The following is a 55928-nucleotide window of genomic DNA, read 5'->3' as shown; positions in this document are numbered from 1 at the left end:
TTTGCAGGCTGGCACGGTGCAGCTGCTGAAGCGTGGGGAATTGAAGGAGGCCGTAGCGGCTGGGACAGTAGGGCCGGACACGTTTTATTTTGATAATACGCTAGGGACTAAGGGTGAATTGGATACCCACTGGCCCCGTCCAGCCAGCGAAACCTGGCTGGCCCGCTACTTTGGGCAGGAAGAAAAAAACGGACTGCTTACGTGAATCCTTTTCAAACGTAGTATTATTGCTAACCCAAAAATACCTAATCGGGAATATTCCTGATTCCTCCCTCCCCTCACCCTCCCCACACCACCACCCCACTTCACCTATGAGGAAACTATTATTCGTCTGCACCGCGGCTGGCTCCGTCGCGCTTTTGAGCGGCTGTGCCACTACCGGTGGTATGAGCAAGGGTGACAAGCAGTTCGCCCGCGGCCAGTATGAGCTGGCTATTCCCTTGTATAAGGCCGATGTGGCCAAAGGCAAGGGTGCCGCTATTTCCAACTTCCGCATCGGTGAGGCCTACCGGCTCTCGAACCGGGTTGAGGAAAGCGAGCCTTTCTACAAAGCTGCTATCGATGGTGGAGTAAAAAACGCCGACGCTGGCTTCCGCTACGCTGAAGCGCTGAAAGCTAACGGCAAATACGACGAGGCCGCGGCGCAGTTTGCGAGCTACGCCAGCAACGGCGGTAACCGCACCCTGGCTGCCCGCGCCGAAACCGAAAGCAAGAACGCCGCCGCCAGCAAGGCCGTGGCCGCTATTAAAAACAAGTATGAGGTGATGCCCGTGGACGCGCTGAACTCGGCCGGCTCCGACTTTGGCGGCACGATGATGGCCAGTACCGGCGACTTCGTGTTTGCTTCCGGCCGCGATGGCAAGAAGTACCTCGGCAATGGTGAGAACTTTAACGACCTCTACGCCATTAAGTTTGACAACGCGGCGGCCATGACTGGCGGCACAGTGCGCAAGCTCGAAGGCCCCTTCAATACCGAAACCAAGCACGAAGCCAGCGCCACCTACACCCCGGATGGCAAGACGATGGTGTTTGCCCGCTCGAACGACGGCAGCAAGAAAGGCTACCTGAGCGTTGACCTCTGGATTTCCTACCTCAAGGCCGGAACCTGGAGCGAGCCTGTGCTGGCCAACATCAACGACCGGACGGCCGATGACTTTGCCCCGGCTTTCGGGCCGGACGGTACTACGCTGTACTTCGCCTCGGGCCGCAAGGGCGGACAGGGCGGCAACGACCTCTACAAAGCCACCCTGGGCCCGAACGGCCGCTTCTCGCCGGCGGAGAACCTTGGCGAAACCATCAACACGGCTGGCAACGACAACTTCCCCGGTGTGGCCCCGGATGGCACGCTGTACTTCGCTTCGGACGGACGCCCCGGCCTGGGCAAGCTCGACCTCTTTATGGTGAAAAACGGCCAGCCCGTGAATCTGGGGGCCGATGTGAACAGCACCGCCGATGACTTCGCCCCGGTGCCAATGGCCGGCGACATGGGCCTGTTCAGCTCGAACCGCGCCGGTGGCAAGGGTTCGGATGATGAGTACATGTTCAAGAAGAAGGCCCTCAAGCTGGTGACCTTCTACGCCGACGGTACCGTGCTGGAGCGCGACGACAAAGCCAAAACCACGCTGCCCCTGGCCGGTGCTACCGTGACGGTGACCAGCTCCAACGGCCAGCGCCTGAGCGCCGTGAGCGGCCCGGATGGCAAATTCAACCTGAAGCTGGACTCCGTGACCAGCTACAACATGCTGGCCGAGCGCGCCGGCGACTTCTCGGCCCGCACGGCCCTGAGTACCGTGGGCCGCAAGCCCAGCCAGGATGCCCTGCCCAACCTGACCAACGATATTCAGCTGCCTGTGACCCTGACGCTGAACAAAATCATTCTGGCCAAGGCTATTGAAGTCAAAGACATTCTCTACGACTACAACAAGTACGACATCCGGCCGGATGCTGCCATCCGCCTCGATACGCTGGTGCAGACCTTGATGGATAACCCCAAAATTTCCATCGAGCTGAGTTCGCACACCGACCAGCGCGGCAAGGACGCTTATAACATGAAGCTTTCGCAGCAGCGCGCCCAGGCCGCCGTTGACTACATTGTGAGCAAGGGCATCGATAAGGCCCGCATCACGGCCAAGGGCTACGGTGAAACCCGCCCCCTCGTGCTGAAGCCGACGACGGAAGAAGAGTACCAGCGCAACCGCCGCACCGAGTTCAAAGTGACCCGGATAGCAAAGTAATAGTCTCGCTTTGTTTGCCCGAAACGCCCCCGCAGCTTCCGCCGCGGGGGCGTTTTGCTTGTGCTCAAACTGCTGCCTGAACCGGGACTGCGGCTGGAAGAAAGGATAAGAGTACGGAAGTTGTCGCACCTGGTCGAAGAAGCTACCCAGAGCCACGCACTGAGGAAAAAGCGCGACTAGTTCCAAGCTATGTGCCGGTGGCTTAGCTACTATGCGCGCTATGAAAAAAAATTTAGCTAATCCAGAATAAACCCGGCTTCATAGCGAAGGTCTGAAATCGTCAAAATGGGGGTCTATTGAACCTCATTGCACTTTCTCTCTCCCTTTTTCGCTATGTTCAAACAACTAATTTACCTCACGCTGGGCGTCCTTATCGCCGGCTTAAGCAGCTGTCAGAAGGACGATATTGTTGCTCCGTTGCCCAAGGTGCTGCCCTCGCCGATACCGAACAGCACCCTGTTGCTGAATCCGTCGGGTTATGCTCCACTTTCAGCCCAGCTCACCTTCAGCACGGGCGGGCCGGGTACTACCACGGTAACCGTGCACGGTAAACACGGCCCGGACTCTGACGTGGAGCAACATATCCACGATACCGATACGACGCACGTGGTAGCGATACTGGGCTTGTATGCCAACTGGGCTAATTCGGTGGAGATTACGTTTACGTCTGATAACGGCCAGGTTGTGCTGGCCGACACGCTGACGGTGCAAACCGGGTTTCTGCCCGCTAAGCTGCCCACGGCCATCACCGTGACCACGCCGCCGACCGCCGCGCTGGGCGGGGCCCTGAGCCTGGTGAGCAATTTCAGCAGCACCGACCCATACATTCCGCTGGTGGTGGACAACTACGGCGATATCCGCTGGCTGCTGGATTTTTCGACCCACCCCACGCTCAATCACCTGTTCTACGACTGCGGCATCAGCCACCTGCGTAACGGCAACTACCTGTTCGGGGATAGAACCACTAGCTATCTATACGAAGTGGATGCACTGGGCCAGCTGCTGAATACCTGGAAAATGCCCGGCTACACCTTCCACCACGAGGTAGTGGAAAAGCCCGACGGCAATTTCCTGGTGACGGTGAACAAAGCCGGCAGCACCCACCCCGATGGCTCGCCCACGGAGGAGGATGTAGTGATTGAGGTGTCCCGCACCTCGGGGAACGTGACGCACGAGTGGGACCTGAAGCAGCTGCTCGACGAAAACCGCCACGCCCTGGAAACCGACCCGGTAGACTGGGCCCACACAAATGCCGTGGTCTACGACCCGGCCGACAACACGATAGTGGTTTCGACCCGCGTGCAGGGCGTGGTGAAGCTGGGCTATGACGACCGCATTGTGTGGATTCTGGCCCCGCACAAGGGCTGGGGCAGCAACCGCCGGGGCGAAGACCTGAACAATTTTTTGCTTACGCCGCTCGATGCGAACGGCCAGCCCATCGCCGATGCCGACGTGGCCCTGGGCACCACCAACCACCCCAGCTTCGAGTGGAACTGGTACCAGCACTCGCCGTCGCGCATGCCCAACGGCGACTGGCTGCTGTTTGACAACGGCTCGCACCGCAATTTTAACCCCGCGCCCGGCACTTACAGCCGCGCGGTAGCCTTCCGCATCGACCCGGTGCGGCGCACTGTGCAGCAGGTGTGGGAGTACGGCAAAGAGCGGGGCACCGAAACGTATTCGGTCATCGTATCACGCGTCGAATACCTGCCGGGCGTCAACCACGTGCGGTTTTGCCCCGGCGACCAAGTGCCCACAGCCACCGGCGCGGGCGGCAAAATCATCGAAGTTGACTACGCCACGCGGCAGCCGGTTTTCGAAATGAGCCTGACCACGAACAGCGGCTTTGGCTTTCACCGGGCCGATATGACGCACTTCGGCGAGTAGCCCCCGCGAACGTGGCACACGTTTTGGAATAAGGGTTTCCGGCCGGAGTTTCCGGCCGAAACCTTCTCCTTTACTGCAATGAAAAAGGCTCTACTTCTGGCATTGGCAGGCTTGTTGGCCGCCGTATCTCCTGCGTTGGCTTACCCACCGGTGCCGGCTAATGTCAACTTTTCGTCGGAGCGTGGGGTGCCGTTTGGACTGGTGCTTGATGGGCGGCCACTCACGCGAGGCCTGGCCCGGCAGGTGCACGTCGACCAGTTGATGCCCGGCCAGCACTGGGCCGATTTCAGCGTGCCCACGGCGTATGGCGGGGCTGTGCGCTTCCGCAGCCGCGTATGGCTGGAGCCCGGTCTCGAAACCACGTTTGTGCTGGTGACGCGGCCCGGCCGGCCGCTGTATTTGCAGCAGGTGAATGCCGTAGCGCTATACGCGCCCGGCTATGGCGGCAACGGCTATTACAACGGCGGTGGTGGACACTACAACAGCCCCGCGCCCTACGGCCAGGGCAGCAACCAAGGCTACGGCAGCAACGACCCCTACGACGACTACGACAATGGCGGCAGCTACAACAACGCGCCGGCCCCCAACGGCGGCTACGGCAATAATCCCAACGCGCCCAGCAACGGCGGCTACAACAACAACCCCAACGGCGGCGGCTACAACAACGGCCCCACGCCCGGCAACTACCCCGGCACAGCCACGAGCAGCTACCGCAGCCTGGCCCCGCAGGACGTAGATGCCTTGGTGAAAAACGTGCAGGGCCGCATTGCCGAAGCCAGCAAGCTGAGCGCGGCCAAAGAAGGCCTGGCCCAGCGCAGCTTGCGGAGCGATGACCTGAGCCGCCTGCTGCGCAGCATCAACTCCGAGGCCTGCCGCATCGATTTGGCCACGTTTGCCTACACGCACATCAGCGACCCTCAGAATTTCAACCGCGTATATGATGCTTTTGAAACGGAAAGCGGTGCCAAGGCGGTAGAGCAGGCCGTGAACAATACTTCGCAACGCTGAGTTGGTCGGAAGCAATGAAACATACAAAAGGGCCGCTGTCGTGATGACAGCGGCCCTTTTGTATGTTTCGAATTCGGAGGAAGCTGAAGACTTATTTACGCAGATTCCTCCTGCGTCGGAATGACAGTTTTTTTAGCGCAGGCGGTCGGCGCTGCGCACCAGCTGCTCGTCGCGGCGGATGAAACGGTTGGCCAGCAGGTTGAGCAGCAGGGCCAGCGTGGGCAGGTAGAAGGCGAGCAGCACCTGGCCTTCGAGCTTGATGTTGAGCAGCTGCTCGCCCTTGGTCTGGAAGTAGAACTCGGCGCCGAGGGTGGCGGTGATGAGTAGCAGGTTGATGGAGCCCAGCATGAGCTGGCGCATGCGGGTGCGGAACTGGAAAATCTCATAGAAAGCCAGCGCGGCCGAGGCGGCGGCCAGGGCGCCAATCAGCCAGACCGGGCCGATGCCGGCCGGTACGGTAAGGCCCTGAGCATCGAACCCAAAGGCCGTGAGGGTTAATTCCTGATGGGTGAGGCCGTCGACTTTGTGCCACAGGGGCAGCGCCAGCAGGCTGAGCATGGCCAGGGCCAGCAAGAGCAAAAACACGCTTTGGATTCTTTGTATCATCTTTGTTGTAGTGTTGAACAGGTCCGGGCCAGTGCCCGGGCCGCAAATTTAATTCCATTCGGCGCTTGCGCCGCCATTATTACCTTACGAATGCCAACTGCTTATATCGTGGACGCGGTGCGTACCCCGATTGGAAAATTTGGGGGTGCGCTCAGCAGCGTTCGCCCCGACGACCTGGCCGCCCATGTGCTCCGCGAGCTCATGCGCCGCAACCCAACCGTTGACAAGGCCGCCATTGAGGACGTCATCATCGGTGCCGCCAACCAAGCCGGAGAGGACAACCGCAACGTGGCCCGCATGGCCGCGCTGCTGGCCGGCCTGCCCGTTACGGTGCCCGGCAATACCGTGAACCGCCTGTGCGCCTCGGGCCTGCAGAGCATTATGGACGCGGCCCGCGCCATTAAGTGCGGCGAGGGCGACGTATACCTGGCCGGCGGGGCCGAGAGCATGACCCGCGCCCCGTTTGTGATGGCCAAGTCGGAATCGGCATTCGGGCGCGAGCTCACGGCCCACGACACCACGCTGGGCTGGCGCTTCATCAACCCCCGCCTCACGCAGCTGCACTACCCCTTTGCCATGGGCCAGACGGCCGAGAACGTGGCCAAGCAGTACAACGTGACCCGCGAAGAGCAGGATTTTTTCGCCTTCGAGAGCCAGCGCAAGTATGCCCGCGCGTTGGAGAAAGGCCGGTTCCGCAAGGAGATTGTGCCGGTGTTTATTCCGCGTCCGAAGGGCGATACGGCCCTGTTTGATGCCGATGAGCAGCCCCGCTTCTCGCCCCTCGAAAAGCTGGCCACCCTTAAGCCTGCCTTCCAGCCCGAGGGCGGCACCGTGACGGCCGGCAACTCGGCGGGCATCAACGACGGCGCGGCGGCCGTGCTCATGGTGAGCGAGGACGCGCTGAAAAGATACAACCTGAAACCCCTGGCGCGGGTAGTAGCCTCGGCCGTGGCCGGCGTCGACCCCTCGGTAATGGGCCTGGGGCCGATTCCCGCGACCCAGAAGGTGTTGCAGCGCGCCGGTCTCACGCTGGCCGACATCGACCTGATTGAGCTCAACGAAGCCTTTGCCGCTCAAAGCATTGCCTGCGTGCGCGAATTGGGCCTCGACATGGCCAAAGTGAACGTGAACGGCGGCAGCATTGCCATGGGCCACCCGCTGGGCAGCTCGGGCGCACGCATTACGGCCACGCTGCTGCACGAGATGCACCGCCGCGGCGAAGGCATGCGCTACGGCCTGGCCGTGATGTGCGTGGGCGTAGGCCAGGGCGCGGCCGTGATTTACGAGAAGCTGTAGAGCGGTAGACACCCTTGTAGGGGTGGGGCTGGTCCCCGCCCGTTGTGGCACGACCGTTTTTAGAACGGCGTACACGGCGGGCGGGGACCAGCCCCACCCCTACTCTTTTGCGCAGCCGTACTTTTGCGCTTCATGCGCTACTTTTTGCACCTTGCCTACGACGGCACTTCTTACTGCGGCTGGCAGATTCAGCCCGGCATGCCCACCGTGCAGGCCGAAATTGACCGCTGCCTGACCCAGATACTGCGCCGGCCCACTTACTGCCTGGGCAGCGGCCGCACCGATTCGGGCGTACACGCCAGCCACCAGGTCGCGCATTTCGATGCCGACCTACCCGAAACCCTGCCGCTCGATGTGCTGCTCTATCGCCTGCGCCGGGCCCTGCCGCCCGACATCGGCGCGCTACGCCTACACCCCGTACCGGCCAATGCGCACGCCCGCTTCTCGGCGGAGGAGCGCAACTACGAGTACTTCGTGGTAACCCAACCCAACCCCTTCCGGCGCGACCAGGCCTTGTACGTAGACCGCCCGCTAGACATTGCCGCCATGAATGAGGCCGCCGGCTATATGGTGGGGCAGTTCGATTTCACGTCCTTCTCGAAAGTAAAGGGCGGCGAAAACCACTACGTGTGCTACTGCACGGCCGCCGGCTGGCACCTAGCACCCGGCGGCTGGGTGTTCCGCATTCGGGCCAACCGCTTTGTGCGGGGCATGGTGCGGCTGGTGGTGGGCACCCTGCTCGACGTGGGCCGGGGCAAGCTCACGCCGCGCCAGTTTCAGGAGCTGCTGTGGGCGCAGAAGCGGGTAGATGCCGGCAGCGCCGCCCCGGCCAAAGGACTTTTCCTGAGCCGGGTGGAATACGAGGACGGGGTGGTGCCGGTGGAGTAGCGGCCCGGCCCCAGCCCGGTCAGGACGAGGCCGGCCGGGACTTGGTGTATTTCTGCTCCAGCACCTTCAGGTAGCGCATGGAAGCGTCGGAGAAGCGCGGAGGATGGGTTTTGTCTTTGCGGACGGCTTTCTGGTACAGGTAGAAGAAGGCGAACGGGTCGTCGGCCTTGTCAATCAGCTGCTTGGTATAACCGTTTTTTTTGATGGCACTGGACATAAAGAAGCCTGGCAAATGGCCGTTTGAGCCATTAGAGAGCCGCCGGTACCACCGGTCCGTGGCCGGGGCCCCGCCCAAAGCCCGCGCCTGAATCGCAGAGTCCATCTGGTGGATGAAGGACGGCGCGGGGTCCAGGACCCACTCGCGGATACCGCGCGGGTCGCCAGGCATATTAATCGTAACCGATTTGTCAATCAGGTCGGCCAGGCCTTCGTTCTGGATGCTGAACATAATTTGCATCAGGCCCTCATCGTCGGGCGCGATATTCCCGAAGTCTTTGCCCGTGCGCAGCCGGTGGTGCATCTCATGCCCTTGCAGGATGCCAGCCCCCGCCTCGTTGGCATCGCGCACCGCCCGCAGGCTGTAGAACAGGCCCTCGGCCTGCGAGGTGGCATCGTTGCCCAGGGCCTCGTAGTAAATGTTCAAATCGGCCACCTTGGTGTGGTTCCGGGCCGGCAGGTACTCGTAAGCCTTCTGGTACATGAGGTCGAGCGAAACCGCGTTGTTCTTCGCGGAGGCCACGAGCTTTCGGTAGTCGGGCTCGTGCTCTTTGTAGTCGTTCACCATCAGGTAGTACCACACCTTGGCATCGAGATTGGCCTGGCGCAGCGAATCGTAGCGCGGCATGTACACCACTTCGATAGCCCGGCGGTAGCGCACCAAATCGGCGGCGGAGTAGATGCCGCGCACGTAAATCTTATTGCCCGGAATCTCCAGGAATTCCTGCCACGCCTGGTCGGTAAGGGGGCGATTTTGCCGCAGACCATCGGTTATTTCCCAGTACCGGGTCACGGCGTCGGTGTTGATGGTTTGGGCGCGGACGGCGCAGGCAGTCAGCAGCAAGCCCAAACAAAAGCCTACGCGGCGTAGCAACAGCAGCATAAAAAGGATGGGAAGAAAGTGGAATAGACCCTAAAGATGAGGCTTCCACTCGGAAAAGCAAACCGCCACTTACCAACCCGCCGCGAACTCCGCTCGCCACTGCTTGTTCTTACCGACCTTTGCCCCCACTTATGGACCCCACCACTTCCGCCCCCAAAACCGGCCAAGTCTTCGACTGGGCCGTGCTGCGCCGACTGCTAGGCTACGTGCGCCCCTACCGGCGCGTCTTCATCGGCCTCATTGTGCTCACCGTGGCCACGGCCGTGCTGGGCACGCTGCGGCCCTTCCTCATTCAGCGCATGGTCGATGTCAGCATTGAGCAAGGCGATATGAAGAGCCTGAACTTCATGTTTATGCTGCTGCTGGTGCTGCTGGTGGCCCACGCCGGCGTGAGCTACCTGCAGACGTACTACGGCGGCTGGCTGGGCCAGTACATCGTGCGCGATATCCGCACCGACCTCTATCAGCACCTGCTCAGCCTCAAGCTCAAGTTCTTCGACCAGACGCCTATTGGCGTGCTCGTGACCCGCAATATTTCCGACGTGGAAACCCTGTCCGATGTATTCAGCGAGGGCCTGGCGGCCATGGTGGGCGACATTCTGCAGCTGCTCTTCATCATGGCCTTCATGTTTTACATCGACTGGCGGCTCACGCTCATCAGCCTGTCGGTGATTCCGCCGCTGCTGTTCAGCACCTACGTGTTCAAGGAAAAAATCAAGGGCTCTTTTCAGGATGTGCGCACGGCCGTGGCCAAGCTCAACTCCTTCGTGCAGGAGCACCTCACGGGCATGAACGTGGTTCAGATTTTCAACAACGAGGAGCGCGAATTTCGCAAGTTCGAAGCTATAAACAAGGAGCACACCGATGCCAACATTCGCTCGGTGCTCTACTACAGCATCTACTTCCCGGTGGCCGAGGTGCTGGGTGCTATCGGCGTGGGCCTGCTGGTGTGGTACGCCGCGCAGGGCCAGATTGAGGGCTCGATTTCAAAGGGCGCCCTCATCGCCTTCATTATGTACAACGCGCTGTTTTTTCGCCCCATCCGCCAGATTGCCGACCGGTTCAACACCCTGCAGCTGGGCCTGGTGAGCACCGAGCGCCTGCTCAAGCTGCTCGACAACCAGGACATCATCGCCACCACCGGCACCTACGCCCCCGCCGAGCTGCAGGGCGACGTAGAGTTCAAGCACGTCAAATTCGCTTACAACGAGCCCGACTGGGTGCTCAAGGACATTAGCTTCCACGTCAATCCGGGCCAGACCATTGCCTTCGTGGGGGCCACCGGCGCGGGCAAAACCAGCATTATCAACCTGCTCAGCCGTTTCTACGATATTCAGGAAGGCAGCATCTGCATTGATGGCCGCGACCTGCGCGACTACGACCTCAGCCTGCTGCGCCGCCAGATTGGCGTGGTATTGCAGGACGTCTTCCTCTTCGCCGGCAGCATCCGCGACAACATCACCCTCGGCAACCAAACCATCACCGACGCGCAAATCTGGGAAGCCGCCGACCTCGTGGGGGCCCGCCGTTTCATCGAGCGCCTGCCCGACGGCCTCGGCTATCCCGTGATGGAGCGCGGCGCCACGCTCTCCGTGGGGCAGCGCCAGCTCATCAGCTTCGTGCGGGCCATGGTGTACCAGCCCCACATCATCGTGCTCGACGAAGCCACGTCCTCCGTCGATTCGGAAACCGAGGAGTTGATTCAGGAAGCCATCGAAAAGCTGATGCAGGGCCGCACCTCGCTCGTCATCGCCCACCGCCTGAGCACGATTCAGAAAGCAGATAAAATCATCGTCCTCGACAAGGGCGAAATCAAGGAAACCGGCACCCACGAAGAGCTTCTGCGCATTGAGGGCGGCTACTACGCCCAGCTCTACCGCATGCAGTACGTTGTTGTTAATGAAGAATTAGGAATTAAGAATGAAGAATTGCCTTCCAGCTAAGTCGCGATTTCCAATTATTCATTCATCATTCTTAATTCCTCATTAAGCGAAGCGTCATGCGTTACCTCTTCCTCGCCATCATCCTGCTCACGCTCATCGCGGCCAGCACCTACGCCTACCTCGGCGGCACCCGCGAGCCCGAAATCACCCTCGAAACCACCGCTGCGCCGCTGTATCTGGCTGGTCAGCCCTTCCACGGCAAGGTGACCGGCGATGCCTTCGGCAACCTGTTTCGCCAGGCCAAGGACGCCCAGGCCCGCCTGCACGGCGACCTCGCCAACCTTTACCTCAACGACCCCGAAACGGCCCACGACACCATCCAAGCCTTCATCGGCCTAGCCCTGCCCGATACCACCCAGGCGCTGCCCGCCGGCTTCCGCTACCGCGTGGTGCCGGCCGGGCAGCGCATCCTGGCCGCCCGCCTCACGGGGGTAAGCTACCTGCTGGCTCCCAACAAGCTGTACCCAGCCGCCCTCGAAGCCGTGAAAAAGCAGAAGCTCACCCAGCGCGGCGACTTCTACCTGGAGCGCTTCGGGGCCAATGAGGAATCAGAAGTGTGGGTGGGCGTGAAGTAGCAGCGAGCGGGCATAGCTGCCGACAATCAAGCAGTGGATAAGCATACGCTCCGCAACCCGCAACCCTCACCCAACGGTTAGTTGAATGCAAAAAGCCCTGATATCAGATGATATCAGGGCTTTTTGCGCGAAAGCAGCGAATGGAGCCGCGTACTTATTTGCGGCCGAAATAGTAGCCAGCCCCGAATTGCAGCTTGTTCAGGCCAAAGCCCGCATCGAACGCACCAAGTGTCTGGTCGGCGCTGGTGTTGTCGTTGTTCACCTTTAGGTGGTTGTAGCCCAGGCTGCCGATAGTTGCCGTCAGGCCGAACTTTGGCACCGGGAAAAAGATAATGCCCGGCGTGATAGCCGCGTAATACCCTGTCATTTTGCGGGTTGAGTAATAAGTAACTGGGTAGCCGTAGGTGCTGTAATACAGGCTTCGGCTCACGTCGTTGTCCGACTCATACCCCGCGCCAAGCATCGTAGTCAGACCAAATTGCTCGCTCAGCATTTTGTAGTACTGCACCATGGGGCCCACCCGCAAAGTAGAAGCCGTCGGAATGGATGGCGAAACGCCATTGCTCGACGAAGTGTAGGAGCCTCCCGTCACCGTGTGGCTAAGCTGCAAGCCCAAGGCCAGATTATCAGCCACAAACCCGCCAACTGTCAAATCCAGCGTGAACGTCCCGAGCCGGGAAGTGCTGTTGAATGTGCCCCCGTTGCCGGAGCTGCTCAGGTCTTCAGTTTGGGTGTGGTAGCCCACGCTGCCCGTGAGCAGCCCGGTGCCTTTGCCGATGGTAGACTGGGCCTGCGCGGCCGAAAAAGCACTGCCCAGGGCAGCCAGTAGAAGTACTGTATTTCTCATGTGGAGGGAAATAATGAATGAAAAAAGGACCGCAAAGTTCTTTCCAGTTCTGCCGAATTCAATGCTTTTCACCCATTAATTTCTATGGCCGCACAATCCGGCCCGGCCCGATGCACTCTCACCTTGAACCTAGCTAATGGGCTGAAAAGCACAATGCCCCCGCCGGAAGGGCGGAGGCATTGAAGCTTGCGGGAAAGTCGGGGTGGCAGGATTCGAACCTACGGCCTCGTCGTCCCGAACGACGCGCGCTACCGGGCTGCGCTACACCCCGAAAGCAGGCCGATGGGGCGGCCTGTTTCTATTTCCAATATTAAGCGGCCGAAAAAAGCCTCCGAACCCGAGAGTTCGAAGGCTTTATGAGAGCGGCTGCTCTTCCGTCGGAGTGGCAGGATTCGAACCTACGACCTCCAGCACCCCATGCTGGCGCGATACCAGGCTACGCTACACCCCGTTTGGTATTGGAGCGACAAAGGTAAGATTATTTTTGATTCATGTGCAAGCTCTGCGAAAATAAAGTTTTGCCCGCAGTGGCCTGTGGCCGGTTTTTGGACCGGTTTTGGCCCAAGCAGATTCATAATTGCTTAGCTTTACGCAAGCCAATTTACCCCATCTTGTTCTTATCCTACTTATGAAAAAGTTATTACTACTTGTGTTGGCCAGCACGTTGGCTTCGGCGGCGGCGCAAGCCCAGGCCCCGGCTCCCGCCAGCCCGGCTACGGCTGTTGTTGCCCCCGCCAAAGAAGAAGCAATTTTGCCCAACGGCGTAATCGCAGCCCCTGCGGCAGCTCCCGTTGCCGCAGCGCCGGCAGCCGAGGGCGCGGGCCGCATCGCGCTGGCCCCCGAAACCCCGGCCGCTAACCCTAATGCCATCAAGGTAAAAGCCGATGCCGTAGCCGGCCGTCTCACCGTGAAAACCGACAATCCCGGCCCCACCCGCGTGGAAGTGACCGATACGGGCGGCCGCCCCGTCATCACCCACACCATGATGAACGGCCAGACCCCGGCCGTGCTCAACGTGAGCCAGCTGCCGGCGGGTGCCTACATCGTGCGCTGCACGGCGTATGAAAAAACCGGCATGCGCCGCGTCATGATTGGGCAATAGCCCAGACCCACACCCTCGCCAGCCACTAAACAAAACGGCCGCCTTGCTGAGCAGGGCGGCCGTTTGGCGTTTTCAACAGGCATTTCGTTTAGCCCAACGGCTCCAGCAAGTCCCACTTGTTGCCGTACAGGTCTTCGAATACGGCTACATGCCCATAGACCTCGCTGCGCGGGGTTTCGAGGAAGTGCAGGCCGCGGGCTTGCAGCACGGGGTGGTCGCGCCAGAAGTCGTCGGTGTGCAGAAACAGCCAGACGCGGCCGGCCCCCTGCCGGCCCACGGCTTGTTTTTCTTCGTCGGTTTTGGCCTCGGCCAGTAGCAGGCTGCAGCCGGCGGGGCCGGGCGGCGCTACCACTACCCAGCGCTTGCCGTCGCCCATGTCGAGGTCGGAGGCAAGCGTGAAGCCCAGCACGGTAGTGTAGAAGGCAATGGCTTCGTCGTATTCACGAACGAGCAGGGTGACGTGGGCAAGGCGTTGGTTCATCTGGTGAGGGGTGAAATGGCGAGCTTGATGTTCAATGGATGTGTTGGTCCGTGAAATCACTATTTCACTATTTCACCCCCTCACCGCTGCTACGCTTCTTCGGTTTGGAGTTGCCGGTCGTAGAGGGCGCGGTAGAGGCCGCTGGTGTCGGCCATCAGGGCGTCGTGGGTGCCGTGCTGCACGATGATGCCATCGTCGAGCACCAGGATTTCATCGGCCAGCTTCACCGACGAAACGCGGTGCGAGATGATGAGGCTGGTGCGCGCCGCCATAATGCGCTGGAGGCTGCCGAGGATGGCATTTTCCGTCTTGGTGTCGACGGCGGAAAGGGAGTCGTCCAGAATCAGAATTTTGGGCTCCTTCACCAGGGCGCGGGCCATGCTCACGCGCTGCTTCTGGCCGCCCGAGAGGGTGATGCCGCGCTCGCCCACTTTGGTATCGAAGCCCTCGGGGAAAGCGCGAATATTCTCGTACACGTCGGCATCGCGGGCGGCTTGCAGCATGCGGGCCTCGTCGGGCTCATCGAGGCCGAAGTTGATGTTGTTGCGGATGCTGTCGGAAAACAGGAATACGTCCTGCGGCACGTAGCCAATCTGGCCGCGCAGGGCGCGCAGCGAGTAGTCGCGCACATCGGTACCATCAATGTTGATACTGCCAGCCGATACGTCGTACAGGCGGCAGAGCAGCGCGGCCACGGTGGTTTTGCCCGAGCCGGTGTTGCCGATAACGGCCAGCGTCTGGCCCGGCTTCACGCGGAAGCTCACGTTTTTCAGGGCCTGAATGCCGGTGTCGGGGTAGGTGAAGGACACGTTTTCGAACACGATATCGCCTTCCAGTTCGCGCTGCACGTTCTGCCGCGAGATGATGTCGGTTTTCTGGTCCAGAAACTCGTTGATGCGAGCCTGGGAGGCCTCGGCCCGCTGCACCAGCGAGGAAGTCCAGCCCAGGGCCGTGACCGGCCAGGTGAGCAGGTTCACGTAAATCAGGAACTCGGCAATGGTGCCCGTGGTGATGGTGCCGCGAATGACTTCCTGCCCCCCTACCCACACCGTGATGAGCGTGCTCAGGCCAATGAGGAACAGAATAAGCGGGAAAAACAGCGAATTTACAAAGTTCAGGCTCAGCGACTTTTCTTTATACTCGTTGCTGGCGGCCGAAAATTGCGCGTGCGAATCCTGCTCGCGCACGAACGATTTCAGCACCCGAATCCCGGAAAAAGCCTCCTGCACAAAGGTGGTCATGCCCGACAGCGCCCGCTGTATTTCGTCGGACTTCCGCTCAATCAGGTTATTGACGTAGAAGATGCTGACCGACAGCACCGGCAGCGGTAGCAGCGTGTACAGCGTCAGCTTCACGTTCACCATGAGCATGAGCGGCACGATGAGCAGGAACAGTAGCACCAGCTGCAGGAAATACATAATGGCCGGCCCGAGGTACATCCGCACCCGACTCACGTCTTCGCTGATGCGCGACATCAAATCGCCGGTGCTGTGGCGGCGGTAGAAGCTGAGCGGTAGTGACTGGTAATGCTGGTAAATCTGGTTCTTCTGGTCGTTCTCAATGTGGCGCGACATCACGATGAGCGTCTGGCGCATGAAGAACAGGAAGATGCCCCGCAGCAGGGCCAGCACAATAATGAGCACTCCGTAGAACAACACGTTGCGCCCAAAAAGCTGGTACACGCTGCTCTGCGCTTCGGTGCCGGCGTAGAGGTGGTATAGGTCGATGCCTTCGTTCACCAAATCGAAGGCATAGCGCACCAGTTGAGCCGGAAAAATGGCCAGCAAGGTGCTCAGCGCCACAAACAGCAACCCGGCGAGGAAATGCCACTTGTAGCGGAAAATGAACGGGTTAACGGCGTTGAGAGCGCGCACAGGCAAGGTGGGAAAGGGGCCGGTTCGGGAAAATAGCGGTACTTTTGCGGCTTGAAAGAGAATCTAGAACGTCATGCAGAGCGCAGCGAAGCATCTTTACCGCTCAACGCAATCAAAAGATTAGTAGCGAGGTAAAGATGCTTCGCTGCGCTCTGCATGACCGCCCGGTTTCTCCGTATAAGACCCAACAAAGTTACGCCGTACTATTCTCACCCATCCATCCCACAATTCCCACCAACCTTCAATTCATTTCCCATGATTGAAACCCAGATTGTCGCCCCCGAGTCGATTTTCGGCCAGATTGCCGAGCACCAGCACGAGCAGGTCGTGTATTGCCACGACCACGAGACTGGCCTCAAGGCCATCATCGGCATTCACAACACGGTGCTCGGGCCCGCCCTCGGCGGCACGCGCATGTGGCACTATGCCTCCGATGCCGAAGCCCTGAACGATGTGCTGCGCCTCTCGCGCGGCATGACCTACAAGGCCGCCATCTCGGGCCTGAACCTGGGCGGTGGCAAGGCCGTCATCATCGGCGACGCCGCAACGCTAAAGACAGAGGCCCTGCTGCGCAAGTTTGGCCGCTTCGTGAAGAACCTGAACGGCAAGTACATCACGGCCGAGGATGTGAACATGACCACCAAGGACATGGAGTACATTCGCATGGAAACCAAGCACGTAGCCGGCCTGCCCGAGAGCATGGGCGGCAGCGGCGACCCCTCACCGGTGACGGCCTATGGCGTGTACATGGGCATGAAAGCCGCCGCTAAAAAAGCATTTGGCTCCGAGAGCCTGGCTGGCAAGCGCATTGGTGTGCAGGGTACGGGCCACGTGGGCACCTACCTGCTGGAGCACCTGCAGAAAGAGGGCGCCAAGCTCATTGTGACCGACTACTACGAAGACCGCGCTCTGGACGCAGCCAACCGCTTCGGCGCCACCGCCGTGGGCCTCGACGAGATTTACGACCAGGAAATGGACATTTACTCGCCCTGCGCGCTGGGTGCCACGCTCAACGACGACACCATTCCGCGCCTGAAGGCCCGCGTGGTGGCTGGCTGCGCCAACAACCAGCTCAAAAACGAGAACCAGCACGGCCCCGAGCTGGTGCGCCGCGGCATCGTGTACGCCCCCGACTTCCTCATCAACGCCGGCGGCCTCATCAACGTGTACTCGGAAGTAACGGGCGGCAGCCGCCAGGGTGCCCTCACCCAAACCGAAAAAATCTACGATTTCACCCTCCAGGTTTTGGCTAAGGCCGAAGAAGAAGGCACGCACCCGCAGGCCGCCGCCATCAAGCAGGCCAAGGAGCGCATCGCCAGCGTGGGCCGGGTGAAGTCGACCTATTAGGAGGGTTGAGTTTTGAATGTTGAGGGTTGAGTTGGCAGGTTTTCAACACACTGTCGGCCTGCCAGCCTAACCTTCAGCTTTCAACTCAACCCTCAACATTCAAAACTCAACCCTTTTATGTTAAATCGCCGCCTCCTCCGTATCAAAGTCATGCAGTCGCTCTACTCCTACCACCAGGCGGTGGGAGCTGATTTGATGCTGGCACAGGACCGCATCGCGGCTGCTTTCGAGCCCGACCTGACGGCCAAAGAGGCCCCCGACCGCCGCCAGCTGGAAGGCCAGCGCAAGATGGGCGAAGCCCAGCTGCGCGACTGGTACCGCACCGGCACGATGCCCGAGAAAACGGACGACAAAGCCGTGGACAAGGCCGTGACCGATGCCATCAACTCCTTCCAGAACCAGGTGAAGAAGGACGGCGAGTTCTACGGCGGGCAACTGCTGGTGGGGGCCGAAAGCATCCACGACCAGTACCTGCACCTGCTGAACCTGCCCGCCGCCCTGCTCGGCGTGATTGAGGAGGAGCAAAGCCGCGAGGAGCGCCGCCGCCTCGGCCCCCGCGAGGATGCCCAGGATGCTACCCGCCTGCACCGCAACACTGCTATTGTCAAGCTGATGGCCAACGAGCAGCTCCAGACCCAAACCATCCGGCGTAAGCTGGCCTGGGAGGGTAATGAGGAGCTCGAAGCCCTGCGCGCCGCCTGGGAAGAGATGAAGGCCGACGAAACCGTGCGGGCCTACCTCAACGGCAAGGACATCGACCAGCCCGAAATGGACTACGACACGGACCTTGAAATCCTGCGTCATATCTATAAGGACTTCGTGTTCAAGGGCGAGGCCCTGCCGCGCCAGCTGGAGTCTGATGATTTGAACTGGGAAGAGAACCGGCCCATCGTGCGCAACCTGGTGCTGAAGACGCTGAAAATGCTGCCCTTCGCCGCCGAGCCCACGCAGGAGCTCATGAACCTCTCGGCCAACTGGGCCGACGACCGCGAGTTTGCCGAAACCCTCTACAAGCAGACGCTCATCGAGGACGACAAGATGGAAAAGCTTATCGCCGGCTCGGTGCAGAACTGGGACGTAGAGCGCGTGGCCCTGCTGGATAAAATCATCCTGAAGATGGCGCTTACCGAGATGCAGCTATTCCGCGGCATTCCGGTGAAAGTTACTATCAACGAGTACATTGAAATCAGCAAGCTCTACAGCACGCCCAAGAGCAAGCAATTTGTGAACGGTATTCTCGACAAGCTGGCGACGGATTTGGCCGCCAGCGGCGACATTCGCAAATCGGGCCGCGGCCTGCTGGATAACCAATAGCACAGCAATGCGGGCTTCGGCCGGTAGTGTCAACCCACAGGCCTGACCTGAACGGCGTGCTGAAGCCCGCACTACGCTACTTTTGCATCTACGGCCGCGTTTCTGCGTAGGCAATAATGAAAACACTCTCACCCCCTCTTCCCTAACCCAACGACCATGGCCAGCAAAACCACCACCGGCATCCTGTGCTTCGCGGGCGGCGCCCTCACCGGCGCGGCCCTTGGCTTGCTCTATGCCCCCGAACCCGGCACCGAAACCCGCTCCTGGCTCAGCTACCAGCTCGAAAAGTACCGCTCGGTACTCGCCGACCTCACCGAAAGCCTCGTAACCAGCCGCGAAGGCATTGGCCAGTCTACCGCCAAAAGCGAAGGCCAGCGCGTGATTTCCGACGCCAAATCGAAAGCCGAACAGCTGCTTGGCGATGTTGACCAGCTCATCAACCAGATTAACTCCCGCAAAGGCGCTTAATTTTTTTACGGGTACCTAAGTAATTGACGGAATGGGAGAATGAGTGACCGGCCGATGAAAATTCAGTCTTCACTCATTCACTCATTCCGTTCTTTGCTTTCTCATTCAGTCATTTATTACCAATTACGATGCACCTAGTAACCCTTATTCCCGGCGACGGCATAGGCCCCGAAATCACAAAAGCAGTAACCGATATTTTTGCTGCCGCCCAGGTGCCCATCGAGTGGGAGGAGCAGAACGCCGGCCAGACCACGTTCGACCAGTCGGGCGAGCTGATTCCGAATTCTTTGCTCAAGTCACTGGAAAAGAATAAGGTGGCCCTCAAAGGCCCGATTACTACGCCCGTGGGCAAGGGCTTCCGCAGCATCAACGTGACGCTGCGCCAGAAGTACGACCTCTACCAGAACGTGCGGCCCAGCAAAACCACTGCCGGCATCCACACCCGCTACGAGGGCATCGACCTAGTGCTGTTCCGCGAAAACACCGAAGGCCTGTACTCGGGCCTGGAAGTGTGGGATGAACGCCTCGGCATTGCCGATGCTATTGCCCGCGTCACGGTGGAAGGTTCGCGCAAAATTTGCCGCGCCGCTTTTGCCTACGCCGCCAAGCACGGCCGCAAAAAGGTGACGCTGGCCCACAAGGCCAATATCATCAAAATGGCCGGCACGCTGATGCTCAACGCCTGCAAAGAGGCCAGCAACGAGTTTCCGCAAATTGTGTTCGAGGATAAAATCATCGACAACATGTGCATGCAGCTTGTGAACAAGCCCGAGCAATTCGACGTGATTGTGACCACCAACCTGTTCGGCGACCTGCTGTCGGACCTCTGCGCCGGCCTGGTGGGCGGCCTGGGCGTAGTGGCCGGGGCCAACATCGGCGACAACATGGCCATCTTCGAGGCCGTGCACGGCTCGGCCCCCGACATTGCCGGCCAGGGCAAAGCCAACCCCACGGCCCTGCTCCGCTCGGCCATTATGATGTTGCACCACCTCGGCGAGCACGCCAAAGCCGACCAAATCGACAAAGCCCTCGAAGCTACCCTCATGAACCAGGAAGAGTGCACCGGCGACCTCGGCGGCAAAGCCAGCACCAGCCAGTTCGCCCAAAGCATTATCGACAAGCTTTAATTTTATACGGTTGTGTCCCGTCTGTCATCCTGAGCTTGCGAAGGACCTTACCGCGTTGGAACGAATTGTTCGGCCGTGATGAGGTTATTCGCAAGCTCAGGATGACAGAACCAAGCAACTTTTCAATTCAATGAAACACCAAATTTTCCTTGCCGCAGCGCTGTTACTCGGAGCCTGCAACCGCGACAAAGCCCCCGAAGCGGGCACCGCCGGCATCAACGCCGCCGCAACCGTGGAAACCGACGCCGCTAACCCCACCGTGGACAACCCCAACGTGGTGAGCGACAACGAAACGCCCAACCCCAACGCCCCGGTGATGAAATTCGCCGAAGCCGAGTTTGACTTCGGCGACATTCAGCCCGATTCCAAAGTTCACCACACGTTTACCTTTACCAATACCGGCAAGTCGCCGCTGCTGATTGAAGACGCTACCGCTTCCTGCGGCTGCACCACGCCCAGCTGGACCAAGGAGCCCGTGGCTCCCGGGGCCGAAGGCAAAATGGAAGTGCAGTTTGATAGCCGCGGCAAGCAGGGCATCATCAGCAAGCAGGTAGCGATACGGGCCAACACCCAGCCCAGCATCACCACCCTGCTCATCAAAGGCAATGTACTCACTCCCAAGGCTAATTAGCCAACCAAGCTTTTCACTCAAACGCCATGTTTCTGACTTTTTTACTGAAAGCGGCCGGTGGGGCCGACTACGCCCAGCCACTGTTCCTGCTGATTGCCGCTGGCGTCTTCTATTTCTTTATGATTCGGCCGCAGCAAAAGCGGGCCACCGATGCCAAAACCTTCCGCCAGTCGCTGGCTAAAGGTTCGCGCATTGTCACCATCGGCGGCCTGCACGGGCTGGTGGTGGAGCTCACCGACGACACCGTGGTGGTGGAAGTGGACCGGGGCACCAAGCTGCGCTTCGACCGCTCGGCCATTGCCCGCGAAGTAGGCAACAAAGCCAACACCGGTACCGGAGCCGACACCATCGGGGCCGCTTAACCCATGGACGGGCCGCTGAATCGGGCAGGCTGGCTGCTGCGCTGGTTCGTGCGGCCCTTCGCGGGCCAGGAGCCCAGCTTTTACCGGGCCATCACGGCCTGCCTGCTCGCGGCGGGCCTGTTCTGGCAGATGAATGCCCTGAACAAAACCTACACCACCCGCCTGAATTACCCGCTGGCCTGGCACTACGACTCGGTGCATTACGTGCCCATGCGGCCTTTGCCGGCGGCACTGCCCGTCACGGTTACGGGCCAGGGCTGGCGGCTGCTGCGAGCCAACCTGGGCTGGGGCACCCACCCCGCCGACCTGCGCCCCGTGCCCCTGCCCGGCACCCGCTACCTGCCCGCCACCGCCTGGCGCCGGGGCCTGCAAAACGCGCTGGAAGGCGTGCAGGTAACCGAGTGGGCCGGCGATACCCTGCGCCTCACCTTCGACCGCTACGCCAGCCGCCGGCTGCCGCTGGCCCTGCCCCCCGACTCGGCCCGGCGCTACCGGGCCAGCTTCACGCCCGCCATGGTTACTTTTCGGGGGCCGGCCAGCCTGGTGCAGGCGCTGCCCAACCCCTACCCTATTGCACCGCCCCAGGCTTCGGCCCCAGGCAAGGCAGAGGAAGTAGAAGTTGAGGCCACGGTGGTTACGCCGGCCCGCATCCGGGCGTCCGTGCCCACGGTGCAGCTCCGCCAGACGCGGCGATAGTTTCAGTCGCTCCTTTATTCAATTCTCTATTTTTCTCATGCTACGCATTGGCATCACCGGCGGAATCGGCTCGGGCAAAAGCATTGTCAGCCGCTTGTTTCATGCGCTGGGCGTGCCCATCTACGATGCCGATACGCGGGCTCGCTGGGTGATGGAAAACGATGCGGAACTACGCCAGCAGCTCATCGCCGCCTTCGGCCCTGCTACGTATGATGCCGCCGGCCGCCTCAACCGGCCCGTGCTGGCCGGCACCGTGTTCAACAACCCGGCGCTGCTCGCCCAGCTCAATGGCTTGGTGCATCCGCACGTAGGCACCGATTTTGAGCATTGGGCCGTGGCGCAGGCACGGGCTGGCCACGCCTACGTGCTAAAAGAAGCCGCACTGCTGTTTGAAGCCGGCTCCTACAAGCAGCTCGACCGCGTCATCACCGTGTTTGCGCCGCTGGCGGTGCGGGCGGCCCGCGTGCTCCGCCGCGACCCGCACCGCTCGGCCGCCGATGTGCAGGCCATCATGGCCAAGCAGCTTAGTGAGGAAGAAAAAATGGCCCGGGCCGACTACGTGCTCACCAACGACGATGTGCTGCCGCTGCTGCCACAGGTGCTGGCCCTGCACGCGGCCTTCGGGGCCGGGCCGGCTACCCTATAAATAAAGAAAGGCTGCCTCTTGCGAGGCAGCCTTGTCCTTCGGACGCTGGTAGCTTAGATGCGGCCGGAGTAATCCTCCAGGGTATCAATCACTTTCAGGAGCTGGGGCACCGCCAGCGAATAATAAATCTTCGTGCCGATTTTGCTGGACTTCAACACGCCCCGGTCTTTGAGGGTGATGAGGTGTTGCGAGGCAATAGCTTGGGGCAAGTCGAGGGCCTGGTAAATGTCGGTCACCGACATTTGGCTGTCTTTGCCTTTCGTTTTCCCTAGCAGGTCCACAATGGCAAGTCGCTTAGGATGAGATAGAACCTTGAGCATAGCCGCGGCGCGGTCCAACTGTTGCGCTTCTACACGCGAATGCAATGGTTTCATGAAATCGATAAAAAGTGAAGGGAGAAGTGGAAGAGTAGAATAAGTGCAATACAGTAGTACTACATATGTAGTTCCGAATCATTACGCAAAATAGGGGTAAAGGGGTTTGTTATTCCTAGAATACTATAATATTTATTCATTTTCATTTCTTACTGGAATGCTATTTCCGACGTCCACCCACTTCGGGGGCGGGCGCTACCTTTGCGGCTCTGCTCATTGGCAGATTCTTTTACTATTCCCACCCTATGCTCGACCTCCTCACCAAGTTTGAAAACAAGCGCCCCGAAATCGTCTTCGAATGGAAAGACGCCGAAACCGAAGCCGAAGGCTGGGTCGTTATCAACTCCTTACGGGGCGGAGCCGCCGGCGGCGGCACCCGCATGCGCAAGGGGCTGGACAAGCGCGAAGTAGAAAGCCTGGCCAAAACAATGGAGGTAAAGTTCACGGTTTCCGGGCCGGCCATTGGCGGGGCCAAGTCGGGCATCAACTTCGACCCGCAGGACCCCCGCAAGCGCGGCGTGCTGGAGCGCTGGTACCGCGCCGTGTTCCCGCTGCTGAAAAATTATTACGGCACTGGCGGCGACCTCAACGTGGACGAGATTCACGAAGTCATCGCCATCACCGAGGAATACGGCCTCTGGCACCCGCAGGAAGGCGTGGTGAACGGCCACTACCACGCCACCGAACCCCAGAAAATTCAGAAACTCGGCCAACTCCGACAGGGCGTAATCAAAGTGGTGGAAGACGCCACCTTCTCGCCCAATCTGGCCCGCAAGTACACCGTGGCCGACCTCATCACCGGCTACGGCGTGGCCGAGGCCGTGCGCCACTACTACCGCCTCTGGCCCGGCACCGAGCTGCGCGGGCAGCGGGCCATCATTCAGGGCTGGGGCAATGTGGGCGCGGCGGCGGCCTATTACCTGGCCGGCCAGGGCGTGCGCATCGTGGGCATTATCGACCGGGCCGGCGGGCTGCTGAACGCCGAGGGCTTCGGGCTGGAAGAAATCCGGGCGCTGCTGCTGGCCCGCCAGGGCAATGCGCTCACCGCCGACAACCTGCTCTCCTTCGAGGAAGTGAATGAGAAAGTGTGGGCCATGGGGGCCGATATTTTTATTCCGGCGGCTTCGTCGCGCCTCGTGACGCAGGCGCAGGTGGAGCAATTGGTGGCCGGTGGCCTCAAGGTTATCAGCTGTGGGGCCAACGTGCCGTTTGCCGACCCCGAGATTTTCTTCGGCCCCACCGGCGTCTTTGCCGACGAGCGCACGGCCGTTATCCCCGATTTTATTGCCAACTGCGGCATGGCCCGCGTGTTTGCCTACCTCATGGAAACCGGCGCCGAAATCACCGACCAGGCCATTTTTGCCGATACGTCGCGCATCATCGGCGCGGCCCTGGGGCGCACCCACGCCGAGAACGCACAGCCCACCGGCATTGCGCAGCGCTCGTTCGAAATGGCACTGCGCCAGCTGGTGTAATTTTTTTAAATGTGAAAGATGTGAGAATGTAGAAATGTGGGAAGTAAGCGCTTTGATAAACTAACGGCATTACTCATTTCCCACATTCTGCACATTTACTCATCTTTCACATTTTTAAAAGGCATTTTTATTTGATAACAATTCGATAACTTTGACGCCCTACTTTTGGTCGCCCCGCATCCGGGGCGATTTTGCTTTTGAAGGAATTCCCAATTGAATAATATGTCTACAATCAAAAAAGCTAAGACCAGCAAGACCAAACTCTCCGACGACATGCTGAATGCCGGCAGCGGCAAGACCATCACGCAACCCAACGTCAACGACGATAAGCTTACCTCCATCACGGAGATGCGCCAGACCACCAATGGCCAGACCGCCATGGCCATCGATGACGAGCAGCGCCTGCGCAAAGCCTTCGTGGACAAGGACTGGAACGAGATTAAAATCGCCGACTCCTGGCAGATTTTCAAGGTGATGGCCGAGTTTGTGGAGGGCTTCGAGAAGATGTCCAAAATTGGTCCTTGCGTGAGCATCTTCGGCTCGGCCCGCACCAAGCCCGACAACCCCTACTACCAGCTGGCCGAGGAAATTGCCTCGAAGCTGGTGCGTCACGGCTACGGCGTTATCACGGGCGGCGGCCCCGGCATCATGGAAGCCGGCAACAAGGGTGCCCGCGCCGAGGGCGGCAAGTCGGTGGGCCTCAACATTGAGCTGCCTTTCGAGCAAACCCACAACATATACATCGACCAGGACAAGTGCATCAACTTTGACTACTTCTTTGTGCGGAAGGTGATGTTTGTGAAGTACGCACAGGCCTTCGTGGGCATGCCCGGCGGCTTCGGTACCCTCGACGAGCTGTTTGAGGCCATGACCCTGATTCAGACCAAGAAAATCAGCCGCTTCCCCATCGTACTGGTGGGCTCGGCCTACTGGAACGGCCTGTTTAAGTGGATTGAGGACGTGATGCTGCACGAGGAGCACAACATCTCGGCCGAGGACATGCAGTTGGTGCAGATTGTGGACGATGCGAGCGAAGCCGTGAAAATCATCGACGACTTCTACCACAAGTACCTGCTGTCGCCGAACTTCTAGGACCACGGATTTAGCGGATTTCACGGATTTTGTAGTCGGTGCTATTCGGTTTCGAAACCATTGGATTGGAAAGCCGCTTCTTCGGGAGCGGCTTTTTTTGTAGTTAGCTTCGTTCGTTTGCCGCCGGTTTGGCGGGTTTTCTCTTATGTCATCAACTGCTGCCGCCGCTATTCCGGAATTTGATTACCTCATTGTGGGCGGCGGCGCGGCGGGGCTCAGCCTGGCGTACCACATTGCGCAGGAACCCCGGCTTGCCGGCAAGAAAGTGCTGATTATTGAGCCCGATGCCAAGACGCAGAACGACCGCACCTGGTCGTTCTGGGCCGATGAGCCGGGAATGTTCGACGATATTGTAGCGCACGAGTGGCGCAAAATTGCCTTCCGCAGCCCCGGCTTCGAGCGTGTAATTGACCTGGGCCGCTACCGCTACAAAACCATCAACGGGCTGGATTACTACCGATTCGTGCAGCATGCGCTGGCCCATAATCCGCAATTCACACGGGTGCACGGCAATGTCGAGCAGTTGGAAAACACCCCGGCTGGCACACGCGTCACCACGGCAAATGGCGATACCTATACCGCCCGCTACGCCTTCGACAGCCGCCCGCCCAACCTGGTGCAGCTGCGGCAGCCCGAGAAGCACCGCTACCTGCTACAGCACTTCGTGGGCTGGGAAATCGAAACCGAATCCGACGTTTTCGACCCCGCCACGGTGGAATTCATGGATTTTCGCGGCGCCCAGCAGCACGAGGCGCGGTTTATCTACGTGCTGCCTTTTTCGGCACGCAAAGCCTTGGTCGAGTACACGTTGTTTTCGGAAACCGTATTACCCAAAGCGGAGTATGAAGCGGCAATTCGCGCGTATTTAAGCGACGTGCTCGGGCTGAAAACGTACCGTATTATAGCCGAGGAAGTGGGGGCAATTCCGATGACAGACCACCCGCTGCCGGCCCGCAACGGCGCGCACATCATCAACCTGGGCACGCGGGGCGGGCGGGCCAAGCCCAGCACCGGCTACGCTTTCAAGCGCATTCAGCAGCACTCGGCGCGGCTGGTAGCGGCGCTGGCCACCACCGGCCACCCACCCACCAACGCCACCGGCGACAAATGGCAGTTCCAACTGTTCGACACGCTGTTGCTCGACATCATGCAGCGGCGGGGCGAAACAACGAGGGACATCTTCCGGCAGCTCTTCGAGCGCAACCCGGTGGAGCGCATCTTCCGCTTTCTGGATGAGCAAACTTCCTGGACCGATAACCTGCGGGTGATGAATTCGGTATCGGCGGGGCCGTTTATGCGGTCCATCGGGCAGGTCCTGCGCGGCCGACCGGGGAAAAGGAGTTAGGAGTTAAGAGTGCAGAGTTAAGAGTTAATGGGTACTACAAACTCTTAACTCTGCACTCCTAACTCTTAACTCATACCTCCCAAAGGCGCCTGTTCCAGCCATGTCCGGGCCTCGCGCACCGTAGCTTCGGACAGGGGGCGTAGCTGCGGCTGCGGCTCCGAAAGATTCAGTAAATAGCCGGTGAGGGCGGGCAGGTTGTCGAGGTCGTGGGTGCTGCACAGCACGGTTTTGCCCTGCTGGGTGGCCCAGTCGTGCACCAGGCTGAACACCTGGCGGCGGTAGTACACATCGAGCTGCTGGGTGGGCTCATCGAGCAAATACACTTGCGCATCCTGCAGGCTGAGCTGGGCCAGCCACACCAGCTGCTGCTCGCCACCGGAGAGCTGGGTGAAATCGCGGGCGGCCAGGTGGGCCATGCCCACACGGGCCAGGGCGGCATCGGCCAAGATATAATCGGCCGGGGCATAGGAGCTTAGCAAGCCGTGGTGGCGGTAGCGGCCCATTACCACCAGCTCGCGCACGGCAATGGCAAAGTCGAGGCTGCCGCGCTGCGGCAGGTAACCCAGCAGGCCAGCTGTAGCGGCGCGGCGCAGGTCGCGCACTTCGTGGCCGTGCAGTTGGGCACTGCCTTCGTAAGGCAGCTGGCCCGTGAGCACCCGAAAAAGCGTGGTTTTGCCGCTGCCGTTGTGCCCCACCACGGCCACGAAAGCCGGCGCGGGCAGGCACAAAAAAAGGTTGCGGACCAACACCCTACCGGGGTAGCCCGCAACCAAATCTTCGATTTTTAGTGCCTGGTGGCTAGTGCCTGGTGCTTGGTCCATTGTTAGCAAAAAAGCCAAGCACCAAGCACCATTAATACTCGTCCTCGTTGAACATGAAGTCCTCCTTGGTCGGGTAGTCGGGCCATACTTCCTCGATGTTTTCGTAGGGCTGGCCGTCGTCTTCCAGGGCTTGCAGGTTCTCAACTACCTCCATGGGCGCACCCGAGCGGATAGAAAAGTCAATCAGTTCGTCTTTGGTGGCGGGCCAGGGAGCATCTTCCAGGTAGGAAGCAAGTTCGAGTGTCCAATACATAATGAAGCGGATAAAAAAGGGTGGGCGAAGGTAACAGTTTCCCGTCAAGATACAAACGGTAGGGCCGGTGAAACCGACAACGCAAAATATCGGCCAAGGTTAGCCTGCCGTCTGCGCCTGCTGGCTGAATAATTCAATCAGGTCGTTTTTCGTGCGAATTTTGCGTTCAAACGACCGAATTTTGGTTTGCAGCATCTGCCGGAAAGCGTCGTTGGCGGCGCTGGGGCTGAGGTTGTCGAGGTTGGCACGCAGCGTGTTAAGCTCCTCGTGGTCGTCCTTGAGCAGCTCGCGTAGGGTGCTGGCCCGGAAGCGGGCGCGCTCGGCCGGGGCGGTAGGCATAGGGGCCCCATCGGCGCGCTTGCGCAGGTGATATTCGAGGGCGCTGAGCTCAAAAATCTTATCGCAGGCCACCATAAAACGCTGCCAGATGCGGTCCGACTCCTCGCCGCGCACGGTGCCCACCTGCTTCCACTCGGCTTGCAGGGACTTGGCCTGATGAATGGCTTCCTGCGGCGGGATGGCCATCAGGGCTTCGGCGCGCTCGGCCAGGGAGCGTTTGCGGGCCAGCAGCACTTCGGGCGTGGCGGGGGCACCGGGGGCACCGGCCGACTGCTGCGCGGCAATGTGCACCTTGAGGCGCTCAAAAAAGTGGTTGTTGGCGGCCCGAAAGCGCGTCCAGAGTTCGGAAGCCTGTTTTTTGGGCAGGTTGCCGTTGACGTCGCGCCAGGCCTGCTGCAGCACTTTGAGCTGGCGCGAGGTGGTTTCGAACTGGTCGGAATTTTTGAGGGCTTCGGCCTGCTGAATAAGGTCGCGGTAACGGGTTTGCACCCGGTTGGCCATGGCCTTCTTATCGGACTGAAAGGACTTGCGGCGGTCGAAAAATACTTGAATGGCCGTCTGGAAGCGGTGTTCCAGCTCGTCGGTCATGGCTTTGTCGATGGGGCCGGTTTTGAGCCAGCCCTGGCGCAGGTCCTTCACCTTCTCGCTGGCCGATATCCACTCCACGCTTTCGCTGAGGGCTTCGGCTTCGTGGATGAAGCTGATTTTGGTGGCCAGATTTTTTTCGCGGTTGCGAACCACGGTCACGGCAATGGCATCCTCGGCCTCGGTGAGGCGGCGGTGCAGGCTGGCAAAATCGCCGAGGCCGTCGTGGGTCAGGAGCTGCTCTTTGAGGTGCAGGGCCTTCATCAGGAAGGAGCCTTTGTTGTCGCTGGCCTGCATTTTTTCCAGCAGCGAATCGACTTTGGCGCGCAGGGTTTCAAAACGTTGGCTGAAGTACCGCAGGGCGGCATCGTCCGAATCTTTGACTAAGCCAATCTGGCGGGCGGGCTGGCCCAGCACGGGGTGTAGCCATACGCCGTCGGCTTCCACATAGCCGTAGCGCTTGGCTTCGGCCAGTAGGTGGTCGGTTGGTTCCATAACAGATAGTAAGCTCGTAGGTAGGAGGGTGGGGTACTTGGGTAGGAGGGGCAAAAAAGAAGGTAGGGGCTGCCGCTGAAACGCAGACCGGGAAGGGACTACAAGTTTACGGTAAAAACGTGATGAAAAGATGTACCATTCGTTAAACCCAGGCGAAACCGGCGCATTCGGCGGTATCGGCCAGACCAACTCGTTTTTAGAACCTGGGGCCGGGGTGTGGGTTGCAAGCGGCGGCTGTCGTTCTTTGCAGCTGCATTTCTTTCATTAGCCCCACCCCCACCCCATGAGCGACCAGACCATTATTTTCAGCATGGCCGGCGTGAGTAAGATTTACCCGCCGCAGAAGCAAGTTCTCAAAAACATCTACCTCTCGTTTTTTTACGGGGCCAAAATCGGCGTGCTGGGCCTCAACGGCTCGGGCAAGTCGAGTTTGCTGAAAATTATTGCCGGCGTTGATAAGCAGTTTCAGGGCGAAGTGGTGTTCTCGCCGGGCTACTCGGTGGGCTACCTGGAGCAAGAGCCCCAGCTCGACCCCACCAAAACCGTGCGCGAGGTGGTGGAAGAAGGCGCCGCCGAAACCGTGGCCCTGCTGAAGGAATACGACGAAATCAACGAGGCCTTCGGAGCCGAAGACGCCGACTTCGACAAGCTGCTCGACCGCCAGGGCAAGGTGCAGGAGCGCCTCGACCAGCTCGACGCATGGAACCTCGACACCAAGCTGGAGCGCGCCATGGACGCCCTGCGCACCCCACCCGAAGACGCCATCATCGGCAACCTAAGCGGCGGTGAGAAGCGCCGCGTGGCCCTGTGCCGCCTGCTGCTACAGGAACCAGATGTATTGCTGCTGGACGAGCCTACCAACCACCTCGACGCCGAAAGCGTGTACTGGCTGGAGCAGCACCTGCAGCAGTACAAAGGCACCGTGATTGCCGTGACCCACGACCGGTACTTCCTCGACAACGTAGCCGGCTGGATTCTGGAACTGGACCGCGGCTCAGGCATTCCGTGGAAGGGCAACTACAGCAGCTGGCTGGAGCAGAAAACCGACCGCATGGCCAAGGAGGAAAACTCCGAGAGCAAGCGCGCCAAAACCCTGCAGCGCGAACTGGAATGGGTGCGGATGTCGCCCAAAGCCCGCCAGAGCAAGGGCAAAGCCCGCCTGGCCAACTACGACAAGCTGGCCAGCGAAGAAGCCAAGGATAAGGAACAGAAGCTGGAGCTGTTCATTCCGGACGGCCCGCGTCTGGGAGCGCAGGTGATTGAGGCGGAGGGCATTACCAAGGCTTTTGGCGACAAGCTATTGTTCCAGAACCTGAGCTTTGCGCTGCCGCAGGGTGGTATCGTGGGCATCATCGGGCCGAACGGTGCGGGCAAAACTACCCTGTTCCGCATGATAACCGACCAGCTGCAGCCCGACGCGGGCACGTTCGAAGTCGGCCCCACGGTACAGACGGCCTACATCGACCAGCAGCACGACACTTTAGACGGCAGCAAGTCGGTGTTCGACACAATCACGGGCGGCACCGAAACCATGCTCATGGCTGGCCGGCCCGTGAACTCCCGCGCCTACGTGAGCAAGTTCAACTTTGGCGGCGGCGACCAGGAGAAGAAAGTGGGCACGCTCTCGGGCGGCGAGAAAAACCGCGTGCACCTGGCCATGACTCTTAAGCAGGGAGCAAACTTATTGCTGCTCGATGAGCCTACCAACGACCTGGACGTAAACGCCATCCGGGCGCTGGAGGATGCGCTGGAAAACTTTGCCGGCTGTGCCGTCATCATCAGCCACGACCGGTGGTTCCTAGACCGACTGGCCACGCACATCCTAGCCTTCGAGGGCGACTCGGAAGTGGTGTGGTTTGAGGGCAACTTCTCCGACTACGAAGAAGCCAAGCGCAAGCGCCTGGGCGATGTAGAGCCGAAGCGCGTGCGATACAAGAAGCTGGGGTAGTAACCTGTGCACAAATAAAAAGCCCGGGCCGCTGGAAAATTCCAGCAGCCCGGGCTTTTTATTTGTCAGGCAGCGTAGCGCGAATGGGTTGGCGCCACTCGCTACTCACGCCACCCAGCCCTCGCGCACGGCGCGGGCGGCCAGGCCGACCAGCGTGCGGGTGCCGGCTTTTTGAAGCAGCATGCGGCGGTGGCTTTCCACGGTGCGTACGCTCAGGCAGAGGCAATTGGCAATTTCCTCGTTGCAATGGTCGGCCACCACCAGGCGCAATACTTCCAGCTCGCGCCGGCTGAAGGGGTCGGGCACGGCGCAGGCCCGTGGGGAACGGCTGGTGCCAGCAGGGCTGGTTGGCGCATCCAGCCACTGCGCCAGCGCCCCAACCAAGGCGTGGGGCAGCACCTGGCGAGACAGTTGCAGGGGCTGGCCGGGGCCGGCCGGTGGCAAAGCGGGCAGCTGGTGGTCCGTCAGCACTACTGAGCGCAGGCCGGGCCGGGCCCGTTGCAGCCGGCTGAGCAGCTCGGGCAGGTTCCGGCCGGGCAGCTGCTCATCCAGCACCAGCAGGCTGAAGGCATAATGACCGACCAGTTCCACCAGCTGCGTGGCATCGGCGGTGAGGGTGAGCTGGAGCTGGGGCCATTGCTCCCGTAGGGTTGCTACCAGGCCTTGCCGGAGTAGTGTGGGCGCGGCCGCCACCAGGGCCGTGGGGGTAGAAAGAATCATCGCATTGGCAGATTCAATACAGTGAACCTGCTGACCAATAAGCTGTCGGAGGCTAAGCCATGGTGCAGGCAACAGGAGGAAAGGGCTGACAAATTAGTAGTTTTGATTTCGAAAAGCAATACTATTTAATATTTAGATAGTTTATTTTAAAATAAACCCATTAGCTTGTCCTATCCACCATTTCCTACCCAGGGGCCGGCCATAAAAAGAGCCGCCACGCTGCAAGCAGAATGGCGGCTCTTTTAGCAAAAATGCAACAGTACCTTACCGGCGGCGCATGAAAATACTCACGTAATAAAGCAACGTGGCCAGCGAGGCCAGGGCGGCTACCACGTAGGTCATGGCAGCCCACCAGAGCGCGTCTTTGGCCATGGCGTGCTCCTGCACGGTTACCACACCGCGCTTGTCCATCCAGGCCAGGGCCCGGCGAGAGGCATCGAACTCGACCGGCAGCGTGATGAACGAGAACAGCGTGGTGAGGGCAAACAAGCCAATGCCCACGCCCAGCGGAATCACACTCCGGTTAATCATAAAGATGCCGGCAATCAGAATGAAGGGCATCCATTTCGATACCGCCGTGAGGGCCGGCACCATAGCCGACCGGAATTGCAGCATGGAATACGCCGTGGCGTGCTGCACGGCGTGGCCGCACTCATGGGCCGCAATAGCAGCCGCGGCCGCACTGCGCTCGGCGTACACGCCTTCGCTCAGGTTCACGGTTTTATCGGTGGGATTGTAGTGGTCGGTGAGCTGGCCGGTGGTGCTGATGATGCGGACATCGTAGATGCCGTGGTCGGCCAGCATGCGGGTCGCGATTTCGGCCCCGCTCAGGCCCGAGCTCAACCCAATCTGGGCATACTGTTTAAACTTGCTGCGCAGCCGCCATTGAACGGCCCAACTGGCAGCCATCAGCACAATGATGAGCAAATAGGAAGAAGACATGGGGAGAGAGTGAAATGAAGAAGCACGCGCGGCAAAATGCCGAGTGTTGCTATCAAAACACCTTCTCTGCAAAAAAGATGCAGTATTTACGGTTCTGCCAAAGTGGCTACTGCGTGGCGATGATGTGCGCCACGATGCGCGAGGTGCTGTAGCCCGCCACCAGCGGCACCGTGAGCACCTGCCCGCCTCGGGCCAGCACCATCTCGTGGCCCACTATGCGCTCCACGGCGTAGTCGTCACCCTTCACCAGGATATCGGGCTGCACCAGCTCGATGAGCGCCAGGGGCGTGGGCTCGCCAAAGAGCACCACGGCATCTACAAAGGCCAGCGCGGCCAGAATGCGGGCCCGGGCCTCTTCGTCCTGAATGGGCCGGCCGGGCTTGAGGCAGCGCACCGAGGCATCGGTATTCAGGCCCACCACCAGGGCATCGCCCAGATGCCGGGCCTGCTCCAGGTAGTCGACGTGGCCGAGATGCAGCAAATCGAAGCAGCCGTTGGTGAACACCACTTTGCGGCCTTGCGCGCGCCAGTGGGCCAGCGTGGCCGGCAGCTGCTCGCGGGTCAGGATTTTATCTTTCGTCCACATGGGAAGGGAGTTAGGAGTTATGAGTTAAAGGTTAGGAGTTAAGAGTTTCCTGATTGAACAAAGCGTTGGCTGTTTGCTCGTTTGCAACTCTTAACTCCTAACTTTTAACTCATAACTCAGATGTCAGCGGTTCGTCGGCCAGGGCTTCGGCTTCGGTGAGCAGGCTGCGCTTGTCGGCGGCGGCCACGGCCACGAAGCTGATGCCACCCATGAGCACCACCAGCAGCGTTTGGGCCCCGTGCACCACCAGGGCGTAGGCAATACCGGCCTCTTTGCTCACGCCGTACACCAGCAGAATGCCCTGCACCATGACGTGGAACGGCCCGATGCCGCCCGCCACCGGCGCGGCCATGCCAAAGGCCCCGAAGGTGAGCACGGCCAAACCGGCCTTCATGTCAAGATTATAGGTTTCGGGAAAGCAGAAAAAGGCCAGGTAGTCCATAAGGTAATATACGCCCCAGGTAAACAGCGTGTGGAGCAAAAACACGCCCTTATTCTCCATCTTCAAAATGCTGAATACCCCTGCCAGCAGGCCTTTCACAAACAGCACACCTTTGTTGAAGAAAGCATTTTGCCGCAGGCGCTCCAGGTTGCGGAACAGTGCGTAGCCCGTGGCCAACAGCAGCACCCCGCCAATAATGGCCGCGATGAGCAGCGGCGTCCGGTTGCGGGCCAGCGTCTCGTAGCGCCCGCCCAGCACCTGCACCGTCACAAAATTCCAGAAGGTATTGAAATCCAGCAGCAGCAGGCTGGTAATCAGACCCAATAGCACCAGTACGTCAATCACGCGCTCCGTCACCACCGTGCCCAGCGCCACCTGCACGGGCACGCCGCTCGTGCGCCGCAGCACCGAACAGCGGATGACCTCGCCCATGCGCGGCAGCACCAGATTGGCCAGGTAGCCTACCATCATGGCGTGGTACACAGCCCAGTACGGGGCTGGCGTTTGGGAAGCGTTGAGTTGCATCTGCCAACGATAGGCCCGGCTGAAATAGCCCAGCGCCGACAGCGTAAGCGTGAGCGTGAGCCAGAAATAATTGGCCGTGGCAATGTAGTGCCCGATGCGCGACAGGTCCTGCCCCCGCACCGCGTACCACATCAGCGCCCCCGAAATACTCAGCAGCAGCAGGTACTTAACAATCGTCAGCAGGTGTTTCATCAATTACAATGGGTGAATGGGTAAATGAGTGAATGGGTGAATGAGTGCGAGACTTGTTCACCCATTCACTCATTTACCTATTGGTTTAGAGACGGTTGTGCTCGTTGGGGAAAATAACCGTTGGCTTGTGCTGCCGGGCTTCGGCAAAATCGACCAGTGCGTAGGAGAATATGATGACGACATCGCCCACCGCCACTTTGCGCGCCGCCGGGCCGTTCAGGCAAATGGTGCCCGAGCCCCGCTCCCCGCGAATGGTATAGGTTTCGAAACGCTCGCCGTTGTTCACGTTCACCACGGTCACCTTTTCGTTCTCCACAAAATTGGCGGCATCCAGGAGGTCTTCGTCAATTGTCACGCTGCCCACGTAGTGCAATTCGGCCTGCGTGACCGTTGCATGGTGGATTTTGGACTTCATTACTTCAATGTGCATAGCTTGGCCCATTAGGTTTTGGTTGGGGGCACAAAGATAAACCCCGCCTCCGCCCCACATTAGTTGGGCCTACCCGCCCACTACCACGTTGTCAATCAGCCGCACGCCGCCCAGGTGAGCGGCCAGGCACAGCACCACGGCCCGGCCGGGCGCATACTCGGCCAGCGGCTGTAGGGTCTGGGCATCGGCGATTTCCACGTATTCGGGGGTAATGCTAGGCTCCTCGGCCAGCGCGGCCAACGCATCGGCCTGCACCTGGGTCGGGGCTACGCCCTGCTGCACCTGAGCAGCGGCGGCGCTCAACACCTGGTAGAGCAGCGGGGCCACGGCGCGGGCGGGCGCATCGAGCCGGCGGTTGCGCGAGGACATGGCCAGCCCATCGGCTTCGCGGATTGTCGGGCAAGCCACAATTTCCAGGTCGAACGAGAGGTCGGCCACCAGCTGTTTCACCACGGCCACCTGCTGCCAGTCCTTTTGGCCAAAATATGCCCGGTGTGGGCGGGCCAAGTGGAACAATTTGCTCACCACCGTGGCCACCCCGTTGAAATGACCGGGCCGGTGCGCCCCTTCCATCACTTGTTCCAAAGCGCCGAAATCGAACCGCAGCACCGTGGGCCGGGGGTACATTTCCTCCACCGAAGGCACGAATAAGGCCGTGCAGCCGGCTGGGGCCAGCAGGGCCGCATCGGCCTCCGGCACCCTCGGGTAGAGCCGAAAATCATCGGCATTGTTGAACTGCGTGGGATTAACGAAGATGGTGGCTATTACCTCATTACATTCGGCCCGGGCAACCTGCACCAGCTGGATGTGGCCGGCGTGCAAAGCGCCCATGGTGGGCACCAGTCCTACCCGTTGGCCAGCTTGGCGCGCCTGTTCGGTATAGGCCTGCAACCCGGCGGCGGTAGTTAGTATCTGCATAGAAGAGGAAGGCAATTGGAACGGCCACCAAAGTAGCTTTTGTTGAATTTCCGCTCAAAATTGTTTAATTTTGTGCACCCTTAGCATGGCCTTGTTCCATTCTCTTCAATAATTCCTTTATGTCGAAGCTACGAATCCTTTACGCGGCCACCGAAATTGACCCGTTTCTCCAGACCACCAAGGTGGCTGAAATGCTGCGGCGCCTGCCCGCCAGCATGCAGGAGATGGGCTGCGAAATCCGGATTTTCGTGCCACGTTTTGGCATTATCAACGAGCGCAAGAACCGGTTGCACGAAGTAGTGCGTCTGTCGGGCATCAACATTGCTGTTGGCGACGACGAAAAACCTCTGGTCATCAAAGTTGCCTCGATTCCGACGGCAAAGTTGCAGGTTTATTTTATCGATAACGAAGATTATTTCCATCGCAAGTCGGCTTTGGTCGACAAAAACGATAAATTCTACGCCGACAACGACGAGCGCGCCATCTTTTTCTGCAAAGGCGTACTCGAAACCGTGAAGAAGCTGGGCTGGTCACCCAACATCGTACACTGCTCCGACTGGATGACCGGTCTGATTCCGTTGTACCTGAAAACCACCTACAAAAAAGACCCGGTGTTCAAGGATGCCAAGTCGGTATTCTCGATTTACAGCAACGAGTTTATGGACAAATTTGAAGGTAACATCCTCGAAAAAGCCAAGATGCTCGACATCGACGACTCCATGATGGCTTCGTTGAAAACGGCTGATTTTAGCGGATTTATTAAAATGGGCATGGAGTATGCTGATACCGTGGTGCGGTCCGACGAAGATTTTTCGGACAACATGAACGGCATGTTTCACGAATACGCCCTGCACAACAAGCTCAGCCAGGTGGCTACCGACGAAAACCTGCACTCTTCTTACCTAGCGCTCTACAATGAATTGGCTAACTAGCCGCTGTGCCCCTCTGGTGGCGTTTGCCGCACTGGCCCTAACGGGCTGCGACACGGGCACCGCCCTCAACGTGGACCTGCCTGATACCACGGGCATCAGCACTCAATACTTGGACCTGCCCGTGACGAGCGGTACCGTGCGCCTTGCGCCGGTGCAAAGCCTGAAAACGGACCGTTTCCTCATCGGTCGTCTCAACGACAACGTGGCTGGCGTGACCGAAGCCCGGGCATATTTCAACGTGCTCAACGGTGCGGTGGCCGATTCGCTGCCTTCTAAATTCACCGCGCCGGTCTTGGATTCGGTGGTGGTGGTGCTGGGCTTCGACAAGGTGAATGGCAGCACTACCCCGGTGCAGTACGATGTTTATCAGCTTGCTAACCCGCTCGACGACCGGCAGGTGTACGACGCGGGTACCAGCACTCCGCTGGGAGCGCTGCTGGGCCAGAACCTGACCAGCCGCCTCGACCGCACCCAGGTGCAAACCGTTACGGCAGCTATAGCGGCCACCGCCGCCAACCCCGCCGTTCCGGCAGTGACGACCATTGCGCCCGACCCCACCGTGCGCCTGATACTACAGCGCACTACGGCTGCTGCTGGTCAGCCCGCGGTGTCGTCAGCATTTTTCACTAATTTTTTCCAGCAGCTTCAGCAGGCCAATTTCACGCAGGCCAAGTTTACTTCGTTGCTGAAAGGCCTGGCCATTACCCCCAGCGCCAGCCACAACACCAATATCCTGAGCTTTGGCCAAAACGGCGTACCGCGCCTCGTTGTGTACTTCCACTCAACGGGCACTACCAGCAATGTGCTGAAGCACTTTTACCCGATTTATTTCGGGCCGGTATCTGCCTACCTGTCCAGCGGAACGTCCAGCGCCCGCGACCCCCGCTACTACACTCAGATTATTAACACGTTGCCCCCTGCACTCCAGGCGCTGGCTACTCGCCCTGGCTTCGTGGCCTCGGGCGACCTCAACAACACCAGCTACGCCCAGGAAGGCACGGGCCTAGGCACGCGTATTGCCTTCACCGGCCTGGCTGCTCTAGCCGCTAAGCCCGGACTGACCATAAACCGCGCTGAGCTGCGCGTACCGGTAAAGCCTTTTTCCAACGCGCTGTTTACCAACCCTACCCGGCTGTATGCCCTGGAAGTGAACACCGCGAATGAGGTACTGCAACGCATCGTGAACTATACGGCCGTTGACCGGGTAGTGCAGGCCGATGGAACGCCCCAGGTAGGTGCCGGCTTCCCGGCCTACAGCCTGCTGGTCGACGGCACGTCGAGCCAACCGTACTACAGCATTCCCGTTACTAGCTACTTACAAGCTTACCTGACTAATAAACTTGACACCACTCCCGATGCCCTGGTGCTGGTACCCAGCCTCCGCTCCTACGGTAACCTAACCTCGAATACCCTAACCCTTGACCGGGCTGCCATTGATGCCGCAAAAATAACATTGCGCGTATACTACTCCCAGCGTTAGCGCCAGGTGGGTGGCCTGTAGCCGGCCATCCTGCTTGATATCTAATTTTCATTAATTTAATCCTGTTTGCCATGTGCGGCATTGTTGCTTATTTGGGCCATCGTGAGGCCTGCCCCATCATCCTCAAAGGCCTGCATCGGCTCGAATACCGCGGGTACGACTCGGCGGGCGTAGCGCTGCTCAACGGCGACTTGAGTGTTTATAAGAAAAAGGGCAAAGTCGCGGAACTAGAAAATTTCCTGAGCGACAAAAACACCCACGCCAATGTGGGTATGGGACACACCCGTTGGGCTACCCACGGCGAACCCAACGATGTAAACGCTCATCCGCACTTCTCTACGTCAGAGCGCATTGCCATCATCCACAATGGCATCATCGAAAACTACGCGGCGCTGAAAACGCATTTGCAGTCGCAGGGCCATGTTTTCCATTCCGATACAGACACGGAAGTTTTCGTGAACCTGATTGAGGAAATTCAGAAGCAGAACCATTGCTCGCTGGAGGAGGCCGTGCGCCTGGCCCTGCATGAAGTGGTGGGCGCTTACGCCATCGTGGTGCTGAGCAAGGACGCGCCTAACCAGCTCATCGCTGCCCGCAAAGGTTCGCCGATGGTGATTGGCATTGGTGAAGGCGAGTTTTTCATTGCCTCCGATGCCACGCCCATTATCGAGTACACCAACGAAGTGGTGTATGTGAATGACTACGAAATAGTGGTTATCCGCGATGGCCAGCTGGAGATTCGCAGCAAGGAAGATGTGAGCCAGACGCCCTATATCCAGAAGCTGGAGATGGAGCTTGATTCCATTGAGAAGGGCGGCTACCCGCACTTCATGCTGAAAGAGATTTTTGAGCAGCCCCGCTCCATCCTCGACTCCATGCGCGGCCGCCTGGAGCTGGAAGCCGGCCACCTGAACATGGGCGGCATCCGGGCCTACGAGCAGAAGTTTATCAATGCCCAGCGCATCATCATCGTGGCCTGCGGTACTTCGTGGCACGCCGGCCTGGTGGCCGAATACCTGATTGAGGACCTAGCCCGTATTCCGGTAGAAGTGGAGTACGCGTCGGAGTTCCGCTACCGCAACCCGATTATCACGGAGCGCGACATCGTGATTGCCATTTCGCAAAGCGGTGAAACGGCCGATACGCTGGCTGCCATCGAACTGGCCAAGAGCAAGGGCGCGACCATTTTCGGTATTTGCAACGTGGTGGGCAGCAGCATTGCCCGCGCTACGGACGCGGGTGCCTACACCCACGCCGGCCCCGAAATCGGAGTGGCTTCGACCAAAGCCTTCACGGCCCAGGTTACCGTGCTCACGCTGCTGGCCATGATTATGGGTCAGAAGCGCGGCACCATCACCGACACCAAGCTGCGCGAGCTGATGGTGGAACTGGAGACGATTCCGTCGAAAGTAGAGAAGGCCCTGCTGCTGGATGCCCAGATTCAGGAGATTGCCGAGGAGTTCAAGGATGCCACAAACTTCCTGTACCTGGGCCGCGGCTATAACTTCCCGGTAGCGCTGGAAGGCGCACTTAAGCTCAAGGAAATCAGCTATATCCACGCCGAGGGTTACCCGGCTGCCGAGATGAAGCACGGTCCTATCGCCCTGATTGACGAGAACATGCCGATGGTGGTGATTGCCACCCGCGACGGTTCTTACGAGAAGGTGGTAAGCAACATTCAGGAGGTGAAAGCTCGCAAGGGCCGTATCATCGCCATCGTGAGCGAAGGCGACACGGTGATTCCAGCCATGGCCGAGTACGTGATTGAAGTGCCTCATACTTCGGAAGTGCTGATGCCGCTGGTGTCGGTAGTGCCGTTGCAGCTCCTCTCGTACCACATTGCCGTACTACGCGGCTGCAACGTCGACCAGCCCCGTAACCTGGCGAAGTCGGTAACGGTGGAGTAACGATAAAATAGTAAATACGTGAGCAAGTAAATTATTGCTCATTCAAGTAGTAGCCGCTGCCGGAAACGGAAGCGGCTACTGCCGTTATTTGCGGTTCAAACCTGCTCATATACCCACTTACCATTTTACCTTATGGCCCACCAGATTATCCTCACCGACCAGGCTCCGGCCCCTATTGGCCCCTACTCGCAAGCCGTGAAGGCCGGCAATACCGTCTACGTCTCGGGTCAAATTCCGCTTGACGCCGCCGGACAGCTGGTGGAGGGCGACGTGGCCGCCCAGACGCACCAAGTGCTGAAGAACATGACCGCCGTGCTGGCCGCCGCCGGCCTCACCCTGACCGATGTAGTGAAGTGCAGCATCTTCGTGAAAGACCTCAGCAACTTCGCCACCATCAACCAAGTATATGGCTCTTACTTCGATGAAGCCACCGCACCGGCCCGCGAAACCGTGGAAGTAGCCCGGCTCCCGCGCGATGTGCAAGTAGAAATTTCCTGCATCGCGGTAGGAACGTAGCACAAGCGCTAGCTTGCTCATACTACCGAACTGGCTTCATCGTTAGCCGCCAGAACAAGCTAATGCGCGTTCTACTGCTTATGAAAGAACTTGGACTCGGCCTGCTCATTATTGGGCTTATTTCGTTGGTGCTGCCGCTCATCAACCCCAATATTCACTACGTCTTTCTGACGTGGATTGACCAGTGGGGTACCGCAGTGGCCTGGGGCATCAGGGGCGGCATTACGCTGCTCGGACTGGTGCTCTGGCTGGGTTTTAAAAACCGGGACTGATTTTCATTTAACAATTATCATTTACCATTTGACAGTCGTTCTCATTGTGGCAGCTGGTCAGCCAGGACGGCTGTTAAATGATAATTGTTAAATGATAAATGACCCCGACCTTTGTGGCGCGTTCCGAACTCCGGGGCGCGCTTTTTTTCTGTTATGACCGAGAGAGAAGTTCGGGTGCGTTTCGCACCTTCGCCCACCGGGCCGCTGCACATTGGCGGCGTACGCACCGCCCTATACAACTACCTGCTGGCCCGCAAGCTGGGCGGCAAGATGCTGCTGCGCATCGAGGATACCGACCAGAACCGCTTCGTGCCCGGGGCCGAAGCCTACATTCTGGAGGCGCTGGCCTGGGTCGGCATCGTGATTGATGAAGGCCAGGGTGTGGGCGGCCCCCACGGCCCCTACAAGCAGAGCGAGCGCAAACCCATGTACAAGCAGTACGCCGACCAGCTCATCGCGGCCGGTCATGCCTACTACGCCTTTGATACCCCTGAGGAGCTGGACGCCATGCGCGCCCGCCTGCAGGCCGCCAAAGTGCCCAATCCGCAGTACAACTCCATTACCCGCGCCCAGATGCGCAACTCCCTCACCCTGCCCGAAGATGAGGTGAAGGCCCTGCTGGACGGCGGCGCGCAATACGTAATCCGGCTGAAAGTGCCCCGCAAAGAGGAAATCCGCTTTCAGGATTTGATTCGCGGCTGGGTGGTGGTGCATTCGAGCGCCGTGGACGACAAGGTGCTAATGAAGTCGGACGGCATGCCGACCTACCACCTGGCCAACATCGTGGACGACCACCTGATGGAGATTTCGCACGTTATCCGGGGCGAGGAGTGGCTGCCATCCGCGCCGCTGCACGTGCTGCTGTACCGCTACCTGGGCTGGGAAAACACCATGCCGCAGTTTGCCCACTTGCCGCTCCTGCTGAAGCCCGATGGCACCGGCAAGCTCAGCAAGCGCGACGGCGACCGCCTGGGCTTCCCGGTATTCCCCTTGGAGTGGCACGGCACCGACAGCGAAACCGGCGAAGCCACCGTCAGCAAAGGCTATCGCGAAGAGGGCTACCTGCCCGAGGCAATGGTGAATTTCCTGGCTTTTCTGGGCTGGAACCCTGGCACCCAGCAGGAGATTTTCTCAATGGATGAGCTGATTCAGGCCTTCTCAATTGAGCGGGTGAGCAAGTCGCCGGCCAAGTTCGACCAGAACAAGGTGAAGTGGTTCAACGAGCATTACCTGCGCGCCAAATCCAACGCCGAGCTAGCACCCTACCTGCTCACGGCCCTGCACGAGCACGCCATTGTGTGCAGTCAGGAGAAAGCCGAGCAGATTGTGGGGGTAATGAAGGAGCGAGTGAGCTTCCCGAAGGACTTCTGGCAGGAAGCCAAATATTTCTTCCAGGCCCCGACCGAGTACGACGAAACCGTGGTGAGCAAGAAGTGGAACGCTCCCGTGGCCGCCGCCCTCACAGCCTACGCCGAGGCGCTGCCCACCGCCCCTGAAGTTTCGGCCGAAGGCCTGAAAACCCTGTTCAACGATACGATGGCGGCCCAGGGCCTCAAGCCCGGCCAGGTGCTGCAAGCCCTGCGCGTGGCCGTGACCGGTGCCGCCGCCGGCCCCGACCTGTTCGAAACGCTGGTGATTTTGGGCGTGCCCGAGGTGGCCCAGCGCCTGCGAGCGGCTGTAGCCAGCATTCCGGTAGCGGCGTAATTGCCCCGGGCTTCGCGCCCACTAAACCCAGGCCTCCGGTCTGCACTTGTTCAGCACACGGCTCAGGCTGATGGTTGGGCGGGGGCAGGCCGGAGGTCTGTTTGTATCTGGTTTGTAGCCTGGTGTATTGCCCCCCCTTCAAAGGCACTCCCGCCACCGGGGCGCTTTACTGCCGTGGTGCCCGGGAGTTCTATTTGAATTATCGGACCGCATTTCTTGATTTATCGCTCATACCCGCGTGGGTTGACCCGAATATTTTTCGTTTGCTATGGCTCTCTTACCGTTGCCCCTACCCCAGGCCGAGCTGTTGTTCGACCCTGCTTTTTTACCGGCTACGGAGGCGGATGCACTGCTCGCGCAGCTTACCACCGCCGTGGCCTGGGAGCAGCGGTCCATCCGCATTTTTGGGCAGGAAATCCCGCAGCCGCGCCTCACTGCCTGGTATGGCGATGCGGAGGCCCGTTACACCTACTCGGGCCTGGCCTGGGAGCCGCGCCCCTGGCTGCCCGCCCTGCAGGCGCTGCGCCAGCGCCTTGAGGCCACCACCGGGGCCCGCTTCAACAGCGTGCTGCTGAACCTGTACCGCGACGGCCGCGACAGCATGGGCTGGCACGCCGACGATGAGCCCGAGTTAGGCCCCGCGCCGGCCATCGCCTCGCTTAGCCTGGGGGCTACCCGGCGCTTCCGCCTGCGGCCTCGGGCCGAGCTGGCCCACGCGCCCTTCGGCCTCGACCTGCCCAGCGGCAGCCTGCTGCTGATGCGTGGCCCCACCCAGCAGCACTGGCAGCACGCGCTGCCCAAAACCGCCCGGCCCATCGGCCCACGGCTCAACCTCACTTTTCGGTGGGTGGCGGGGGCAGCCGGCTAGTAGCGGATGCCCGGGTGGCCATGCAGGCGGGGGCAGTAGCCGTCGCCCACTTCGTACTCGCCCACTCGCAAAACCGGGGTTGAAAGGAGCTGTACTTCTTTTGCCTCGCCGGGTCGGGCGGCAGCTGGGGGCTCATCTGCGGGGAGGGATGACTCGGGCAAGGCGGCAGGTGCATGGGCCGGGCGGCTGGCAGCGGTAGAACGGGGCATAAATGGGGCGAATAATAGCGGTGAGAAGCGCTGGTTACCTCAACCGTGTTCCAGCTTGCTTACAGCTGCGGCACCCAGGCTTTTACAAGGAGTGTACCAGCCTGGCTAACAAGCGCCACAGTAGCAAAACCCCCTCATTCGGCAGCCATAAAAAAAGCCCCAACCAGAAACTGGTTGGGGCTTTCTGCCGGCAATTTTTTTTCTACTTGATATCGAACAGCAGCCCGAAATAGCCGATGCGGCCATAGCTGGGCGCGCCGTATACCTGCAGGTTGGCGGTATCGAAGAGGTTGGTGACGCCGGCCTGTAGCGTGGTGTGCAGGGCCTTGAGGGTGTAGCCCAGCTGGGCATCCACGGTCTGGGCCGTGGACACGGTGCCGGTGGCGAAGGTGGACTCGTAAACGAAGCTGTCGACCCAGCGGTAGTTCACGTTGTAGCTCAGGGCGCGGTTCAGCAACTGGCCATCGATGCCGAAGTTAAACTTATGCTTTGGCGTGTTGAAGAACGACTGCGTACCGGCCTTGAAATCTTTTGTGATGAGGTCGTTGTAGCTATAGTTGCCATTGAGGGTGAGGCCCGGAGCGAAGGCATAGCTCAGGGTGACGCCTGCGCCCTGGCTTTGCACGCGCTGGTCCACGTTGGCCGCAATCTGAATTACGCGCACGTTGCTGCCGGAAGCATTGGTGGTGGCCAGCTCGGCCGGCGCGGGGCGCGTGCCATCCAAGCGGCCCACAAAGTTCTGGGTGGCAATGAAGTTGTTATACGTGCTGTAGAAGTAGTCCACGTCGATGTACAGCTTCTTGAACAGCTCGGCGCGGTAGCCCACTTCGTAGCTGTTCACTTCTTCGAGGCGCAGCTTGTCGGCGTGGTAGAGGTTGGCGGCATCGGCCGGCGACGCGCCCTTGAGCACGTCCAGCGTGTAGCCGTCGAAGCCGCCGCGCACGTTGCCCAGCAGGAAGGCCCGGCCCACGTCGAGCTTGATGTACTGGTCGTTCTGCGTAGGTGCCCGGAAGGCGCGGCTAAAGCTGGCGCGGAAGTTCTGGAGCTTATCGGCCCCCGGCGAGAAAACAACCGAAGCCCGGGGCGAAAACGCGGTGCCGAAGTTCTGAAACTGGTCGACGCGGCCGGCGGCGGCCAGCTTCAGGTGGTTGTCGAACAAGGCTTTGGTGGCCTGGGCGTAGGCTCCGTACTCATAGTTTTTGATGCGTTCGCCACCCTTGGTATCCTCAAACAGGCTGCCATCGGAGCCCAGCAGGTACTGGCGGTAGGCCGCGCCCACGGTCAGGTCGGCAATGTTGTTGTTGAAAGTGTACTGGCCGCTGCCTTCGTTGAGAATGGAGCGAATAACCAGCAACGCGCCCTGCCCGGGCGTCGGGTCATGGATAATCTTATTGCGGGCATCGTTAAAGTCCTTGGTGCCGGGCTGCAGCAAGGTAGCCGCCGCCCCGGAAGCAGCGTTCGCAACGGGCAAGCCGGCGGCCAGGCCGCCCAGGTAGGTGGCCACGTAGCGCTGGCCGTAAGTGGTGGTGGTAGCGCCGGGCACTACCTGGTTTTGCAGGAAGCCTCCCAGGAAGCCGAGGTTGTACGAACCATCGGCCTGCGCCCCGGTGCCGCCCGAGAAATCGTGCGTTGTGAAGGCCCGCACAAACCAGTTGCGGCCTTCCAACTGCACCCGGCCCTGGTGCGCGCCCCCGTTCACGAAACGGTAGCGGCTGGCACTCTGGTACGTGGTGGTGGCGTTGGTGTACTTATAATCGGCCGTGGCCTTGATGCTGTTGGTGAGGAGCACCGACAAGCTGGGCGCGACTTTGTAGGAATGCGTTTTGTTGTCGCCGGCCACCAGCTCGCTTTCGGAGAAGCCGGGCAGAAACAAGGTTTTGCCGCGCAGCTCGGCCGGCGTCGGGATGGGCTGGCCCTGGGCATTGGTGTAGGGCTGGCGCGTGGCCGGGTTCACCAGCACATTGGCAAAAACATAGCCCGTGTTCACATCGCCGTAACGGCTCACCGCGTCGTAGCCCGCTGCCGAACCCTGCGGGTTGTTGGCCGGCTCAATCAGGGACGAAGTCGCGTCTTTATTGTCGGCGATAAAATCGTTGGCCACCGTGGCACCGCCCGATATTTTGAACGCCACCCGCTCGCCGATTTTGGTGGCGTAGCGCAGCTGGCCGTCCAGCAGGTCGCGGTTGCCGCCGCGCAGGCGCACCGTCAGGCCGGGGTCTTTGAAAGGGTCTTTCGAGTTGGTGAGCAGCACGCCGTTGAAGGCGTTGGCACCGTAGAGGGCCGAGGCCGGGCCGTGCACAATCTCCACGCTGGCCACGTCGAGCACCGGCGCACCCAGCAGGTTGCCGAAGTAGCTGCTCAGGCTGGGCACCTGCGTGTCCATGTAGTCGGAGAGCTGAATGACGCGCTCCGAGCGCGACGAGTTGAAGCCCCGCGTGCTGAAGCTAGTGGTGAGCAAGCTGGAGCTGCTCACATCAATGCCCTTGAAGCGGCCGAGGCCAGCCACCAAATCGGGGGTCGTGATTTGCTCCACCTGGCGCTGGTTGAGCTTTTCCACCGTTACCGGCACCTGGCCGATGCTTTCCTCTACGCGGGAAGCGGCCACCACTACCTGGTCGAGCACGGCGCTGGGGCGCAGTGTTACCACCAGCGCATTGTCGGGCTGGGCCAGGGTGAGCGTCTGGGTTTCGTAGCCCACAAAAGAGATGGACAGCACCTGCGGTCCCTTGGAAAAATCCGCTTTTATCTGAAACTGGCCTTCCTCGTTGGTGCTACCGCCGTTGTAGGTGCTTTTGAAGAAAATAGTAGCCCCTGGCAGGGGCATTCCGGCCTCCGTCTGCACGGTGCCGCTAATGGTTTGTGGTACCTGCGCCCAGCCAGTAAACGCCAGCATCAGGCATAGGATTAGAAAGAAGTAACGTTGTTGCATTATTCGGGAATTTTTAAAAATAGTATGCAAACCTACTACTTTTTCCCGATATCAAGCGCAGCATGCGCTTATTTCATTGTTCCGATAGTCGAGTTATCTATTCTGAATAATAATTAGTTAGTATCTGATATCGGGATGCCCGGTTAATTGCGGGTCGCCATCTTCCCCCACCAGGTAGTTTCCAATCTGCAGCATGGAGCGGACGGGAGCCGGTGGTAGCACGATGGGTTGCGTCCGTCGCCACGCCGCCGTGCTGGGCGCATATTGCCGGGCAGCTACCAAGGGCAACACCAGCACTGCCGTCCGAATCCGGGTCGCCCGGCACCGCCACCGCATATAGCCTACCCGCTTGTATCGGAATCGAAAATGTGTCATAGCAAAAATTGTTTTAGTTCTAATTCGTCAAAGGTCTGGCAAACGTTGTCTGACCAGCTGATTTTACGACCAATTATAAACTTTAAGCGATGAATGCAATTGATACCTCGTCGGGATTTTTGAGCCCGCCCCGCTAACCGCACGGGCCGTAGTAGCTTCGTCGCGGCTTCTGCCCCACCCCTACATCAAGCACCGCTCCCTATGGCCACCCCCGCCCCCGCCCACCCCACCACCGAACGCCTCACCGTAATGGGTGCCGGGCTGGTGGGTTCTTTGCTGTCGTTGTACCTGGCCCGCCGCGGGCACGCCGTGGAGGTGTTTGAGCGCCGGGGCGACCCGCGCCGCGCTGGCTTCCAGGAGGGCCGCTCCATCAACCTGGCCCTGTCGGACCGGGGCTGGAAGGCGCTGGGCGGCGTGGGCGTGGCCAACGACATCCGCCAGGTGGGCATTCCCATGAGTGGCCGCGTGATGCACGACGTGCAGGGCAACCTCACCCGCCAGCCGTATGGGCACGACGGACAGGCCATTTACTCCGTGAACCGGGGCCACCTCAACCGCCGCCTGCTCGACCTGGCCGAGGGCCAGACCGGTGTGACATTTAACTTCGGCCAGCAGTGCCTCGGCATCGACCTCAAAACCAAGGAGCTGCGCCTGCGCGACACCGAAACCCAGGAGGAGCGCACCGCGCCCTATACCCGCCTGTTTGGCACCGATGGGGCCTTCTCGGCGGTGCGCAGCGCCCTGCAGCGCACCGACCGCTTCGACTACTCGCAGGACTTTCTCGACTACGGCTATAAGGAGCTCACCATTGCCGCCGGCCCGGGCGGCGCGTGGCAGATTGAGAAAAACGCCCTGCACATCTGGCCGCGCGGGCAGTACCTCATGATTGCGCTGCCCAACCTCGACGGTTCTTTCAACGCCACGCTGTTTTTTCCCTACGAAGGGGCCGAGAGCTTCGCCGCCCTGCAAACGCCGGCCGAGGTCGCGGCCTTTTTCGACCGCGTGTTTCCCGATGCCGTGCCCCTGATGCCGGCCCTGACGGAGGAGTTTTTTGCGCACCCCACGGGCTCGCTGCTCACCATCAAGTGCTTTCCCTGGAAGTACAACGACGACGTGCTGCTGCTCGGCGATGCGGCGCATGCCATTGTGCCCTTCTACGGCCAGGGCATGAATGCCGGCTTCGAGGACTGCACGGTGCTCAACGCGCTGTTTGACGAGTATGGCGACTCGGCCTGGGACACCATTTTTGCCGAATTCCAGGCCGAGCGCAAGCCCAACAATGACGCCATGGCCGACCTGGCCCTCTACAACTTCGTGGAGATGCGTGACCGCGTGGCCGACCCCGTTTTCCTGCTTCAGAAGAAGATTGAGGCAAAAATCTCGGGCCAGTTTCCCGGCCAGTGGGCTCCGCTGTATTCGCAGGTCACCTTTTCCGACACGCCCTACGCCGAGGCCCTGGCCGCCGGCCAGCGCCAGGATGCCATCATGGCCCGCCTCATGCCCCACATTCAGGCCGAGGCCGACTACGACCAGCCGACGGTGCAGGCCCTGGTGCAGCAGGAAATGGCCGCCCGCCACTAACCTAGCTATTTTATTGCCAACTACTTAGCGCAGCGCCAGCGCGTAGCCGTCGAGGGGCAGCAGGGTGTCGGTCAGGTGATGGCACAGGGCGGCGTACGCATCGCGCTGGCTGGGGGCCAGGGTACGTCGCACGGCTTGCTGGTATTGCTGCCGGGCGGCGGCCGTGTCGGCAGCCGTTGCAGCCAGGGACAGGGCCTGGAACTTGGCGGCGGTGCAGGCCTGCACAGCATGTTGCTGAACATTATTGAGCATCAAGGCATCGGCAAGAAAACTGCTCACACGGCGAGCCTCGTACAACTGTCCGGAGAAGCCCGGAGTGAGGGTCTCATTGCGCGCTTCGGTTTGCGCTATCGTGAGCGGCTTGGGGTGGCCGGCAGCCCGGGCACCCGAAACGCTCATCCATCCCATCAAAATTAGTCCCAGGGTGCGTGTCCACATCATCATTCGAAAAGCTGAAGCACTTACTTCGGTAGCGACTTTATATATTGCGTATTATCCTTTTCAAAACTAAACCGTACCTCTTCCGGTACTTTCATACCTCCGGGTGTTTGCCGCGTTTTGCCCCCTGAGTGGTTACTTTATATCGGCGAAGAATCAAACGTTCCATCTCCAACTGCCCGGTTTGCGCCCTTTTCGCTTCCCTTCCTCTCCTATGATGACCTGCGCTATTATCGACGACGACGAAATCAACCGGCTCACGCTGGAGCACTACGTCGAACTCACGCCCAACCTGAAGCTGGTGGCTTCGCTAAACGACGGCATTGCCGGGCTCACCTTTTTCCGCGAAGGCAATAAAGTCGATGTGCTTTTTCTTGACATTGAGATGCCGCACCTCAGCGGCCTGGAGCTGCTGCGCGTGCTCACTGACCCACCCGAAGTCATCATCACCACTGCCCGGCAGGATTTCGCCGTCGATGCCTTCGAGCTGCGCGTGACTGATTACCTGGTGAAGCCGTTCGACTTTGCCCGTTTCACGCAGGCCGTGCAGCGGGTGGCCTCGCGCCGGACACCCGCCGCCACACCCGTAGCCGACACCCCCACCAGCGCCGACCTTTTTGTGAAGGTGAATAGCCGTATGGTCCGCATCAATTTCGATGAAGTGCTGTATGTGGAAGCTCTGTCTGACTACGTCAACATCGTGACGCCCAAGCATAAATACATTGTGTACACCACGCTCAAGGCGCTGGAAACCCGGCTGGGGTCGTTCCCGAACTTCATACGGGTGCATCGCAGCTATCTGCTCAATACCCAACACATCGAATCCATTGAGGACAACACGGCCAACCTGAGTGGGGGTCACTTTGTGCCCATCGGTAAGTCGTACCAGGAGAACTTCTTCAAGGGTTTGCAGCGCATTTAGTCTTCCCGGGGTGCTTCGGGCACCTCGGCTTCTTCGGCGGGCTGCACCTGTTTGTACACCGGTAGCTCGTAGAAGGGCCGGAGCAGGCGCACTACATCCAGGGCATCGGCGAGGGCTTCGTGGGCCACTTCGCGCTCCAGGCCGGCGCGGGCCTTACAGATGCTCATGCTGGGCAGGCGCGAGTCTTTGCGCCAGTTGAGGTAGAAGGCGGCCGGGTCGAGCATGGCGGGCTCGGCGCGCACGAGAGTGCCCCAGCCGGGCAGCTCTTTGAGGAAACCCAGGTCGAACACGCCGATATTTTTGCCGGCCATGGTTACCGAAACACAGTCGTGCTTATCGGGCCGGAAGTGATGGAGCAGCAGGAAATCGCGCAGCTGGGGCAGCAGCTCGGCGGGCGTGCACAGCTCGGGATTGGGCTCTTTGCGGGCCAGCTCTTCAAACAGGCGGGCGTTGAGGGCAATGGCACCGGCCGTGCCCGCGTACTCGGGGTGGCGCACCACCCGGCGGAAGGCGGGCAGCTCATGCAGAGGCAGCGGGTGACGGGAATCTTCCACCACGGCGGCCAGTTCCAGAATCTGGTGGCGGGCGGGGTTCGAGCCGGAAGTTTCGAGGTCGAGGGAAACGTAGCGCATGGGGAGAGTGTACGGAAATGGGGAGCTGGCGGGCGGCAATTGCGGCTGGGGCATTCCACGCCCGTCGGCAAGCTAAGGAGTTGGCAGCTCCTCTTCTGATGCTTTGCAGAACGAGACTAAAACAAGATTAAAAATTCTGATGCTCATTTTGCCGTTGCTGGTACCAAGCCGGGTCGCCGGCAATTCTGCTGTTTCTAATTCGTTCTGATTCAAGCAAAACGCTATCGAATAAACCGGGCATCTAACAGTTAAAGTGCTGCCAGTCAAAAAACAATGACTCAACGCATGCGCATTCGGGGACTTTTCCATGCTCCCTCACCGGCCGTTCATTATCTTCGGTGCTTAGGTTGATGCCGTAGTCGCTACCCCGACGAGCATTTCAGCCGGTTGCCTTCCCTCCACTGCTTCTTTTGCGCCGTTGCGCACCCGCCTCACTCCTCCCGCCGCCACCGCGAGCGGAGCCGGGGCATGCTATGCCTTTCCGCCGCCTTGCCTTCGTGCCCCGGGTGCCTGTATGACGGCGCGGGCCGGAGCATCATCCTTTCTGAGACCATGAGAACACGCTACATGTCACTACTGGGCCTTCTGGGCCTGTTGGGGCGTGGTGCTCCGGCCCTCGGCCAGCAGCGCCCGGCCCCCGAACCGCTGGCAGCGGCCGTGGAGGCTGCCAAGGCCCGGTATAACAGGTCCTTCGTGGGCTCGCCCCAGCTCTACAACGGGCCGGAATACGTGGACTATTCCCTGCGCTACCACGCGCGCACCGGCCACCAGTTTTTTGCCACGCCGGAGAAGATGCCCGGGAGCGTGTACTACAACGACCATTTTTTCCCCGACCTGCGGCTGGCTTACGACGTGGTGCTTGACCAGGTGATAATACAACAGCCAACCAGCCCGCTGAACCTACGGTTTCTCAACGAGCAGGTGCGCTATTTCACCCTTGACAATCATCGGTTTATCCGACTGGAGGCAGATAGCAGCAAGGGCCGGGTGATTAGCCCAGGCTACTACGAAATGCTGGTGGACGACAGCCACTTGCAGCTGCTGGCCAAACGCGCGAAGAAGCTGCAGGAAGTACCTGCGCAGGGCTTCCTCAACGTGGAATTTACCGCAGTCGATAAATTTTACCTGAAAAAGGAGGGCGTTTACTCCCCTATCAATGGTAAAGGTGCTATTCTGCGCTCGTTTGCCGACCACAGGAAGGAGGTGCAGCAATACATTAAAACAAAAAACCTGCGCTTCGGCAAAAGTGATTACGACGCTTCCGTGGGGGAGCTGGCGCGCTACTACGTGAGCCTGCTGCCGCCGCAGTAGCGCGCTGGCCAAGGCGCAGCCTTTACCCGATAGTATTCTCTGGTTCTTTATTCCTTTTCGATGAAGCAAGCTTGTACTGTACTGCTGCTGGTGTTTTTCGGCCTGCTGGCGCTGCCCGGCTACGGGCAGCAGCAACCGCCCAAACTGGTGAGCGGCACGTTCAGCCACGCGCCGTTCGGGCAGTTTGTGGACCAGATGGAGGTTCAGACGGGCCTGCGGTTCTACTTCGACCCGGCGGCCGTCGACAGCCTTTTTGTGACGGTGCAGGCCCAAAACCAGCCCGTGGCCACGGTGCTGGAGCAGGCGCTGCAAAACACGACTTTTCGCTTTACCACCGACGATGAAGGCCGGGTATTTGTGTACCAGGGCCGGGCCATTGAGCCGCTGATGACGGCCGACTTTTTCAGCCCGCAGCCGGTGGAAGCGGAGGACGCGGCCCCGGCCCGGGCCGACAATAACGACCTGCCAGCCACGCCCACCGGCCGCTCGCGCTACGTGAGCGCCGCCGAGTACAAGGTGTATGAGATTGGCAGCGGCGGCGCGGGGCGGGCCACGCTGGCCGGCCACATCCGCGACCTGAAATCGGGCGAGCCGGTGATTGGGGCGTCCATCTACTCCGAAGTGCCCAACATCGGGGCCAGCACCGACCAGTTTGGCTATTACTCCCTCACGCTGCCCCTGGGCCGCTACGACCTGAAAGTACGGGGCGTGGGCATCAAGAACACCCTGCGCAAGGTGGTGCTGCGCGGCAACGGCAAGCTGGAGATTGAGGTGGAGGAAGACATTGTGACCCTGAAGGAAGTGGTGATTGAGGCCGAAAAGGACAAGAACGTTTCGGGCATGCAGATGGGCCTGGAGAAGATTGACATCAAGACCATGAAGCAGGTGCCCACGGCCTTCGGCGAAACCGATTTGCTGCGGGTAGTGCTCACGCTGCCGGGCGTGAAATCGGTGGGCGAGGGCAGCACGGGCCTCAACGTGCGCGGCGGGGCTACCGACCAAAACCTGATTCTGTTCAACGATGCGACGCTGTATAACCCGTCGCACCTGTTCGGCTTCTTCTCGGCTTTCAACCCCGACATTCTGCAATCGGTGGAGTTGTACAAGAGTGCCATTCCGGCCAAGTATGGCGGGCGGCTGTCGTCGGTGCTGGACATTACTACCCGCGAGGGCAATAAGAAGAAGTTTGCCGGCTCGGGCGGCATCGGGCCGCTCACCAGTCGCCTCACGCTGGAAGGGCCGCTGGTGAAGGACAAAAGCGCCTTCATCGTGAGCGGCCGCGCCAGCTACTCCGACTGGATTTTGAAACAGCTGAACGACAAGAACTTCGCAAATAGCTCGGCCGCGTTCTACGACCTCACGGCCTACGTCAGCCACGAGTTCAACGACAAGAATTCGCTGTATGCCACGGCCTACATGAGCTCCGACCGGTTCCGGCTGGCCAGCGACACCACCTACCGCTACCTCAACCAGACGGCCAGTCTGAAGTGGCGGCACACCTTCACCAACAAGTTTTACGGGGTGCTCACCGGCGCGTACAGCCACTACGACTACAACATCAGCAGCACCGGCAACAAGGTGAATGCCTACGAGCTGAAGTACAGCATTGACCAGCCGGCACTGCGGGCCGATTTCAGCTTCTTTCCCAACTCCCGCCATACGGTGGACTTTGGGGTGAGCTCGCAGCTTTACCGCATTGCGCCGGGCAGCTTCACACCGGTGGGCGACAAGTCGCTGGTCAAGCCCAACGTGCTGCCCCGCGAGCAGGGCCTGGAAAGCGCCCTCTACGCTTCTGACCGGTTCGATATTACCACGCGGTTTTCGCTGAGCGTGGGGCTGCGCTATTCGCTGTACCAGGCCCTGGGGCCGCGCGATGTGTACCAATATGCCCCCGGCGAGACGCGCACCGAAAGCACCCTGATTGATACCCTACACTATGCCTCGGGCAAAATCGTGGCCACGTACCACGGGCCGGAATACCGCCTCTCGGCGCGGTACACGCTCAACGACCGGTCGTCGGTGAAGGCGAGCTACACCCGTACCCGCCAGTACATCCATCAGCTCACGAACACGGCCTCCGTGTCGCCCACCGACATCTGGAAGCTGAGCGACGGCAACGTGCGCCCCCAGATTGGCGACCAGGTTTCGGTGGGGTACTACCGCAATTTTAAGTCGAATACCATTGAGGCGTCGGTTGAGACGTACTACAAGTCGCTGCGCGATTTTGTGGACTACAAGAGCGGGGCCACGCTGGTGCTCAACCCGCACATCGAGACGGACATCATCAATGCGCAGGGCAAAGCCTATGGCGTGGAAGTGTTTGTGAAGAAGCTGACCGGCAAGGTTAATGGCTGGGTGAGCTACACGTACTCCCGCTCGCTGGTGCGGGCCAACGCGGGCACGCCAGCCGACATCATCAATGGCGGCGCGTACTACCCCAGTAACTTCGACAAGCCCCACGACTTTACGATGGTGGGCAACTACCGCTTCAGCCGGCGCATCAGCACTTCGCTCAACTTCACCTACAGCACGGGCCGGCCCATCACGCTGCCCCTGGCCGAGTACTACGCGGGCAATTCGCTGCGCGTGTACTACTCGGACCGCAACGCCTACCGCGTGCCCGACTACTACCGCGTGGACCTGGCCCTCAACATTGAGGGCAGCCACAAGGTGAAAAAGCTGGCCCACAGCTCCTGGACGGTGGGCGTGTACAACCTCACCGGCCGGCGCAACCCGTACTCCATCTACTTCAAGGCAGTGAACGGGCAGATTAAGGGGTATCAGCTGTCCATCTTCGGCCAGCCTATTCCGACAGTTACCTACAACTTCAAATTCTAGCCCGCCATGCGTTCTGACTTTCCATTGGTTCGCCGATTGCTGCTTTGGCTGTTGGCCCTGCTACTACCCGCCTGCGTCGACCCGTATTCGCCTGATATACCGGCGGCCAAGCGGAGCTTTTTGGTGGTGGACGGCTTTTTGAATGCCCAGGGGGTGACGACCATTCGCCTCTCGCGCACCTTCGCCGTGGCTACGCAGCTCAAGGTGCCCACCGAAACCCGCGCCAAGGTTTACATGGAGGACGCCAGCGGGACCCGCTTTCCCCTCACCGAAAGCCCGACCGGGACGTACACCTCGGCCTATCTCACCCTCAACCCGGCCCGCACCTACCGCCTGCATATTGCCACCGACAACGGCCTGCTTTATGCGTCTGATTTTGTGCCCGTTAAAACCACTCAGCCCCTCGATGCCCTGGACTGGCGGCCCGAAAACAACGGCCTGGCCATTTACCTCAGCACGCACGACGACACCAAGGCCACCCAATACTACCGCTGGGAATACGAGGAAACCTGGGAAATCACGCCGCCTTTTAACCCGTCGGTTGAGTACTTTAACAACGCCATCCGCCCCATCCGGGTGCCCTACCCCACCCGGTGCTGGGGCAATGAGCGGGCCCCGGCCATCCAACTGGCTAAGACGACCATGCTCAGCCAGGACGTGGTGACCGACTTCCCCTTGCGCCGCCTCGACCGGACTTCCGACCGGCTCTTTACCCGCTATAGCATTCTGGTGCAGCAGCACGCCCTCACCAAGGACGAGTACAGCTATTGGGAGCAGCTGCGCAAGAACACCGAGAGCCTGGGCACCCTCTTCGACCCGCAGCCCAGCCAGCTCACCGGCAACGTGCATTGCCTGAGCAATGAGGCCGAGCTCGCCTTCGGCTTTGTGGGGGCCCATTCGCTCGCGGAGCGCCGCATTTTCATCACGCACTCCCAGCTGCCCGCCGGCTGGCCTTACGTTGACGGCTACAAGAGCTGTGTGCCGCCCGATACTGCCAAGGATGGCATAAGTCCACTGATTAGGCAGGGTTTTCTGCTGCCCATAAACATAGTGCTGGCTGGCATTACCGTCGCAACCCCGGACTGCGTCGACTGCCGGCGG

52 protein-coding genes and 2 tRNA genes (2 of these 54 running past the window's edge) are annotated in these 55928 nt (G+C 60.0%); 33 read left to right on the top strand and 21 right to left on the bottom strand.

The features are described from left to right. The 4 genes from HBN54_RS03500 to HBN54_RS03485 form a co-directional block, all read left to right on the top strand. Positions 1-205, top strand: partial view of a hypothetical protein gene (locus HBN54_RS03500; protein WP_168671734.1) — the end only. Its footprint begins 308 nt before the window's first position; only the last 205 of its 513 coding nucleotides appear in the window; its start codon lies off the left edge, out of view; its stop codon occupies positions 203-205. A 106-nt stretch (positions 206-311) separates the two neighbouring features. Further along, entirely contained in the window at positions 312-2234 is a 1923-nt protein-coding gene (locus HBN54_RS03495) for an OmpA family protein (protein ID WP_168671733.1), read from the top strand. A 333-nt stretch (positions 2235-2567) separates the two neighbouring features. Beyond that, on the top strand, positions 2568-4121 hold the full coding sequence (locus HBN54_RS03490; RefSeq protein WP_168671732.1) for an aryl-sulfate sulfotransferase: 1554 nt from the start codon (positions 2568-2570) through the stop codon (positions 4119-4121). Between the two features lie 78 nt (positions 4122-4199). Beyond that, the gene (locus HBN54_RS03485; RefSeq protein WP_168671731.1) at positions 4200-5129 is read left to right on the top strand and encodes a DUF4476 domain-containing protein; all 930 of its coding nucleotides are present in this window, start codon (positions 4200-4202) and stop codon (positions 5127-5129) included. Positions 5130-5261: 132 nt separating this feature from the next. Here HBN54_RS03485 and HBN54_RS03480 read toward each other — a convergent pair whose 3' ends face one another. Then, positions 5262-5735, bottom strand: coding sequence for a DUF4293 family protein (locus HBN54_RS03480; RefSeq protein ID WP_168671730.1), 474 nt, complete (start codon positions 5733-5735; stop codon positions 5262-5264). 90 nt (positions 5736-5825) lie between these two features. On the opposite strand from HBN54_RS03480, the gene HBN54_RS03475 reads away from it, so the two are divergent. Both HBN54_RS03475 and truA read left to right on the top strand, forming a co-directional pair. Further along, positions 5826-7031: a thiolase family protein gene (locus HBN54_RS03475; RefSeq protein ID WP_168671729.1), complete on the top strand. Its 1206-nt coding sequence runs from the start codon at positions 5826-5828 to the stop codon at positions 7029-7031. 132 nt (positions 7032-7163) lie between these two features. Next, on the top strand, positions 7164-7919 hold the full coding sequence (truA, locus tag HBN54_RS03470) for a tRNA pseudouridine(38-40) synthase TruA (RefSeq protein WP_168671728.1): 756 nt from the start codon (positions 7164-7166) through the stop codon (positions 7917-7919). A 19-nt stretch (positions 7920-7938) separates the two neighbouring features. Here the strand turns inward: truA and HBN54_RS03465 are convergent, their stop codons facing one another. Next, complete coding sequence (locus HBN54_RS03465) at positions 7939-9018, bottom strand: DUF5700 domain-containing putative Zn-dependent protease (protein WP_168671727.1); 1080 nt, start codon at positions 9016-9018, stop codon at positions 7939-7941. 131 nt (positions 9019-9149) lie between these two features. Between HBN54_RS03465 and HBN54_RS03460 the strand changes: the two genes are divergently transcribed. Continuing rightward, positions 9150-10961: an ABC transporter ATP-binding protein gene (locus HBN54_RS03460; protein WP_168671726.1), complete on the top strand. Its 1812-nt coding sequence runs from the start codon at positions 9150-9152 to the stop codon at positions 10959-10961. Between the two features lie 56 nt (positions 10962-11017). Beyond that, entirely contained in the window at positions 11018-11536 is a 519-nt protein-coding gene (locus tag HBN54_RS03455) for a hypothetical protein (protein ID WP_168671725.1), read from the top strand. Between the two features lie 154 nt (positions 11537-11690). Here the strand turns inward: HBN54_RS03455 and HBN54_RS03450 are convergent, their stop codons facing one another. The 3 genes from HBN54_RS03450 to HBN54_RS03440 all read right to left on the bottom strand — a co-directional run bounded on the left by HBN54_RS03450 (position 11691) and on the right by HBN54_RS03440 (position 12834). Continuing rightward, positions 11691-12383, bottom strand: coding sequence for a hypothetical protein (locus HBN54_RS03450; protein WP_168671724.1), 693 nt, complete (start codon positions 12381-12383; stop codon positions 11691-11693). A 197-nt stretch (positions 12384-12580) separates the two neighbouring features. Continuing rightward, positions 12581-12654 (bottom strand) — tRNA-Pro (locus HBN54_RS03445). Positions 12655-12760: 106 nt separating this feature from the next. Then, positions 12761-12834, bottom strand: a tRNA-Pro gene (locus HBN54_RS03440). A gap of 177 nt (positions 12835-13011) precedes the next feature. Here HBN54_RS03440 and HBN54_RS03435 point away from each other — a divergent pair. Then, the gene (locus HBN54_RS03435) at positions 13012-13485 is read left to right on the top strand and encodes a T9SS type A sorting domain-containing protein (protein WP_168671723.1); all 474 of its coding nucleotides are present in this window, start codon (positions 13012-13014) and stop codon (positions 13483-13485) included. Between the two features lie 88 nt (positions 13486-13573). Here the strand turns inward: HBN54_RS03435 and HBN54_RS03430 are convergent, their stop codons facing one another. Together HBN54_RS03430 and HBN54_RS03425 are read right to left on the bottom strand one after the other, a co-directional pair. Next, positions 13574-13966 (bottom strand): VOC family protein, encoded by a 393-nt coding sequence (locus tag HBN54_RS03430; protein WP_168671722.1) that lies wholly within the window; start codon positions 13964-13966, stop codon positions 13574-13576. Between the two features lie 89 nt (positions 13967-14055). Continuing rightward, positions 14056-15840 (bottom strand): ABC transporter ATP-binding protein, encoded by a 1785-nt coding sequence (locus HBN54_RS03425; RefSeq protein ID WP_168671721.1) that lies wholly within the window; start codon positions 15838-15840, stop codon positions 14056-14058. Positions 15841-16095: 255 nt separating this feature from the next. On the opposite strand from HBN54_RS03425, the gene HBN54_RS03420 reads away from it, so the two are divergent. From HBN54_RS03420 to coaE, 8 genes are all read left to right on the top strand, one after another. Then, positions 16096-17187 carry a Glu/Leu/Phe/Val dehydrogenase gene (locus HBN54_RS03420; protein WP_168671720.1) on the top strand — a complete coding sequence of 364 codons (1092 nt, stop codon included), beginning with the start codon at positions 16096-16098 and terminating at the stop codon, positions 17185-17187. Positions 17188-17304: 117 nt separating this feature from the next. Then, a complete protein-coding gene (nusB, locus tag HBN54_RS03415) occupies positions 17305-18501 on the top strand; it encodes a transcription antitermination factor NusB (protein WP_168671719.1) in 1197 nt (398 codons plus the stop codon). A 156-nt stretch (positions 18502-18657) separates the two neighbouring features. Then, entirely contained in the window at positions 18658-18969 is a 312-nt protein-coding gene (locus tag HBN54_RS03410) for a YtxH domain-containing protein (RefSeq protein WP_168671718.1), read from the top strand. Between the two features lie 128 nt (positions 18970-19097). Next, entirely contained in the window at positions 19098-20096 is a 999-nt protein-coding gene (locus HBN54_RS03405) for an isocitrate/isopropylmalate dehydrogenase family protein (RefSeq protein ID WP_168671717.1), read from the top strand. Positions 20097-20226: 130 nt separating this feature from the next. Then, positions 20227-20727, top strand: coding sequence for a DUF1573 domain-containing protein (locus HBN54_RS03400; RefSeq protein ID WP_168671716.1), 501 nt, complete (start codon positions 20227-20229; stop codon positions 20725-20727). 26 nt (positions 20728-20753) lie between these two features. Further along, entirely contained in the window at positions 20754-21089 is a 336-nt protein-coding gene (gene yajC / locus HBN54_RS03395; protein ID WP_168671715.1) for a preprotein translocase subunit YajC, read from the top strand. 3 nt (positions 21090-21092) lie between these two features. Then, the gene (locus tag HBN54_RS03390) at positions 21093-21785 is read left to right on the top strand and encodes a YbbR-like domain-containing protein (RefSeq protein ID WP_168671714.1); all 693 of its coding nucleotides are present in this window, start codon (positions 21093-21095) and stop codon (positions 21783-21785) included. A gap of 37 nt (positions 21786-21822) precedes the next feature. After that, the gene (gene coaE / locus HBN54_RS03385) at positions 21823-22431 is read left to right on the top strand and encodes a dephospho-CoA kinase (protein ID WP_168671713.1); all 609 of its coding nucleotides are present in this window, start codon (positions 21823-21825) and stop codon (positions 22429-22431) included. A 53-nt stretch (positions 22432-22484) separates the two neighbouring features. Here coaE and HBN54_RS03380 read toward each other — a convergent pair whose 3' ends face one another. Next, the gene (locus tag HBN54_RS03380) at positions 22485-22805 is read right to left on the bottom strand and encodes an ArsR/SmtB family transcription factor (protein ID WP_168671712.1); all 321 of its coding nucleotides are present in this window, start codon (positions 22803-22805) and stop codon (positions 22485-22487) included. Between the two features lie 245 nt (positions 22806-23050). Between HBN54_RS03380 and HBN54_RS03375 the strand changes: the two genes are divergently transcribed. The 3 genes from HBN54_RS03375 (at position 23051) to HBN54_RS03365 (ending at position 26717) form a co-directional block, all read left to right on the top strand. Continuing rightward, positions 23051-24280: a Glu/Leu/Phe/Val dehydrogenase dimerization domain-containing protein gene (locus tag HBN54_RS03375; RefSeq protein WP_168671711.1), complete on the top strand. Its 1230-nt coding sequence runs from the start codon at positions 23051-23053 to the stop codon at positions 24278-24280. 348 nt (positions 24281-24628) lie between these two features. Beyond that, positions 24629-25372: an LOG family protein gene (locus HBN54_RS03370; protein ID WP_235955380.1), complete on the top strand. Its 744-nt coding sequence runs from the start codon at positions 24629-24631 to the stop codon at positions 25370-25372. Between the two features lie 145 nt (positions 25373-25517). Then, positions 25518-26717 carry a lycopene cyclase family protein gene (locus tag HBN54_RS03365; protein WP_168671709.1) on the top strand — a complete coding sequence of 400 codons (1200 nt, stop codon included), beginning with the start codon at positions 25518-25520 and terminating at the stop codon, positions 26715-26717. A gap of 65 nt (positions 26718-26782) precedes the next feature. Here the strand turns inward: HBN54_RS03365 and HBN54_RS03360 are convergent, their stop codons facing one another. From HBN54_RS03360 to HBN54_RS03350, 3 genes are all read right to left on the bottom strand, one after another. Beyond that, a complete protein-coding gene (locus tag HBN54_RS03360; protein ID WP_168671708.1) occupies positions 26783-27538 on the bottom strand; it encodes an ABC transporter ATP-binding protein in 756 nt (251 codons plus the stop codon). A gap of 31 nt (positions 27539-27569) precedes the next feature. After that, positions 27570-27791 carry a DUF2795 domain-containing protein gene (locus HBN54_RS03355; RefSeq protein ID WP_035561220.1) on the bottom strand — a complete coding sequence of 74 codons (222 nt, stop codon included), beginning with the start codon at positions 27789-27791 and terminating at the stop codon, positions 27570-27572. Between the two features lie 99 nt (positions 27792-27890). Further along, on the bottom strand, positions 27891-29210 hold the full coding sequence (locus tag HBN54_RS03350) for a DUF349 domain-containing protein (RefSeq protein ID WP_168671707.1): 1320 nt from the start codon (positions 29208-29210) through the stop codon (positions 27891-27893). Between the two features lie 283 nt (positions 29211-29493). On the opposite strand from HBN54_RS03350, the gene ettA reads away from it, so the two are divergent. Next, positions 29494-31158 carry an energy-dependent translational throttle protein EttA gene (ettA, locus tag HBN54_RS03345; RefSeq protein ID WP_168671706.1) on the top strand — a complete coding sequence of 555 codons (1665 nt, stop codon included), beginning with the start codon at positions 29494-29496 and terminating at the stop codon, positions 31156-31158. A 105-nt stretch (positions 31159-31263) separates the two neighbouring features. On the opposite strand, the gene HBN54_RS03340 is transcribed toward ettA, so the two are convergent. From HBN54_RS03340 to panC, 6 genes are all read right to left on the bottom strand, one after another. After that, positions 31264-31878: a response regulator transcription factor gene (locus tag HBN54_RS03340; RefSeq protein ID WP_168671705.1), complete on the bottom strand. Its 615-nt coding sequence runs from the start codon at positions 31876-31878 to the stop codon at positions 31264-31266. A gap of 264 nt (positions 31879-32142) precedes the next feature. Further along, positions 32143-32820 (bottom strand): zinc metallopeptidase, encoded by a 678-nt coding sequence (locus HBN54_RS03335; protein WP_210427916.1) that lies wholly within the window; start codon positions 32818-32820, stop codon positions 32143-32145. A gap of 106 nt (positions 32821-32926) precedes the next feature. Further along, positions 32927-33406 carry a D-glycero-beta-D-manno-heptose 1-phosphate adenylyltransferase gene (gene rfaE2, locus HBN54_RS03330; protein WP_168671704.1) on the bottom strand — a complete coding sequence of 160 codons (480 nt, stop codon included), beginning with the start codon at positions 33404-33406 and terminating at the stop codon, positions 32927-32929. 109 nt (positions 33407-33515) lie between these two features. Beyond that, on the bottom strand, positions 33516-34565 hold the full coding sequence (locus tag HBN54_RS03325; protein WP_168671703.1) for a lysylphosphatidylglycerol synthase transmembrane domain-containing protein: 1050 nt from the start codon (positions 34563-34565) through the stop codon (positions 33516-33518). Between the two features lie 85 nt (positions 34566-34650). Beyond that, a complete protein-coding gene (gene panD, locus HBN54_RS03320; RefSeq protein WP_168671702.1) occupies positions 34651-34995 on the bottom strand; it encodes an aspartate 1-decarboxylase in 345 nt (114 codons plus the stop codon). Positions 34996-35064: 69 nt separating this feature from the next. Further along, complete coding sequence (gene panC, locus HBN54_RS03315) at positions 35065-35913, bottom strand: pantoate--beta-alanine ligase (RefSeq protein WP_168671701.1); 849 nt, start codon at positions 35911-35913, stop codon at positions 35065-35067. A 119-nt stretch (positions 35914-36032) separates the two neighbouring features. Between panC and HBN54_RS03310 the strand changes: the two genes are divergently transcribed. The 7 genes from HBN54_RS03310 to HBN54_RS03280 all read left to right on the top strand — a co-directional run bounded on the left by HBN54_RS03310 (position 36033) and on the right by HBN54_RS03280 (position 43592). Next, positions 36033-36845, top strand: coding sequence for a glycogen/starch synthase (locus HBN54_RS03310; RefSeq protein ID WP_168671700.1), 813 nt, complete (start codon positions 36033-36035; stop codon positions 36843-36845). After that, on the top strand, positions 36829-38325 hold the full coding sequence (locus HBN54_RS03305) for a DUF4270 family protein (protein ID WP_168671699.1): 1497 nt from the start codon (positions 36829-36831) through the stop codon (positions 38323-38325). The genes HBN54_RS03310 and HBN54_RS03305 overlap by 17 nt, the downstream gene beginning before the upstream one ends. A gap of 71 nt (positions 38326-38396) precedes the next feature. After that, a complete protein-coding gene (gene glmS, locus HBN54_RS03300; RefSeq protein WP_168671698.1) occupies positions 38397-40232 on the top strand; it encodes a glutamine--fructose-6-phosphate transaminase (isomerizing) in 1836 nt (611 codons plus the stop codon). 132 nt (positions 40233-40364) lie between these two features. Further along, on the top strand, positions 40365-40748 hold the full coding sequence (locus tag HBN54_RS03295) for a RidA family protein (protein WP_168671697.1): 384 nt from the start codon (positions 40365-40367) through the stop codon (positions 40746-40748). Between the two features lie 80 nt (positions 40749-40828). After that, complete coding sequence (locus tag HBN54_RS03290; RefSeq protein ID WP_168671696.1) at positions 40829-41020, top strand: hypothetical protein; 192 nt, start codon at positions 40829-40831, stop codon at positions 41018-41020. 153 nt (positions 41021-41173) lie between these two features. Beyond that, entirely contained in the window at positions 41174-42724 is a 1551-nt protein-coding gene (gene gltX, locus HBN54_RS03285) for a glutamate--tRNA ligase (RefSeq protein WP_168671695.1), read from the top strand. Positions 42725-42992: 268 nt separating this feature from the next. Continuing rightward, a complete protein-coding gene (locus HBN54_RS03280; protein WP_168671694.1) occupies positions 42993-43592 on the top strand; it encodes an alpha-ketoglutarate-dependent dioxygenase AlkB family protein in 600 nt (199 codons plus the stop codon). Here HBN54_RS03280 and HBN54_RS03275 read toward each other — a convergent pair. Both HBN54_RS03275 and HBN54_RS03270 read right to left on the bottom strand, forming a co-directional pair. Continuing rightward, complete coding sequence (locus HBN54_RS03275) at positions 43589-43801, bottom strand: hypothetical protein (protein WP_168671693.1); 213 nt, start codon at positions 43799-43801, stop codon at positions 43589-43591. The two genes, HBN54_RS03280 and HBN54_RS03275, sit on opposite strands and share 4 nt — an antisense overlap. A gap of 202 nt (positions 43802-44003) precedes the next feature. Then, on the bottom strand, positions 44004-46694 hold the full coding sequence (locus HBN54_RS03270; RefSeq protein WP_210427915.1) for a TonB-dependent receptor: 2691 nt from the start codon (positions 46692-46694) through the stop codon (positions 44004-44006). A gap of 612 nt (positions 46695-47306) precedes the next feature. Between HBN54_RS03270 and HBN54_RS03265 the strand changes: the two genes are divergently transcribed. Beyond that, positions 47307-48686 (top strand): FAD-dependent oxidoreductase, encoded by a 1380-nt coding sequence (locus HBN54_RS03265; RefSeq protein ID WP_168671691.1) that lies wholly within the window; start codon positions 47307-47309, stop codon positions 48684-48686. A 24-nt stretch (positions 48687-48710) separates the two neighbouring features. On the opposite strand, the gene HBN54_RS03260 is transcribed toward HBN54_RS03265, so the two are convergent. Further along, complete coding sequence (locus tag HBN54_RS03260) at positions 48711-48938, bottom strand: hypothetical protein (RefSeq protein ID WP_168671690.1); 228 nt, start codon at positions 48936-48938, stop codon at positions 48711-48713. Positions 48939-49338: 400 nt separating this feature from the next. On the opposite strand from HBN54_RS03260, the gene HBN54_RS03255 reads away from it, so the two are divergent. Continuing rightward, positions 49339-50046, top strand: coding sequence for a LytR/AlgR family response regulator transcription factor (locus HBN54_RS03255; protein ID WP_168671689.1), 708 nt, complete (start codon positions 49339-49341; stop codon positions 50044-50046). Here HBN54_RS03255 and HBN54_RS03250 read toward each other — a convergent pair. Next, complete coding sequence (locus HBN54_RS03250; RefSeq protein ID WP_168671688.1) at positions 50043-50678, bottom strand: 3'-5' exonuclease; 636 nt, start codon at positions 50676-50678, stop codon at positions 50043-50045. The two genes, HBN54_RS03255 and HBN54_RS03250, sit on opposite strands and share 4 nt — an antisense overlap. 552 nt (positions 50679-51230) lie before the next feature. Between HBN54_RS03250 and HBN54_RS03245 the strand changes: the two genes are divergently transcribed. The 3 genes in view from HBN54_RS03245 to HBN54_RS03235 are tightly spaced (at most 60 nt apart) and all read left to right on the top strand, a layout consistent with a single transcriptional unit that may run on beyond the window. After that, on the top strand, positions 51231-51989 hold the full coding sequence (locus HBN54_RS03245) for a hypothetical protein (protein WP_168671687.1): 759 nt from the start codon (positions 51231-51233) through the stop codon (positions 51987-51989). 60 nt (positions 51990-52049) lie between these two features. Further along, positions 52050-54827 (top strand): TonB-dependent receptor, encoded by a 2778-nt coding sequence (locus HBN54_RS03240; RefSeq protein WP_168671686.1) that lies wholly within the window; start codon positions 52050-52052, stop codon positions 54825-54827. A 6-nt stretch (positions 54828-54833) separates the two neighbouring features. Further along, positions 54834-55928, top strand: partial view of a DUF4249 domain-containing protein gene (locus HBN54_RS03235; protein WP_168671685.1) — the 5' portion only. 33 nt of this gene lie beyond the right edge of the window; the window shows 1095 of its 1128 coding nt (coding positions 1-1095); it begins with the start codon at positions 54834-54836; its stop codon lies off the right edge, out of view.

Source organism: Hymenobacter artigasi, from assembly GCF_012275535.1.
GTDB lineage: Bacteria > Bacteroidota > Bacteroidia > Cytophagales > Hymenobacteraceae > Hymenobacter > Hymenobacter artigasi.
Note: the sequence above shows the minus strand (reverse complement) of the source record. Positions and strands in the feature narration are given on the sequence as shown.

What these genes read in the sequence shown, in the direction of transcription:
- HBN54_RS03495 (WP_168671733.1), top strand. Translation starts at nt 312, where the DNA reads ATGAGGAAACTATTATTCGTCTGCACCGCGGCTGGCTCCGTCGCGCTT.
- HBN54_RS03490 (WP_168671732.1), top strand. Translation starts at nt 2,568, where the DNA reads ATGTTCAAACAACTAATTTACCTCACGCTGGGCGTCCTTATCGCCGGC.
- HBN54_RS03485 (WP_168671731.1), top strand. Translation starts at nt 4,200, where the DNA reads ATGAAAAAGGCTCTACTTCTGGCATTGGCAGGCTTGTTGGCCGCCGTA.
- HBN54_RS03480 (WP_168671730.1), bottom strand. Translation starts at nt 5,735, where the DNA reads ATGATACAAAGAATCCAAAGCGTGTTTTTGCTCTTGCTGGCCCTGGCC.
- HBN54_RS03475 (WP_168671729.1), top strand. Translation starts at nt 5,826, where the DNA reads ATGCCAACTGCTTATATCGTGGACGCGGTGCGTACCCCGATTGGAAAA.
- truA (WP_168671728.1), top strand. Translation starts at nt 7,164, where the DNA reads ATGCGCTACTTTTTGCACCTTGCCTACGACGGCACTTCTTACTGCGGC.
- HBN54_RS03465 (WP_168671727.1), bottom strand. Translation starts at nt 9,018, where the DNA reads ATGCTGCTGTTGCTACGCCGCGTAGGCTTTTGTTTGGGCTTGCTGCTG.
- HBN54_RS03460 (WP_168671726.1), top strand. Translation starts at nt 9,150, where the DNA reads ATGGACCCCACCACTTCCGCCCCCAAAACCGGCCAAGTCTTCGACTGG.
- HBN54_RS03455 (WP_168671725.1), top strand. Translation starts at nt 11,018, where the DNA reads ATGCGTTACCTCTTCCTCGCCATCATCCTGCTCACGCTCATCGCGGCC.
- HBN54_RS03450 (WP_168671724.1), bottom strand. Translation starts at nt 12,383, where the DNA reads ATGAGAAATACAGTACTTCTACTGGCTGCCCTGGGCAGTGCTTTTTCG.
- HBN54_RS03435 (WP_168671723.1), top strand. Translation starts at nt 13,012, where the DNA reads ATGAAAAAGTTATTACTACTTGTGTTGGCCAGCACGTTGGCTTCGGCG.
- HBN54_RS03430 (WP_168671722.1), bottom strand. Translation starts at nt 13,966, where the DNA reads ATGAACCAACGCCTTGCCCACGTCACCCTGCTCGTTCGTGAATACGAC.
- HBN54_RS03420 (WP_168671720.1), top strand. Translation starts at nt 16,096, where the DNA reads ATGATTGAAACCCAGATTGTCGCCCCCGAGTCGATTTTCGGCCAGATT.
- nusB (WP_168671719.1), top strand. Translation starts at nt 17,305, where the DNA reads ATGTTAAATCGCCGCCTCCTCCGTATCAAAGTCATGCAGTCGCTCTAC.
- HBN54_RS03410 (WP_168671718.1), top strand. Translation starts at nt 18,658, where the DNA reads ATGGCCAGCAAAACCACCACCGGCATCCTGTGCTTCGCGGGCGGCGCC.
- HBN54_RS03405 (WP_168671717.1), top strand. Translation starts at nt 19,098, where the DNA reads ATGCACCTAGTAACCCTTATTCCCGGCGACGGCATAGGCCCCGAAATC.
- HBN54_RS03400 (WP_168671716.1), top strand. Translation starts at nt 20,227, where the DNA reads ATGAAACACCAAATTTTCCTTGCCGCAGCGCTGTTACTCGGAGCCTGC.
- yajC (WP_168671715.1), top strand. Translation starts at nt 20,754, where the DNA reads ATGTTTCTGACTTTTTTACTGAAAGCGGCCGGTGGGGCCGACTACGCC.
- HBN54_RS03390 (WP_168671714.1), top strand. Translation starts at nt 21,093, where the DNA reads ATGGACGGGCCGCTGAATCGGGCAGGCTGGCTGCTGCGCTGGTTCGTG.
- coaE (WP_168671713.1), top strand. Translation starts at nt 21,823, where the DNA reads ATGCTACGCATTGGCATCACCGGCGGAATCGGCTCGGGCAAAAGCATT.
- HBN54_RS03380 (WP_168671712.1), bottom strand. Translation starts at nt 22,805, where the DNA reads ATGAAACCATTGCATTCGCGTGTAGAAGCGCAACAGTTGGACCGCGCC.
- HBN54_RS03375 (WP_168671711.1), top strand. Translation starts at nt 23,051, where the DNA reads ATGCTCGACCTCCTCACCAAGTTTGAAAACAAGCGCCCCGAAATCGTC.
- HBN54_RS03370 (WP_235955380.1), top strand. Translation starts at nt 24,629, where the DNA reads ATGCGCCAGACCACCAATGGCCAGACCGCCATGGCCATCGATGACGAG.
- HBN54_RS03365 (WP_168671709.1), top strand. Translation starts at nt 25,518, where the DNA reads ATGTCATCAACTGCTGCCGCCGCTATTCCGGAATTTGATTACCTCATT.
- HBN54_RS03360 (WP_168671708.1), bottom strand. Translation starts at nt 27,538, where the DNA reads ATGGACCAAGCACCAGGCACTAGCCACCAGGCACTAAAAATCGAAGAT.
- HBN54_RS03355 (WP_035561220.1), bottom strand. Translation starts at nt 27,791, where the DNA reads ATGTATTGGACACTCGAACTTGCTTCCTACCTGGAAGATGCTCCCTGG.
- HBN54_RS03350 (WP_168671707.1), bottom strand. Translation starts at nt 29,210, where the DNA reads ATGGAACCAACCGACCACCTACTGGCCGAAGCCAAGCGCTACGGCTAT.
- ettA (WP_168671706.1), top strand. Translation starts at nt 29,494, where the DNA reads ATGAGCGACCAGACCATTATTTTCAGCATGGCCGGCGTGAGTAAGATT.
- HBN54_RS03340 (WP_168671705.1), bottom strand. Translation starts at nt 31,878, where the DNA reads ATGATTCTTTCTACCCCCACGGCCCTGGTGGCGGCCGCGCCCACACTA.
- HBN54_RS03335 (WP_210427916.1), bottom strand. Translation starts at nt 32,820, where the DNA reads ATGTCTTCTTCCTATTTGCTCATCATTGTGCTGATGGCTGCCAGTTGG.
- rfaE2 (WP_168671704.1), bottom strand. Translation starts at nt 33,406, where the DNA reads ATGTGGACGAAAGATAAAATCCTGACCCGCGAGCAGCTGCCGGCCACG.
- HBN54_RS03325 (WP_168671703.1), bottom strand. Translation starts at nt 34,565, where the DNA reads ATGAAACACCTGCTGACGATTGTTAAGTACCTGCTGCTGCTGAGTATT.
- panD (WP_168671702.1), bottom strand. Translation starts at nt 34,995, where the DNA reads ATGCACATTGAAGTAATGAAGTCCAAAATCCACCATGCAACGGTCACG.
- panC (WP_168671701.1), bottom strand. Translation starts at nt 35,913, where the DNA reads ATGCAGATACTAACTACCGCCGCCGGGTTGCAGGCCTATACCGAACAG.
- HBN54_RS03310 (WP_168671700.1), top strand. Translation starts at nt 36,033, where the DNA reads ATGTCGAAGCTACGAATCCTTTACGCGGCCACCGAAATTGACCCGTTT.
- HBN54_RS03305 (WP_168671699.1), top strand. Translation starts at nt 36,829, where the DNA reads ATGAATTGGCTAACTAGCCGCTGTGCCCCTCTGGTGGCGTTTGCCGCA.
- glmS (WP_168671698.1), top strand. Translation starts at nt 38,397, where the DNA reads ATGTGCGGCATTGTTGCTTATTTGGGCCATCGTGAGGCCTGCCCCATC.
- HBN54_RS03295 (WP_168671697.1), top strand. Translation starts at nt 40,365, where the DNA reads ATGGCCCACCAGATTATCCTCACCGACCAGGCTCCGGCCCCTATTGGC.
- HBN54_RS03290 (WP_168671696.1), top strand. Translation starts at nt 40,829, where the DNA reads ATGAAAGAACTTGGACTCGGCCTGCTCATTATTGGGCTTATTTCGTTG.
- gltX (WP_168671695.1), top strand. Translation starts at nt 41,174, where the DNA reads ATGACCGAGAGAGAAGTTCGGGTGCGTTTCGCACCTTCGCCCACCGGG.
- HBN54_RS03280 (WP_168671694.1), top strand. Translation starts at nt 42,993, where the DNA reads ATGGCTCTCTTACCGTTGCCCCTACCCCAGGCCGAGCTGTTGTTCGAC.
- HBN54_RS03275 (WP_168671693.1), bottom strand. Translation starts at nt 43,801, where the DNA reads ATGCCCCGTTCTACCGCTGCCAGCCGCCCGGCCCATGCACCTGCCGCC.
- HBN54_RS03270 (WP_210427915.1), bottom strand. Translation starts at nt 46,694, where the DNA reads ATGCTGGCGTTTACTGGCTGGGCGCAGGTACCACAAACCATTAGCGGC.
- HBN54_RS03265 (WP_168671691.1), top strand. Translation starts at nt 47,307, where the DNA reads ATGGCCACCCCCGCCCCCGCCCACCCCACCACCGAACGCCTCACCGTA.
- HBN54_RS03260 (WP_168671690.1), bottom strand. Translation starts at nt 48,938, where the DNA reads ATGCTCAATAATGTTCAGCAACATGCTGTGCAGGCCTGCACCGCCGCC.
- HBN54_RS03255 (WP_168671689.1), top strand. Translation starts at nt 49,339, where the DNA reads ATGATGACCTGCGCTATTATCGACGACGACGAAATCAACCGGCTCACG.
- HBN54_RS03250 (WP_168671688.1), bottom strand. Translation starts at nt 50,678, where the DNA reads ATGCGCTACGTTTCCCTCGACCTCGAAACTTCCGGCTCGAACCCCGCC.
- HBN54_RS03245 (WP_168671687.1), top strand. Translation starts at nt 51,231, where the DNA reads ATGAGAACACGCTACATGTCACTACTGGGCCTTCTGGGCCTGTTGGGG.
- HBN54_RS03240 (WP_168671686.1), top strand. Translation starts at nt 52,050, where the DNA reads ATGAAGCAAGCTTGTACTGTACTGCTGCTGGTGTTTTTCGGCCTGCTG.